Source organism: Kaistella yonginensis (genome assembly GCF_030409525.1).
GTDB classification, from domain to species: Bacteria; Bacteroidota; Bacteroidia; order Flavobacteriales; family Weeksellaceae; genus Kaistella; species Kaistella yonginensis.
The window spans coordinates 113859-171529 of record NZ_JAUFQB010000002.1 but is presented as its reverse complement, the minus strand read 5'-3'; the positions used below and the strand labels follow the sequence as shown (position 1 = coordinate 171529).

Here is a 57671-nt window from a genome sequence, read left to right as displayed (position 1 = left end):
TCGAAAACTTCACCAGAGTCGGTATTCATTAAACCATATTTGTATTGGATCATTTGGTTGATTGGAAGTTCTACTGCAGCTTCCCAAATTCCGAAATCGGTTTGCGACATTGGAACGGTGTTTAAATATTCCCAATTTCCGAGCGCCACACCATTCCCTAAAATAACAACTTGCCAGTCTGGATGGTAAATAGGTGCTTCTAAGCGGAAAAGATGCGTATGTTTTTTTAAAACCGAGACTTTCTTAGGTTTGAAATGACGAAGTTTATTTTTTAAGATTTTATTATTGAGATAATTTTCGGGAAAATTTTTGGCATTCCAAAAGTCAAAAACATTGAATTCATCGTAGTTGTGGGGGAAAGTTAATTGATGCAAAGAAAATTCTTCATCCAGAATAAATCCTTCTTCATTCACCAATTGATATTTGTAGGAAATGGATTTCGAAAAATAATCCACTTCCGCCGACCAGTTTCCGTTATCGGTATATTTCAAGGCGTGCAATTTTTCTTCGCTTCCTTCTTCAATAACGATAACTTGCAGGTTTTCACCAACTTTCGTTCTGAAATTAATGTTAAGATATAGTTTCATAAAAGGTTGTCTTTAATGACTGCAATTTAGGAAATTTCTGAACAATTAAGAAAGAAAATCAGAACGTTTCAAAATTAACAAAACCAGTTTAGCAGTTCATAATCAGATCATTAAAACAGATAATTACAAATATGCGATAAATCATTAAAAATGAGAGTAATGCACTTTGACGAAATGAAAAACCTTCCGAATTTTCGAAAGGTTAATTAGTTCAATAGGGCTTTAAATCAATTACTTAAGAAATCGAATAACTCGTTCCTTCTCTTCCATCTTTCAACTCAATGCCTTCGGCGAGCAAGCGATCGCGGATCTGGTCGGAGAGGTCAAAGTTTTTGGATTTTCGGGCTTGGTTTCGCAAGTCGATGAGAACCTGTAAAGTCTGATCCAATTTCTCATTATTGTTTTCTTCGATATTCTGTAAGCCTAAAACATCAAATACGAAATCATTCATTAATGTTTTCAACGCCTTCAAATCAGTTTCGGTAATGGTTTCTTTTGCCTCCTTTAATTTAAATATGAAGTTAACCGCCTCGAAAAGATGGGCGATTAAAATTGGCGAATTGAAATCATCGGTTAACGCTGTATAACATTTTTCCTTCCAAGCGTTTACATCAAAAGTCGAAACCTCAGCACTTGGAAAATCAGAATTGAAAAGCACTTTCATGGCTTCCATCAAACGCTGGAAACCCTTTTCACTGGCCACCATGGCTTCATTAGAAATATCCAAAACACTTCGATAATGCGCCTGCATAAAGTTGAAACGCACAATGGTTGGGTGAAAAGCTTTCTCGAAGAACTCATTGCTGCCGGAAACAAGTTCCATCGGCAGAATATAATTACCTGTAGATTTACTCATTCGTTGCCCGTTCATGGTCAACATATTGGCGTGCATCCAATAATTTACGGGAGCTACATCGTTGCAAGCTTTTCCTTGCGCAACTTCACATTCGTGGTGCGGGAATTTCAAATCCATGCCACCGCCGTGAATATCGAATTTTTCGCCCAGGTATTTGGTAGACATGGCGGTACATTCTAAATGCCAACCGGGAAAACCTTCGCCCCAAGGCGAGTTCCAACGCATGATGTGCGCCGGAGATGCGGATTTCCAAAGGGCAAAATCTGGTGCGTTTTTCTTTTCATTTTGCCCATCTAAATCACGGGTATTGGCAAAAAGTTCATCGATGTTTCTGCGGGAAAGTTCACCATAATTTAAGCCCCGTTTGTTGTATTCCAAAACATCAAAATAAACAGAGCCGTTGCTTTCGTAGGCAAAACCTTTATCGATTAATTTCTGAGTCAGTTCAATCTGTTCCAAAATATGTCCGGTCGCCGTGGGTTCTATGGTTGGTGGAAGTAAATTAAACACTTCTAAAACCTTGTGAAAATCGACCGTATATTTCTGTACGATTTCCATCGGTTCCAGTTTTTCCAAGCGCGATTGTTTCACGAAACGGTCATTATCCACATCGCCATCATCGGTTAAATGTCCCGCATCGGTGATGTTTCTAACGTAACGAACTTTGTAACCCAAATGACTTAAAGAACGATAAATAAAATCGAAAGACATGAAAGTCCGCACATTTCCCAAATGCACATTGCTGTAAACAGTTGGTCCACAAACGTACATTCCGACGCTATTGTCGTGAATAGGTTTAAAGATTTCTTTTTCGCTGGTGAGTGAGTTGTATATTTTTAGTTGCATTTTTTTTAGTTGATGGTTGAGATTTGATAAAGAACTAATATATTATCTAAAAAACATTTTCATCGAAAGGAATGCTTTTTTCTTTACAACATTTTAGAATAACATCATCATTTTCGAAAAAAACATCACAAAATGATTCAAAGTCTTTTTCTAAAGGTTTATAAAATCGGTCTTGAACACCCATTAATTTCTCGATATGTTCAATAAATTTTTCAAACTCAATATTCATCTTACATAATTTATCTATTGTTTTAAAAGCTTCTTTTTGATTTAGCTTCTTGAAAAACTCCTGACTTACTTTGTTTTTAAGTTGTAAAAAACTAACACCAATCATATCAGGATTTGTCCAAACTTGTCCACTTTCTTTGTTGAATGATTTTTCGTGAAAAATTGTTTTTGAAAAAACGTTTTCTATGTTTCTCAAGTAAGTACTCAAAAGAATGTGTAAATCTCTTTCTTTATAACTCTCCTTTTTAGTAACTGCTACTGGTTTTATTTTAATGATATTTTCATTGATTTCCTCTTCAAATTTAGATAGATAATACAAATAATTCCCACCAGTTTTTTTTATTCTTTTTACCCGTTTATCATTCTTATAAATAAAATCTGTTAAATGTGCAGAAACTGTATTATGAGGTGTTTTCCCTTTAAATTCTGCATAAGACTTGGCCATAATATACTCACATAGTTCGTAAGAACCAATTGGGTTTTTTATCTCTTCCAAAGATTTTAAAACAGCTTCTTTTATAGTCATGCTTATCAGATTTTAGATTATTCCAAAGTAGATCGACTTCCTACATAATGCAGAAATTCCTGGCGGGTAATCGGGTTGGTTCTGAAGAGACCGCTGAGTTCGGCCGTAGTGGTAGAGCTTGCCGTATCTTTGATCCCGCGACAATTTACGCATAAGTGTTTTGCTTCGATGATGCAGGCAACATCATTGGTACCAAGTGCTTTCTTCAAAGCATCTACAATCTGCATGGTGAGGCGCTCCTGAACTTGCGGACGTTTGGCATAATAATCAACTACGCGATTAATCTTTGAAAGCCCAATCACCTCACCATTAGAAATATAGGCAACATGGGCTCTGCCAATAATCGGTAAGAAGTGATGTTCGCAGAAGGAATAGACGGTGATGTCTTTTTCTACCAACATTTGGCGGTATTTGTATTTGTTGGAAAAGGTCGAAATGCGTGGGTTATTTTCAGGAAGCAGTCCGCCGAAAATTTCATTTACATACATTTTGGCCACTCGTTTCGGTGAATCTTTCAGCGAGTCGTCGGTCATATCCATTCCTAATGTTTCCATAATCTGATGAAAATGGTGCTGGATCAGTTCGATTTTTTCAGCGGGAGATTTTTCAAAAGCGTCTGCGCGTAAAGGGGTGTGTTCCTTTCCTGTGAAGACATCATCGTCATTATCTAAATTCTCATTCATAAGTTTAATAATATAAAAACAAAATTAAGGATTTAATTTCTATCCAAAGGTACTTCACAGCAAATCCGATTGAAAGCAGGCCAAATTCCGTAAGCTACTCAACTAGTCCTCAATCAAAATCCCTCTTAACGGAGAGGGACTTTTAAAAACACTATTGTATAATTCAGTTAGAAACCGCCGCTTCCGCCGAAAGTAAATGTGGCTGTTAAACCGGCCCTCACGGTTGAAAGCGGGAACGCGGTAGAAATTTTATATTTCGTCATCAACTGGTCGTAGAAAAATCTAATATTAAAATTCTGAGACATATTATAATCTGCAGAAAGTTTAAAGCTCATCATTCTTTGACCTCCAGTTACCTGCGAATCATCCTGCAAAATATTGGTAATTCTGGTCTGGCTGTCTCGTAAAGAAAAATCTCCACGGATATTTAAATCACTTTTAATGGTTCTTTCTTTTCCTTTGAAACTCATCTTCATTTTCAAATCTTTCAAGATATAACCAAAACCAATAATGTATTCCTTGCCGGTATCTTCGGTTAACGTATGATTCACTAAACCGAGCATCAACAAACGATCGATGTTATATTGTGCACGGAACTGCATATTGTTACGCATGGTAACATCGGCGCCGATCAGCGGGGCAAATGCTTCTACATATCCTACTTGTGAGAAGGTGTAGGGATTATAAATATCGCCAAACGCGTCCCGATCTGAAATGGCATTGTTCTGAACATTATAATAATCAATACTCGACTGTATTCCCGTAGCAGTGTAGGTTGAAGTATACCCATGAAGAATATCAAATTTAGAAAACTGACTATTGACCAAAGGTATATTTTTCAAGCCAGAATAGGTAATTCGCCAGTTCGGAAGTGGGAAGCCTGATTTCTTAGCATCCGTCATTCCAGCAGGTGTTTTTCCTTCGACTGCTGCTTGGAACGCAGGCACCAAAACGTAAGCATTGGCTAAGGAATGACCATCTGTAAATCCATTGGCATCAAGTGGACCACCCATTTGTTGCGAGATAATTTTCGCGTTCGCCAAGATGTTATCATAAATATTTCTGCCATCGGTAAACGAGGTGCCGAAAGTCCACGCTGTTCGGGAATACGTAATCAAATCTGTTCCGAACGAGAATTGGAATCCATTGTTTGGATCAGAATCTGCATCCACATTATAACCTCCCTGAATAAAATTACTGTTGTAATTTTTCATGAAGTTAATATCAATTCTAAAATCATTCACCGGCATAATTTGAACATTGGCGAGGAAGTTCTGGTTTTTCATTTGCGAATAAGGATCATTCATATAATTCGAATTTGAAATCCATCCGTTTTCAATAACGGTTCGCCGAATATCTGCCTGTGAACCCATTAAAAATCCGTAGGTTGGACCACCTAAAGTTTGTCCGTATCCATACCAGTTTGGTGCAGAAAGTAAACCTGGCAAAACCGTTCCGTTGTTTTCATTATAGGTAATATCCAATTGTTTAATTGAAGTCAAAGCGTAGGCAATACTTTGCATCGGATTCAATTTATTTTTGAATTTATAACTCTTGAAGGTCTTCTTCTTATTTTTCTTCTGCCATGCCAAATTATACGCATTATTTAGGGAGTCAACTTCCTGTTTACGCTTTTGCATTTTGGCATTAATATTTTGGAAATACTTAAATTTCCCAAAGAATTTCGGCATATCAACCGTAGAGGTTGCGATGATATTATTGGTGTTTTGCCCAATACTTCCCAAACTTTCTGCAACATTGGTATCAGGATTTACAAAGCTGGTCAGCACGGTACTTCGGGCATTCCAATTGTAGGTAAAGCCGTAGCCCAATTCCGCGTTAATGAAATCCAAATACGGTAAATATTCAAACGGGAATCGATAGTTCAACTGAACACGATGGTTGTATAAAACCGGTCGTCCCGCTCGGAAAGGATCGGCAAAAATAGATTTGCTGTTCATTTCATAGACACTCACATTGTCATTTAAGGTTCGCATCGCAGAATTAATTTCGAGCTTCAATGATTTGGTAAAATTAAATCCGAGACCATATTGCCAGCCGAAATAGAAATTTCTGTTTCTAATGACATCAAATTCTTGGCCTGCGTTTCCACCTAGGATTGCATCAATATTTCTAAATTCCAATTCATTGTAGTTACGGTCAATTTCCGTTCGGAAAGATAATCTCGTAGGAATTGGGTTAATGTTCACTTCCTTTAGCCATCTTAAATATTTATAAGACTTCGCGGTATCGCTCACCATTTTATTAAAAGGCCGAATAACATACGGCTTGAATGAATAGTTGTAATCTACATAACCTCGTAAATACTGTCTGTAGTTCTTTTTAGTATAGACATCTCGGTAATAATCATCGTTGTAAACCGTAGTTAATGAAAGGTTTTCAACATCGTAAAATTTCGCCTTTTTATTTGGATTCATACGGTCTTTACGCATATTAACCACGCCAAAACTTCTTTGCTGCGTAAATGTTCTGGCCACAGTTTTCAACTCTTCTTTATTAGGAGCCTCCTCAAAAGTGACATCATTATCGAGTGGATTATATTTCGGATCTTCGATGGTTTGCGTGTAAGAATAATTCACAGGAATTTTCAATCCTACTTTTTCTGGTAAGAATTTATCTACATTTACCGTGGTATTAATACTGTAAGCAGAAAGAGAAGACTGCGATCTTTCCGAAGGTTTTTCAGCAATCCCACCAAAACCAATCGAGGAATAAGAAGCATTTGCATTTACTAAAGCGAAATCTCCTAGGTTAAAGTTTACACTTGCATTTCCGGCGTACCCTCCTTTATTTTCAATTTCAGAAAGTCGGATTTCATTAACCCATAAAACGACTTCTTTGTTAATCAGGGAATTTTTATTTCGAACTCCCAACATAATTGTAGTTACACTTCCTAAACTAGGACGACCTTTGATATAGATTTTTTTATGAGGATCCTGCGCGCCGTATTCTATATCTTCTCTGCGGATATCGATTCCCGTGGGGAAGTTTACATCTCTTCTTAATTTCGCATCCACAAAATTCTGAATGGCCAAATTCACTGTATTTTCTGATGGCCAAATTTCTAGCGGTGACCTTGCGTTTTTCGCGGTATATTTTAGAGACGCTTCGTATTCATAATAATTATCAGTAGCATCGCTTCCGAAACGGATAAAGAATTTCGCATCTTCATCATAGTTCGAGGAATTAACATCTTTTAAATCTTCAGCGTGAACAAATAGTTCTAAATTTTTATAACGGCGCATATCCAAAGCTACATTTTTGAAAACGCCACGAGAAGAACTTTTTTCTAAAGGCTGCGCTTTCATATACAATGACGCTTCATTTTGTCGTTGAGCTCCGGCATTTCCGCTCAAAACCTGACGATCGATTCCCGGAGGCAGAACATAAGGAGGTTGATTCAAGCCATTCTCTTCTAGGTTTACACTTCCAACATCTAAATTCTGATCGGTGACGAAATTCGTGCCTTCATCTGTATCCGTAGTATTTGTTGCGATGTTTTTGGTGTATTTTCTCCAATCACTTCTAACCAAATCTAACGTTCCGAAACGAATGGTGGATGCTTGATCAAAGCCAGTCATTAACAATCTGGCAAAGCGAACATTATTTAAAATAGAGGGATCCGCTTCACCAGCCGCCGTATCAAACTGAGCAACCGGCACGCGGAATAAGTACCATTTGTTATTTCCGGTTTGTCCGTTTTGAAATTTAGCTTCCACTTCTTTAACATCAACAATGAAATTTTGCCCTAAAACCATTTTACTCTGATCCAGTTCAATGGTATATTGGTTATAATTTTCATTTTGATCCAAATTATAATCACGGTTGATGTCTTCCGCATCTGGAGTTTGCGTTGCAACTTCCAAGGTATTGCTTTGTGAATTACCTTCGGGACCACGGAAGTATTTATAGCGCTCTGTTAAAGAAGACGCTTGATTTCCCTGGAATTTATCTGATAAATAAAAGACAAAATCATCTGACGCTGGATCAGAAACATTGGTCACTGGATTCACAAAATTGGTTCCGAATTTTGCAGCTTCACCTTGAGCATCTAAGCCATCATACCCTAAATCTTGCGCCGTACGATCTTCATTTTCAGATGAGAACGCGTAGAGAACTGGGAATTGATTCGGTTGCACTCCCCAATTCGTTGTGGTGGTATTGGCTGGTGTGCTTGGTGTTGGCAATCCGTTTTCATATTGGAGTTTACCATCTTTTAGAACATCTTCAGAAACATTTCCTAATTGCAGCAGTAATTTTGGGTTTGAGCCCAAAGGATTTCCATCAGCGTAAGGATCCATCATCCAAAACTCCACATATTCAATATTAGAATTGGTAAAGTTGGATACTGAAATTGGCCGCATAATTCCTGCCCATCTTTCTTGGGTAGTTTCGGCATTTGGATTTACGTTATACGGTCCTCTTTCGGTTGGGAAATAGGTAATATCAAAAGTATTGGTATACAACTGCTCGCCCGCTACAAAATCTCTACTGTTGTATAATTCAGAGGTTTGAACCCTTCTGGAAGCATGATTGGAAACTGCTGCGGCATTAATTCCATTCGGTGCTTTACCACCAATACCGTAGAATCGCGGATCGATATTGTACCAAGTTAATAAACCTCTTCCGTTACCAGACGTAATATCATTATTTAAACCTCCATTTAAAAAGAAAGGTTCTGGATTTTTTTCCGGTTTAGAAGCCAAACTCCACATCGCTGGTTCTTTTAGCGAAATCTTGGAGGTGCTTTGTTCGAAATCATCAATATAAGATTGGTCACCAATTCCTTTATTTTGGCCGGGAATTAAGTAAGCACCTTCCGCCTGGAAGTTTAAACTCGAGGGTGCTTCGGTATTGACAAACGGAATTTTATCGGTTAATCTTGTTAAGAATGGCAATTCATTATTGTATAAAATATTGAATCCTGCCATGGTATTGTTCACCGCCTCTTGACCAAAATTCACTTTCTGTGTTAATGGAGTTTCGGCATAATTCACTACGGTTGCACCGATCGTAAGATGCTCATTAAACTTTCTTTCTAAGTTTAAACCCAAAAATCTTTTTCTTTGGGTGTTAAAGGTCAACTGATTTTCAAGGGAAATGTTTATGGCTTGGCCAGATTGTTTCACGGTTTCATTAATAATATTTACCGAGCCTAACATATAATCTACGGTGTAATCAACTCCTTCCTGCAGTTGTACGCCATTAGCAGAAACCTTAACAGAACCTTGTGGAACATTGATCGCACCAAGAGAAATTCCGGCACCTTGCGTGCCTTTAAATCTCCCCTCCATGGTGTATCGTAAAGCAAGGTTGCTTTGTGAGGCGACCTGTTTTTGTTGGTCATATAATTCATTGAAAACAAATTTAGGATCACTTGTTCCCAAGACATTTTGCAAATAAGCACCGAACGGTTTTGCTTTGGTGAAAATTACTTTTCCGTTTTCTGGATCTACGGTAATTCCCGGTACAAAATCAAAAATACCGTCACCGGCTTCGCCGCCACTTTCTTGTAAATCGTTGTTCATATTCAAACGATCCCAGTTCAATAATTTTAAAAGGTTTGGATTTACCTGCGGAGTTGGAGTATTAACCGTTGTGGGTAAATAATTTACTTTTCCACCATTTTGCGGATCGCGGTAATATACATTGAGTAAAAACCCATCTGGATTAATTTGATTGGTATTTAATGGATAAATATTTTTCATCATCAAATCCCACATCGGTGAAGTGGTTTTTACGGTACTGTTGGGTTTTAATACTTTGGTAATCAAAACCGGACTTTCTTCTGAAAACTCACCGACTTTGTACACTTTATTATCACCATTCAACGTATAACTGTAGGAAACCGCCAAAAGTTGATTGTCATTTAATCTTTGATTAAGAGACATGTATCCCAATTGCGGATTAAAGGTGAATTCATTTTGGTTTAATCGTCGGGCTTTTCTATTGAAAATATATTGTTCGCCATCTGCATAGGCCTCTGGTGATCCGTTGGCATTAGGAAATAATTGTCCTTTGATTATATTGCCATAATCCGTATCAGAATTCCTAGGGGTTCCAATGGCGGTCATTATGCTTTGATAGAGATTATTCTGGGCATTATCCGGATAACCAGAAATGCCTTCTCCTAAATCACGAATCCCCAAAATTCCTTTTTGATCCTGAAGATTACCGGAGCCCTGATCTAAAACCCAAGCTTCAATTCTGGTAATGTTTATTCTTGAATTGATCTGTGGGTAATTCAAAAGTGCTTTATCGTAATTGTTGAGGAAATAGTGGTCTAAATAATAATGCTGATTATCTTCATAATCAATCGCGTTTAACTTAAAGGTGTTCATCACACCACCACCTTGTGCTACAATAGTCCGGGCCTCTCCTTGCTGCTGTGAAAACACCAAAGTTCCATAAGTTTTACCCAATTGAAACTCGGTTTTTAAACCAAATAATGATTCTGAACCTCGAATTAAATTGGTGGAAAGCGGCATATTAACATTGCCAAATTCTACTCTTTTAATAATTTTATCTTCGCCGCCGGTAGCTTTATCGGTCAAACCTTTGGACTGTAAATCTTTCCATGACCCTTTTGCCTGCCATACCAAATTCATTCGGTTTTCAAAAGCGAAACCGCTTTGCGTATCATAATTGGCTTTCAATTGTAGATTTTCTCCTACTTTTCCCAGCAATCCCATTTGAATTCTCTGTTGAATATCGATGGCAAAGTTGGTTCTGTTCTGTGGTAGGATTAAAGGATTATCAATCTTTTGATACAGCCCGCCAATATCGAAAGAGGCAAAACCTTGTGGAATAATCTCAATTTTATTTCCCCCGAATATGGATTCGAAAATCTTATTTTTAATACTAACGCTAGGCAGCAAGCCCTTTTTGATGGCTTCGGTTTGATCTTTTCTATATCCCAGCGCATTTGCTGCAGATTTCTCTTTGTAATAAGCACTCAACTGATTGGTGAGCATGTACTCATTATATTCAGCAGAAGTCATGGAAACCGGATTTCCGACCACCATATTTCCGATCTTAGGATACAAAATATACATCCCGCTGGAGACATCGTAAAAAGCATCATAACGAAGTGGATTCGGCAAAGAAAAATCTTTCCGAACCGAAGTACTGTCTGATGGTGTTTGTTGTGCAAAACTAATTGCAAACGAGAAACACGTCAGTACAAAAACCAAAAATTTATGCTGAAAAAAACTATTCTTCTCCAAATGTTAAATATTTTTTAAAATTTGCTTCACCAAATCTTCGACACGAAGATCAGGATTTTGCTTTAGGATTCGGTCTGCAATCTTCTCACTCATTTTCTTAGAAATTCCCAAAACCTCTAATGCAGATAACGATTCTTCTTTCACTTTATTATTTACAAATGTAGAAATATTTTCCTCAGAAACACTGAATCTTTGGACTTTATCCCGTAAATCAACTACAATCCGTTCGGCTGTTTTCACACCAATCCCTTTTACTTTTTGCAGTAAGGCGCTGTTGTTTGAAAGAATACCAGCAGCGATTTCGTGAAGGGTTAGTGAGGACAACATAATGAGGGCAGAGACTGGCCCTACTCCGTTAACGCTTATTAACAGATTAAACATTTCTTTTTCTAAAATTGTGTTAAAGCCAAAAAGTAAATTGGCATCTTCACGAAGAATTTGTTGAATGTTTAAAAAGGTTTCTTTTCCTAAAACCAATTTCTCTGAGGTTTGCAGACTGACGCCAACTAAATAGCCAACTCCCTGTACATCGATGACGACAGAGGTTGGATTAAGTTGTTGTACCATTCCTTTTAAAGAATAAATCATTTGGTGTGTTTTTTAACAGACGTTTTTATTACTTCTACTTTTAGCCTTGCTCTCTTCGCTGCGCATCAAGAACAGCAATGGTCGCTAAATTCACGATTTCATCTACACTTGCGCGCATCTGTAAAACGTGAACAGGTTTTTTCAAGCCCATTAAAATGGGTCCGACTACCTGCGCTACCTTCAATCCTCTGATAATTTTATAGGAGATATTCGCACTTTCAAGATTTGGAAAAACGAATACATTGGCCGGCGTGGTGCCTAGCTTCGAGAACGGATAATCTGAAAGATGATCGCTATTTAAAGCAAAATCAGGTTGAATTTCCCCATCAACAATCATTTTAGGATAATCTTTATGAAGAATGGAAACTGCCTTCGCTACTTTTTTGGAAGTCTCTGAAATTCCGGCGAAATTCTCAAAAGATAACATGGCAATTCGTGGTTCAATCGCAAAGGTTTTCACAGTCATTTCGGCCATCCGGGCAATATTAACCAAATCCTCCGAGGTCGGATTTTGATTAATCGACGTATCGGTAAAAAACAAAGGTTTCTTTTCGGTCATAATCATCATCATGGATGAGATTTTATCTACCCCTTTTTCTTTTTCAATTACTTTTAAAATCGGTTTCAAAGTTGAAGAATAGTTTTTGGAGAACCCCACGATTAAAGCATCTGTATCGCCATGGTGCAACATCAAGGGACCGAAATAATCTCTTTGGCGAACATATCTTTTCGCCTTGTATTCGTTCATTCCTTTTCGCTGGCGCAGTTTCCAAAGTGTTTCACGATATTTTACACGATTTTCTTCCTGGTCTTCTCCCATCGGATCTACAATTGGAACATCGATTTCGATACCGTATTTTTTCATTTGCTCTTGCACATATTTTTTCTCACCAAGTAAAATAGGTTGAGCAATTCCTTCTTCATAAAGAATCTGTGCGGCTTTCAGCACGTTATATTCTTCAGCATTTCCAAGGGTGACTCTTTTCGGATTAGAACGCGCTCGATTCTGCATCATTCGGAGCAGTTTTTCATCGCGACCCATTCGGTCGAGCAGTGCGTTTTCGTAATCATCGAAATTTTCGATTGGTTTTCCAGCAATGCCACTGTCCATTGCTGCTTTTGCGACTGCTTTGGAAACTTTAGTAATCAAGCGATTATCGAAAGGTTTTGGAATGAAATATTCACGTCCAAAATTCAAACCTTTTAAATTATAGGCTAAAATTACGGCTTCAGGAACAGGTTCTTTTGCTAAATCTGCAATTGCTCGAACGGCCGCAAGTTTCATAGCTTCGTTGATTCCGGTTGCTTGTACATCAAGTGCGCCACGGAAAATATAGGGAAATCCGAGAACGTTATTCACTTGATTAGGATAATCACTTCTACCCGTCGCCATGATGGTATCTTTTCGGGTTTTCATGGCAAGCTCATATTCTATTTCAGGATTTGGATTTGCCAACCCAAAAACGACTGGATTTTCGGCCATCGTTAAAAGCATTTCTGCGGTCATCACATCCGCTTTGGAAAGTCCAATAAAAACATCTGCTCCAACCAATGCTTCAGCAAGGGTAGAAAGCTCGGTATCTGCAATGAAATCAATCTTTTCCGGAGTAAGGTTCTCTCTTTTAGTATTGATAACGCCTTTAGAATCACACATCAAAACATTTTCTTTTTTCAGTCCGAGTTCTAAGTAGAGTTTTGTACAAGCGATTGCCGCTGCTCCGGCTCCATTAACAACCACCTTTACCTCGCCAATATCTTTGCCTGCAATTTCCAGAGCATTGAGCAAGGCTGCGGCAGAAATAATCGCCGTTCCGTGTTGATCATCGTGCATTAAAGGAATATTTAATTCTTCTTTCAATCTTTTTTCGATGTAAAATGCTTCGGGAGCTTTGATGTCCTCCAGGTTAATTCCACCAAATGTAGGCGCTATTCCTTTAACAATTTCTATAAATTTATCGGGGTCTTTTTCATCGATTTCTATATCAAAAACATTAATATCTGCGAAGATTTTAAACAAGAGTCCCTTTCCTTCCATCACAGGCTTTGAAGCCTCTGCACCAATATCGCCCAAGCCCAAAACTGCTGTTCCGTTTGAAATTACTGCAACTAAATTCCCTTTTCCCGTATATTCGTAGGCTAATTTTGGATCTCTTTCGATTTCTAAACAAGGAATGGCTACCCCCGGCGAATAAGCCAGCGATAAATCCCTCTGCGATGAGTGCGGTTTTGATGGGATAACTTCAATTTTTCCTTTTGGTTCAACACTATGATAATCAAGGGCTGCTTGGTTAAAATTTCTTTGATCTCTATTGTTTTTTTTGGACATATTGTATAGGTTTTTATCAACTCGTAAAGGTACGGAACCTCTACCGATGTATGCAATGAATAGTTTTAGTCTAAAATAGGTCTATTTAGTCAAGGTTCAGGATGTACTTTTTGTGGTACTCTACTAGACTTTCGATGGGTTTTTGCACCACTTTCCCGATGGTTAAATTAAGTTCTGCGGCGGCAGACCGCAAAATATCTTCATAGATATAAGCGATATATCCGATAAAATTAATTTCAATTTCACCTGCTTCCGGATAAGGCAAGACTTGGTAATCGAGAAAATTCTTCATCTCATCGAACACCATATTTTGAAAGTAAGAATGACTTTTATGTTCCGCAATAAATTTATTAAATTCCCCCAAATACGCATTGGCTCTAGGATTATGATACATATTCTTAATTGCGTCTTCTATGGTCAAATTATATTTTTTGATGAAAGCCCGTTCCAAATCTGCAGGTAGTTTTTTCATAAAAAACCTACGCAGCAAATGTTTACCTAAGGCGCTCCCACTTCCTTCGTCACCAATTAAAAAACCGAGGGAAGGCAAATCGATGCGAATGTTTTCTCCATCGAAAAAACAGGAATTAGAACCCGTTCCCAAAATACAAACAATGGCTGGCTTACCGTTGTACGCAGCATAAGCAGCGGCAGTCATATCTTCTTTGATGCGAACTTCTGCTTGTGGAAAAGTTTTTGTAAACTCTGTTTCTACTTTTTTCGCATTGGCTGGTGTACCGCACCCCGAGCCGTAAAAGAATACTTTTTCGATATGATTTTTAAGGAAAAACAGCTCTTCATTTTTATCAATTTCTTGACCGATGAAATCAACATTGATAATATTAGGATTAAAACCCAAGGTCGTTGTTTTCAAATGGGGCTTCCCGGAGTTGTCGAGGATCACCCAATCACATTTGGTAGAACCGCCGTCTATTATGGCAATCATATATTAATCGTTTAATCTGCTAAAATATTAATTTAATTTCAATCCCTTTTAGATTTAAAGAAATAATTGAATCATGGATGAGCAAGTTTTTCAAATAAAAAACGGACAAATGCCCGTCTTTTATAAAAAATAAATCATCTTTTAAGTAGAATTACTCCACTGCTATGACTTCCAGAATTTCTGGAGCAAATTGTTTTACGGTGGTTTCAACGCCTAATTTCATGGTTGAAAAACTCATTGGGCAGCCGTTGCAGTTCCCATGAAGTTTTACCAAAACGGTTTGTCCTTGTACATCGATAAGTTCGATATCGCCACCATCTTTGTTCAGAAACGGACGAATACTTTCGAGCGCACTCATCACTTTTGTTACGGTTTCTTCGTGTTTAATTTCTTTGTTCATCGTGTTAATTGAGTCATTAATTGTAAAAATCAACCTTATACAGCAAGCTCATGCTCCCTTCTATTTTTTCGGAGAGCACCCTGCCATGGTTGTAATTTTTACCGCTTCCGTTGCGGGAAGATTTTTATTTCTTTCGACCAAACTTTCAATTATATTTTGAGTCGTTGTGTTATAAATTTCTGCAATTTTAGAACCTTCTTGTAAGGCTGCCGGTCGGCCAACATCGCCAGATTCACGAATACTTTGGATCAAAGGGATCTCACCTAAAACTGGAATACCCAAATCTTCTGCTAAAAATTGCGCTCCCTGATTTCCGAAAATATAATATTTATTATCCGGTAATTCTTCTGGAGTAAAATACGACATGTTTTCGATTAAACCTAAAACAGGAATATTAATACTCTCCATCTGGAACATTGCGATTCCTTTTCTTACGTCAGCCAGAGCTACGTGTTGTGGCGTACTTACAATCACGGCGCCGGTTACGGGAACCTCTTGAATAATGGACAAATGAATATCACCCGTTCCTGGAGGTAAATCGATTAATAGAAAATCCAATTCTCCCCAAGCAGCATCGCGAATCATTTGATTGAGTGCTTTAGAAGCCATTGGTCCTCGCCAAACGACCGCTTGGTTAGCACCAGAAAAATAACCAATAGAAAGCATTTTCACTCCATAATTCTCTACGGGTTTCATCATGCTTTTACCATCAACTTGCACGGTAATTGGTTTTGCGCCTTCGGTATCAAACATGGTTGGAATTGATGGCCCGTAAATATCTGCATCTAAAACCCCCACCTTAAAACCCATTTTCGCTAAAGTAATCGCAATGTTTGCAGCGACTGTAGATTTCCCTACACCACCTTTACCAGAAGCGATAGCGATAATATTTTGAATGCCTTTGATCTCTTTTCCTTTAATCTGACTTTGTTGAATTTCAGAGGGTTCGGGCGAAGCAATTTTTAATTTTAAAACGATTTGCTCGCCAAATTCTGATTCGAAAGCCTGCTTCATGGCAGCTTCTAGCTTTTTCTTTTCATGCATTGCAGGTGAATGCGCAGTCATATCGATATAAACATCATTTCCCATCACCTGGAAATTCTGAACCAAATCTGCCACTTCTATTTCTTTCAGAAATGCCTGAACTTTATCTTTTGTCAACATAATTTTTTCTAATAAATTGATTGACAAATTTAGGCAAATTTTTCTTATTTAGAATGAGTAAAATCTATGACAAATGTTTGATTTAGAAAAATCAAACGCGTGAGCCAGAAAACCAACAACCCTAAGGTCTCATTTTTTATTCAAATTTCAGCAATAATTCACTCGGACTGCTGGAACAAGGTTAATCTTCATATTCTGAAATGAAGATGGGAGTTTCATCAATTTTGATGATGCTATTTTTTTTGCTAAAATTCTCGACTTTATGGTATTCAAAAATGATGTTTACTTTATGATAATCATTGTCTTCTGCCAATTCTTCATCATTTTTATCATTGAGAATATTTAGCCAGGCATTTTTTTGTGCATTAAATTTAAAATTCAAAACCAAATCTTCGTCGCTTACCTCAAAACTATTGTACAAGGGTGTGGAAAAAATTTTCTTTGGAGAAAACGTAGGATTAGAGTTTTCTATTAAATATCGAAAATCAGTTTCGATGGCTTGAGTTTCGCTTTCCAAATTCCGTTTCTCACTATAGTTTTCTTTGTCATAAAAAAGCTTTCCATTTTGATATTTATAGTAAAATGGCTTAAAATCTTCTTTCACTTCATGATAATATCCAATAAAATCATTGAACTTTTGATTATTAATAAAGGTATAAATTTCTGGCGTTTTAGTTCTTTCTTCTTCGTAGCTATAAGGGAAATAGGTAAAAGAAACTTCAGCAGAATTCCCGTTCTTTGTATAAACATACGGAAAGGAAATATGGCGGTGACCGGGTTTAAAGATTCTTTTGAATTCGGGAACAGGATTTTTCAATGGGCCAAAATGCAGTAATGTTTCATCTTCATAAAAGCCGTACGAAAGCAATATTTTTGTACTGTCAGCGATGTTTTTATTATGTCGGCCATAGAGGGTGAATCTGTTTTTTTCGTAATTTGGCACAAAATACACCAACCCTTTATCTTGTAATTCCCATGTTCCCGTCATGAGCGTAGCATACGCTATAATCACAAAAGTATGATCTGGCTTTACAAAATGAAGGCCACCACGCAGATTATAAGCGCCCACAATATCTTTTGGCGATTGTGATTTCACAGCGTTTACAAAACCAAAGGTGAGCAAATAAAGAAGAAATATTTTTTTCATAGCTGTTTTTTTTTGATGCTGATCATCAAGAATTGTAAAGCTAAACTTAATCTTTTACGTAAAAATTAACTGACCTCAAAAAGACATGTTGAAATAAAAAACCCAACTTAAGAAAAAATTGGATTTACAATACTGTTCAAAGAATATTAATAATTCTCGTAAATTTCTTTTAAAATTCTCTGATCCACTTCAGTAAAGGGAACTTTTCTTCTAGCCATGGCTAATTCCGCAACTTCATAGGCTTTTTCTAATTTGAATTTTTCATCGCCTTTCATTCCGCCCCAAGAAAAACTATCGATTAAGTTTGGGGGAAATCCACTTTTGAAAATATTGGCTGCAACACCCACCACTGTTCCGGTATTAAATTGAGTGTTGATCGCTGCTTTCGAATGATCGCCCATAATTAATCCTGCAAATTGCAATCCTGTAGAGGAGAATTTTTTCGCTTTGTAATTCCATAATTTTACAATCGCATAATTATTTTTAAGATTTGATGAATTGGTATCTGCACCCAGATTACACCATTCACCAATCACTGAATTGCCAATAAATCCATCATGTCCTTTATTGGTATAACCAAAAATGACGATATTATTCACTTCACCACCAACTTTGCAATGTGGCCCAATCGTTGTTGCCCCATAAATTTTTGCCCCTAAATTAAATTTAGAATCCTCGCAAAGAGCGATTGGACCGCGAAGATTACAACCTTCCATCACTTCTGCATTTTTGCCAATATAAATTTTTCCTGTTTTGGTATTTAATGTTGAAAACTCTATCTCTGCGCCTTCTTCGATAAATAGATTTTTTTTATCGCCCATAAAACCATTCGTTTCTGATAGTTTGGCGGAGCTTCTTCCGTTTGTCAACAGTTCAAAATCAAAATCTATCGCCTTTTCATTAAAGGAAAATAAATCGGTTGGCTGCTTAAAAAACAAAACTTCTTCTTCGATATCGGTCATTTTTTCGATATGGCTTAACGAAAAATTCTGCATATTAATTCTTACCGCCAGCAGTTCATCTTTATAAACGAGGGCTTCTCCTAAGTTCAATTCTTTGATTAGGGTTAAAAGCGAATCACTCGGCAAAAAATTAGGAACGATGAAAAGGCTTTCTTTCAGTTCATATTTTTTAAATTTCTCTTGCAAATAATCTTCAGTGAGGTAAGAAACATCGGTAGAGCCCAGCAATTTTTGCCATCTTTCTGAAAAAGTTAGAATACCGCAACGCAATTCTGCTACGGGTCTGGTAAACGTAAGGGGTAAAAAATCTTCCCAAAATTGGGCATCTGAAAAAACGAGTTGCATAATTTAAAGACTTAAAGACTAGAGACGAATAGATTAGAGATATTAGATTTTGAAAAATTTATGATCTACTTTTTAATAAGTTCAAAAATACGAAGAATTATTCTTTCGCTGGTCTCTTTTTCTCTGGTTCTAAATGAAAAAAGTCTTTCAGAAAACCTGAAAGACTTTAATTATCATTACAATTCGAAAATTACTTTGCGAATTTTTTGTACTTGTTCATGAATTTATCAACTCTACCTGCGGTATCAACTAATTTCACTTTTCCGGTATAGAAAGGGTGAGAAGTTGAAGAGATTTCCATTTTAATTAATGGGTAAGTTGAACCTTCATAATCAATTGTATCTTTTGTATCTGCAGTAGATTTGCAAAGAAACATCTCGTCGTTACTCATATCTTTGAAAACAACAAGTCTATAATTTTCTGGGTGGATTCCGTTTTTCATAACTTATTTTATTATTAATAATTAAAGCTTTGCTTTCGAAATAGTAATGGTATTTCTCTGCTAAATTTTAGACCGCAAAAGTACAAATAATTTTCTAATCTCCAAATACTATATCAACTAAATTAATAATTTTTCCGTTCAACAATTTTAATTAAATTTGAAACCTATATCTATGCCCACTTCAATGAACAAATTTAAACTCATACTCGCTTTATCTTTTTGGACTCTTTTAACCGCAATGAGCTGTAATAGAGACGACATCAACTTTGAAAGCCCCACGCAACTGCTGCGTTTTTCAGCAGACACGCTTTTCTTGGATACCGTTTATAATCAAGTTCGGTCGGAAACGTATGCGGTAAAAATTTATAATAACGAAGATAAAGATGTTTTAATCCCAAAAATCACCCTGGAAAAAGGCGCTGCTTCACTGTATAGAATTAATGTTGATGGAAAATCAGGCACCGATTTTAGCAATATTCCTTTAAGAAAAAAAGACAGTTTGTACATTTTTGTAGAAATCGCACCCATTGCCAATGCGCCAGAAGCGATTGCCGAAGACCGTATCAATTTTGAAAGTCCGGCCGGAAAACAACACGTGACCTTATTTTCTGTTGTTCAGGATGCTGAATTTTACATTGAAAGCAAAACCAACCCCAATATTTTAAGTTCGAATACCAGCTGGTCCAACGATAAAGCCAAAATTATTTTTGGAGATTTAACCCTTGCAGAGGGCACCACCTTAAATATTGCAAAAGGCACCAACGTATATTTCCATAAAAGTAGTGGTCTAAAGATTTCTAAAAATGCTAAACTCAATATTGATGGGGATTTAGGAAGTGAAGTAATTTTCCGTGGTGACCGCAATGACCCGAGATACGACACCATTCCGAAAAACTGGCAAGGAATTTCGATGGAGGTAAATTCTACCTTGCACATGAATTATGCGAAAGTTATTGGAGGAACGGTAGGTTTACAAATGAATCAAACGACTGCAATCATCGATAATTCGATCTTCCATACGCATCAAGAATTTGGAATTTTGGCGATTAACTCAAATGTTACTGCTAAAAACTTAGTGATGAATAATTGTGGAAATGCCGACTTTGGGATTTTTAAAGGTGGCACCTATAACATCACTCATTCCACGCTAGCGAATTACTGGAATCTGAATTCTGCACTTCCAGGGTTAGGATTGTATGCAACTAATGAATACGAAAACGGAAATTCGATCGAGCAAGGTGCTTTGAATTTGACTGTTAAAAATTCAATTATTTACACCGATAATAGCAACGCGGTTCTGTTCAAACCGACTGCGGGACAGGTATTCAATTACAGCTTTCAGACTTCTTTACTGAAATATGGTGGTTCGGCAAATTACACTTTAGATGCAGGTTCCCTTAAAAATCAAGATCCAAAATTTCTGAATTATTTTACTCAAAAAATGAATCTTAGGTTGAAAGTTGATTCACCGGCGAAAGGAAAAGGAAATGTGGCGGTAGGAGCAACGGTACCGCTTGATATTGTAAAAGTTTCCAGAACGGTAAATCCAAGCATGGGTGCCTACCAATAGAATTGCGTCTTTAAGATTTAGAAACATGTAGTACAATATGCAAGGATTGCAGCCCGACTTGAATGGAGCTCTTTTTATTTTTAAGAATGGCTAAAAGGTGGGAAAAATAAAAAAGCGGGAATGGAAGGCGGAATTGTCTGCCATAAAAAACAATAAAAAATTAGAAATGATTCGGCCTCGCCTATGGTCTGCCCAACTAAAAAAAGAGATAAATTTTCTCTGACTTAATTTTAACATATGGAAATCACAAAACTTCAGCAGGAGGTTGACGAATGGATTAAAAATATCGGTGTTCGCTATTTTAACGAACTCACGAATATGGCGATGCTTACAGAGGAAGTTGGTGAAGTTGCCCGAATTATTGCCAGAAGATTTGGGGAACAAAGTGAAAAAGAATCCGATAAAAACAAAGATTTGGGCGAAGAATTAGCCGATGTTTTATTTGTTACTTTGTGTTTGGCGAATCAAACGGGAACTGACTTGCAGATGGCATTTGACCGCAAAATGAAGACAAAAACGGTACGCGATAAAGACCGGCATCAAAACAATGAAAAACTGAAATAAGAGTTGGCCTTTCTTATTTTGAAGGACAAAAACAGAAAAATGAAGCTTGAAAAATCAGAATTAAAAGACAATGAAACCATTGAAATCAGCGGTTCGAAAAGTATTTCGAATCGGCTTTTGATTTTGAGTTATCTCTTTGAAAATCTAATTATTGAAAATCTCTCAAACGCTCAGGACACCCAACTTTTACAAAATGCTTTGGAAAGCAATACAGAAATAATAGACATTCATCATGCCGGAACTGCAATGCGTTTCCTGACTTCTTACTTTGCGATTCAGCCAGGAAAAACAACGATTTTAACGGGTTCTGATCGCATGAAACAAAGACCGATTCTATTTTTGGTCGATGCGTTACGTAAGCTGGGTGCGAATATTTCTTATGTTGAAAAAGAAGGTTTTCCTCCTTTAAAAATTATTGGCAAAAAGTTAGAAAAAAGTTCGGTTACCATTCCGGCGCATATTTCGAGTCAGTTTATTTCTTCTTTAATGTTGATTGGTTCAAAATTAGAAAATGGGTTGCAAATTACTTTGGAGGGTAAAATCACCTCGCGACCTTATTTAGAAATGACTTTAAAAATTCTACGAAATATTGGGATTTTAACCCAATGGGAAGGTCAGATTATTCAGATTTTTCCCAATATTCAAAGTGATAAAAGTTCACAAATCACCAAGTGTATTACGGAAAGTGACTGGAGCTCTGCGTCCTACTTTTATTCGTTGGCCGCCATCGGCAGGAGGTCGATTAATTTGAAAAGCTTCCGACCTCATTCACTTCAAGGCGATTCTGTGCTTAAAGAGATTTATTGGAATTATTTTGGAGTCAACACAATTTCGCAAGGTTCTGAGAGTAAAATTTCCTTAATGCCAGAAAGCTCCTTTGTTTTTCCCGAGCAGATCTCTTTGGACATGAATGACTGTCCGGATATTGCGCAAACACTCTGTGTAACAGCTACGGCTTTGCAGATCCCGTTTGACCTTTCGGGGTTATCCACTTTAAAAGTGAAAGAAACAGATCGTTTAGTCGCTCTAAAAAACGAACTTTTTAAAATCGGCTGTATTTCTGAAATTACAGAAGACCGTATTTATTCAGTAAAATTTTTTGAACCCAATGAAAACATTTCGATTGAAACCTACGACGATCACCGAATGGCGATGAGTTTTGCACCGTTTTGCCTGATAACGCCCTTAACCATCGAAAATGAAAAGGTGGTCGATAAATCTTATCCACAGTTCTGGGCAGATTTAGCCCAAGTTCTCGATTCTAATTAAATGATAAAAATGACAATACTCATCACCGGCACCTCTGCCGGAATTGGTTTTACCCTGGCCGAATATTTGGGTAAAAAAGGACATACCGTATTCGGATTGAGCAGAAAAAACATAGACTCTCCCTATTTCACAACGATACCGACCGATATTACAAACAATACGCAAGTTCAAAATGCGATTGCCAAGGTTTTATCGACCGAAAAAAGAATTGATGTCCTGATCAATAACGCTGGTATGGGTATGGTTGGCGCGGTAGAAGATTCTTTGCAGGAAGAAATTCTGCAATTATTTAACCTAAATCTGGTAGGATCGGTGCAAATGATGTCGGCGGTTTTACCAAAGATGCGCGAACAGAAAATGGGAAAAATCATCAACATTTCAAGTATTGGAAGTGAAATGGGTTTGCCGTTTCGCGGATTTTATTCGGCCTCAAAATCTGCTTTAGATAAAGTTACAGAAGCCATTCGCTACGAAGTATCGCCTTGGAATATTCAAGTTTGTGCATTGCATTTGGGCGACATTAAAACAAATATTGCAGATAACAGAGTGAAAACCAAAGTTTCTGAGCCGTATCAATCTACATTTAATCAAGTATATTCTCTAATGAATACTCACGTGCAGGATGGCACAGAGCCACTTGAAGTTGCGGAATACCTAGAAAAACTGCTTGCAAAAAAATCATGGAAAGCGCATTTTTATTTCGGAAAATTCGGACAGCGAATCGGCGTACCCTTAAAATGGATTCTGCCGCAAAATTTTTATGAAAGTTTAATGAAGAAATATAATAAGCTGGATTAATTTGCATTGAAAATAAAAGTATATTTACCTGACCATTATATTAAAAAAAATGAAAGCACTCATCACTTTTATACTCGCTATTTCAACTGCGGCATCCTTCAGTGCGCAAGCCAATATTTTCAATGAAGCCTATCGCTTCACGAAATTCATGGATAAAATCACCACACCGAAAGGTCAATTTACGTATGGTGACATTGACGGCAACGCCTATTACAACACTAGTTTTCTAGCGGCAAATATTGAAAATGCGAACGCTGTTATCAATATTCGTTATAATAAATATACCGACACGGTAGAGATTTTGAAAGACGGAAACATTTATGTTTTGCCGAAAACAGAAAAATATGCAAGAATCGCTTTTGTAAATTCCCCGGAAATTTTGGTATATTTAAATTCCGGTGAAATGGAAGGGTATTATTTTGAGTTCATCCCCGGGAAATACCGTCTGCTGAAAAAACTAAAAACGGAATTCCGACCAGAAGTTCCTGCGGTGAACTCTTTTACTTCAACGGTACCGCCACGATTTGAAAATATAAATCCGGTTTATTATTTCGAAATCAATAATCAGTATGTTAAAGTGCCCAAAAACAGCAAAGATTTGGCGAATTTGTTCGGTGAGCAGCAAGCAGAGATTACCACATTCATCAAATCTAATAAACTGAAAATCAACCAGGAAATGGATCTGATCAGACTGGCTCAATTTATTAATAAATATTTTTTTTAACTTCGATAAAACCTTCCCATGAAAATTCTTCTCACGCTACTTCCACTATTTTTTGCTGGCGTTTTTTCACAGGCGCAGCAAATCAGTTTAGGCGAAATTGCTCGTAATGCCCGGTTCGACAAACAAATTGATGAATTTAATAATGGACAAACCAAGATTAAATATTCAGATATCAATGGAATACCCTACTACTATCCACAATTTACGACCGTCAAAGTAGGAGAAGGTACAGGCACTATTTCACTTCGATATAATATTTTTTTAGACACTATTGAAGTGGTTGAAAAAGAAGATGTGTATGAACTTTCGAAAGAAGAGCCGACGCCAGATTTTACATTTCTGAGCACGAAGGAAAAATTAGTTTATGTAAAAACCAATGACCAATATTCCGGTTATTTTTTCGAACTAGCTCCAGGTAAATTAAGAATATTAAAAAAGGTGAGCACTAAATATCAACCAGCCACACCAGCGCCAAATAGTTTAATTTCTGGAACCCCTGCCATGTTTATTTTGCAAAAACCCATCTACTTTATTCAGGCGGAAAATCGTTTAATTAAAATTCCGAAAAACACCAAAGAATTAGCAGCGGAGTTTCCGGCGCAAGCCAAAGAAATAAAAGATTTTATTGATCAGCAAAAGATCAAACTTAGCCGTGAAGAGGATTTAATAAAGCTGGGACAATTTTTGAACAAGTAGGCTTTTCAAGAAACCTATTCTCTATTTCTAATCCAACGGATACTTTAATCTGAAATAATAAATCAGTAAAAACAACCAAAAATAGCCGAGACAAAATCCTGCCAAAACATCACTTGGATAATGTACCATCAAGTAAATTCTACTCACTCCGATACTCACAGAAAGTCCCAGTAAAAATAACATCAACAGTAGTTTTATAGATTTTGGAAGGTGACTTAACCAGACGAAATACGCTAAAGTTCCGTAAAATATAAAACTGAAAGTCGCATGACCACTGGGAAAGCTATAACCTGTTTCGATCACCTCTAAAGGATATTGAGGCCGTGGTCTCTTAAACAAAACTTTGGTCAACCCAATCAAAATTAACCCTCCAGCGCCTGCCAAAAAAGTAAAAGCTGCCTTTCGGTAATACTTAAAAAGAATGAGCAAGACTATCAGTGCAGGATAGGCAATTTTAATAAAAGCAGGTGAACAAAGGTTGGTAATATCGATCATTAAATCAGTCAGCCCCTTTTGAATAATATGAGATTTGAAAAATTCAAAAATCAGCAAATCATCGTCTTGTTCTTTTTCTAAAAACACTTCATGAAGAATGGAAGCAAACAAAACCATTGCTCCAAGCATTAAAAAAAGAGACAGCAAAAGCTTCCAAGACCAAATCTTTTTAAAAAAAGAAAAATTCATCCTGCAAATTAATTAAAAAAGTTCACGCGCAATCTTTTTAATATTATCGCTTTTTCCCATCGAATAGAAATGCAGCACTGGAACTCCAAAATCCAGTAATTCGCGACATTGATTAATTGCCCATTCTACTCCAATCTGCTTGATGGCAGCATTATCCCTTGCTTTTTCAACCGCAGAAATTAAATCTTCTGGCAAATCGATTTTAAAAACTTGAGGTAATAATTGCAAATGTCTTTTGGTAGCGATTGGTTTTATTCCGGGAATAATTGGAACGTTTATTCCCATTTCTCGCGCCTGTTTTACAAATTCTATGAACTTTTTATTGTCGAAAAACATTTGCGTAACCACGTAATCTGCACCTGCATCTACTTTTTCTTTCAGCCATTTCAGATCGTAATTCATCGAGGGAGCTTCAATATGTTTTTCTGGATAACCCGCCACACCAACACAAAATTTGTTATTCCCATCAGCAATTTGTGCATCGTGTAGATATTTCCCACGGCCCAAATCATTCATTTGCTTAACCAAATCGACTGCGTTTTTATGACCACCAATTGTTGGTTCAAAATATTGTTGTCCTTTCATCGCATCACCTCGCAAAGCCATAATATTTTCGATTCCCAAATACATACAATCCACCAAAAGATATTCGGTTTCTTCTTTCGTAAAACCGCCACACAGAACGTGCGGCACGGTGTCAACATTATATTTGTGCTGAATTGCGGAACAAATTCCTAAAGTTCCGGGACGCATTCTTGTGATTTTTCTTTCCATTAAACCATTCCCTTTATCCAAATAAATATATTCTTCCCGAGAAGTGGTAACATCGATGAACGGTGGTTTAAATTCCATCAATGGATCAATATTTTTATATAAATCTTCAATCCCAATTCCTTTTTGTGGTGGTACAACTTCGAGCGAAAAAAGGGTTTTTCCGTTGGCGTTTTTTATATGATCTGTTATTTTCATGTTTTAAAAATTCATCGGGTAAATCCCGATTTTGATGATTTTAGATCATCGGACGTTGTCCGATGCTATTGATTTCGGTCTTTCAGACCTTTGATTTTAGTCTTTCTAATTAATCGCACTTCGTGCGATTTTGATGATTTTGGTCTTTCAGACCTTTATATTTTTTTCAAATCCACCTTGAATTCTAAAAAATTCATTTGTGTTCTTTGTGTAATTCTTTGTGACTTTATGGTTAAATCAAGCCAAATTAGGGCTCAACCATTTTCTAGCAAACTCCAATTCCACACCTTTTCTCTCTGCATAATCTTGCAATTGATCTTCAGAAATTTTTCCAACCCCGAAATATTTGGATTTTGGGTTTGCAAAATAATAGCCAGAAACTGCAGCAGTTGGAAACATCGCCATACTTTCTGTGAGTTCTAAACCGATGTTTTCTTTTACTTTTAGTAATTCCCAAATCGTTGGTTTTTCCAAATGATCAGGACAAGCAGGATAACCTGGAGCAGGACGAATTCCTAAATATTTTTCTGCAATTAAATCTTCGTTTTCTAAATTTTCATTTTCTACGTAACCCCAAAATTCTGTACGAACTTTGTGATGCAAATATTCTGCAAATGCTTCTGCAAGACGATCTGCTAATGCTTTTACGATAATCGCGTTATAATCATCGCCTTCATCGTAATATTTTTGCGCCAATTCTTCGGTTCCAAATCCAGTAGTTACGGCAAAAGCACCGACATAATCTTGAATTCCAGAAGTTTTTGGAGCAATAAAATCGCTTAAAGCGTGATATTCTTTTCCGGCAGATTTTTTTAATTGTTGTCTTAAAGTTCGGAATTTGGAGATTTCATTTCCTTGTTCATCTGAAATTAAAATATCATCATTTTCATTAGAATTCGCGGGAAAAATTCCGAAAATTCCTTTTGCAGTAAAGAGTTTTTCGTCAAGAATTTTATTTAATAAAACTTTGGCTTCTTTATATAAAATGGTGGCTTGTTCTCCAACAACTTCATCGGTTAAAATCTGTGGATATTTTCCGTGTAATTCCCAACTTCGGAAGAATGGCGTCCAATCCATAAAATCCAACAATTCTCGCAAATCTTGATTTTCGATGATGTGAATTCCTAAATTTTTTGGTTTCGTGATTTGCTCATTTTTCCAATCAATTTTGAAATTTTGTTTTCTTGCTACATCAATCGTCACGTACACTTTCTCAATTTGACGATCTAAAAATTTCACGCGAAAATCTTCGTAATCCACTTTTAAATCTGCTTTATATTTTTCATTATTGTGATCTAAAAGTTGCGAAACAACACCAACTGCTCTGGAAGCATCATTCACGTGAACAACCGTGTGTCCATATTTTGGAAATATCTTTACCGCAGTATGCGCTTTTGAAGTTGTTGCACCACCGATTAATAAAGGGAAATTCAAGTTTTTTCTTTGCAATTCATCGGCAACGTGAACCATTTCATCTAAACTTGGGGTAATTAATCCGCTCAAACCGATGACATCAACATTGTTATCAATTGCTGCTTGAATAATTTTTTCGGCCGGAACCATTACTCCTAAATCTACAATTTCATAATTGTTACAACCCAAAACTACACTCACAATATTTTTACCAATATCGTGTACATCGCCTTTTACGGTTGCCATCAAAATTTTTCCGTTGGGTTTTTGCTTCTCATCTTTTTCTGCTTCGATGAAAGGTTGAAGATAAGCAACGGCTTTTTTCATCACCCTCGCAGATTTTACAACTTGTGGCAAAAACATTTTTCCGCTCCCAAATAAATCTCCAACAACTCCCATTCCGGTCATCAAATTTATTTCAATTACATCTAAAGGTCGTGTCGAAATACTTCTCGCTTCTTCTACATCTTCGATGATAAATCGGTCAATTCCTTTTACCAAAGCGTGTGTAATTCTATCTTGCAAAGGATCTTTACGCCATTCCAATTCTTCTACGAATTCTTTTTTGGTAGATTTTACACGTTCAGAATAATCTAAAAGTCTTTCTGTTGCATCTTCTCTTCGATCCAACATCACATCTTCCACCAATTCTAAAAGTTCTTTAGGGATTTCGTCATAGACTTCCAACATCGATGGATTCACGATTCCCATATTCATGCCCGCTTTTATGGCGTGATATAAAAAGACAGAATGCATCGCTTCTCGCACATTATCATTTCCACGGAAAGAAAAGGAAACATTGGAAACGCCGCCACTTACGGAAACATTTGGTAAATTTTCTCGGACCCATTTTGTGGCTTCAATAAAATCTAAAGCATTTCTACGATGTTCGTCCATTCCGGTTGCAACTGGGAAAATATTCAAATCGAAAATAATATCTTCGGAAGGAAATTTTACAATCTCGGTTAAAATTCGATAACTTCTGGTACAGATTTCGATTCTACGATCGTAATTATCGGCTTGTCCGTTTTCATCAAAAGCCATCACTATTACTGCTGCTCCATATCTTTTGATGGTTTTTGCGTGATGAATAAATTCTTCTTCACCTTCTTTCAAACTGATGGAATTTACTACAGATTTTCCTTGAACAACTTGTAATCCGGCTTCCAAAATTTCCCATTTTGAGGAATCAATCATAATCGGAATTCGGGAAATATCTGGTTCGGAAGCGATTAGATTTAAAAATTTTACCATCGCATATTTTCCATCGAGCAATCCATCATCGAAATTGACATCCAGAATTTGCGCGCCACCATCAACTTGATGCCGAGCAATATCAAGTGCTTCAGAATAATTGCCTTCTTTAATCAATCGCAAGAATTTTTTGGACCCTGCGACGTTGGTTCGTTCTCCAACATTGATAAAGTTGGATTCTGGAGTTATAATTAATGGTTCTAAACCTGATAATTTTAAGTATTTCATAATTTTTTTTTAATTTTAAAAGTCCTGAAAGGACTTAATCACTAACATCGGACGAAGTCCGATGAATATTAGAGGGCAAATTAACTAGCCCTGAAAGGGCGACATCACTAACATCGGGCAAAGCCCGATGAATAATACACAGCGAATCAGAAAGCCCTGAAAGGGCGACATCAAAATTCACCACTCAATCCCAAACATATTCTTCATTATATTCTATTTTATATTTTTTCAAAAATGCTCGGAATTCATCTTGAAAAGTCTTCGTTTTGTGATGCTCATCTTGGTTTTCTATATATTTTTCCACTACATCAATCTGAATCGGATTTACCGAAAATGCTCCATAACCATCTTGCCAATAGAAATTCTTAAATTCATTTCCTTTTGTTTTAATCCATTTCGAGGAACTCTGTTTTGCCTCTTGAATCAACTTCATTAATGCTATTTTCTTGGATAAAACACATAAAATATGAATGTGATCTTGATGCCCACCAACAATTATAGGATTGCATTCCAATTCTTTACAAATTCCACCGATGTATGAAAATAATTCCTCTTTGATAGAAACTGTAATTAATTTTTCTCTGTGTTTTGTACTAAATATAATATGGACATATACTTTTGCTAAAGATTGTGACATAATTTTAAGTTTTAAAAATAGTAGATTTTCATGTTTTGGTTTTCATAGGAATTCGTCCTACTTTGTTTCATAGGACTTCATCCTACGTTGTTGATTTTGTCCTTTCAGGACTTTTTCGATTATTCGTTTTTCTTTTTCATTTCGATTATTCGTTTTTCTTTTTCATAGGACTTCGTCCTACGTTGTTGATTTCGTCCTTTCAGGACTTTTTCGATGATTCGTTTTTCTTTTTCATAGGATTTCTTCCTATGCTGTTGATTTTGTCCTTTTAGGACATTTTATAAATCTCTTTCCAATCCATTAATTTGAAAAATTGATAAAAAGCGAATTCTTTTTGTAGTCAATTTTCAAATTAGCACATTATCAAATTAGCACATTGATTTTCCTCGGTTCATAATTTTTCACCAGATCTGCAATTGCTTTGATGTGTGGTGGCGTTGTTCCGCAACAACCTCCGATAATGTTGATGAGCCCTTTTTCTGCATATTCTTTTATTTGTTCTGCCATGAATTCTGGCGTTTCATCGTATTGTCCGAAAGCGTTTGGTAATCCTGCATTTGGATAAGCGGAAATATAAAATTCAGAATTTTTGGATAAAGTTTCTAAATAGGGCGTTAATTGTTCTGCTCCTAATGCACAATTTAACCCAACACTCAAAAGATTCAAATGCGAGATGGAAATCAAAAATGCTTCTGCAGTTTGTCCGCTCAAAGTTCTTCCGGAAGCATCGGTAATCGTTCCCGAAACCATAATTGGAATTTGGATATTTCTTTCTTCCTGTATTTCATCAATAGCAAAAAGTGCGGCTTTTGCATTCAAAGTATCGAAAATAGTCTCTACCAAAAGTAAATCTGATCCGCCATCTAATAGTGCTTTTGCTTGTTGTTTGTACGCAATTCTCAATTCATCAAAAGTGATGGCACGAAAACCGGGATCATTCACATCTGGACTCAAGCTCGCTGTTCTGTTGGTTGGTCCCATTGAACCTGCTACAAATCTTGGTTTTGCAGGATTTTCTACAGTAAATTCATCACAAATTTTTCTGGCAATTTTCGCAGATTCATAATTTAATTCATAAACTAATTCTTCCATGTGGTAATCCGCCATTGCGATGGTGGTTCCAGAAAAGGTATTGGTTTCGATAATATCTGCGTCGGCTTCCAAATATTTTCGGTGAACTTCTTCGATAGCATTTGGTTGCGTCAATGATAGCAAATCATTATTTCCTTTCAAAGAATGCTCCCAATCCTTGAATCTTTCGCCACGATAATCTTCTTCGGTGAAATTGTATCGTTGCAGCATTGTTCCCATCGCTCCATCGAGAACGAGGATTCTTTCGTTTAATGCTTTATAAAGTATTGCGGTATTTTTCATTTTATTAATAATTAATAAGAGGTTTACTTATTTTCTGACAATCTTAAAATATCTCCAAACACGCCACGAGCTGTTACTTTTGCTCCGGCTCCGGCACCCATAATAACAATTGGATTCTCGCCATAACTTTCAGTATAAATTTCGAAAATGGAATCTGAACCCTTTAATTGTCCAAGTGAAGAATTAGCGGAAACAGAGATTAACTGAACATTTAGTTCCCCTTTTTCCTGTTGTAAATCTCCGTGTAAGTCGCCAACTAAACGTAAAACATGATTTTCTTTTAGGTTCTTTTTAACTTTTTCGAAATGTGCATCTAAAAGATCTAAGTTTTGCACAAATTTTTCTGTGGAAAGATTAATCAATTCTTTTGGAATTAGGTTTTCAACTTTAATATCGGAAAACTCATTGCTTAAATCGAGTTCTCTTGCTAAAATCAATAATTTTCGGGCAACATCATTTCCAGAAAGATCTTCGCGAGGATCAGGTTCTGTAAATCCTTGCTCCATCGCTTCCTTTAAAATAGTGGAGAATTTTTCAGCTCTAATTGAAAAATGATTAAAAATATAAGAGAGAGAACCCGAAAACACCCCTTTGATTCTGGTAATGTTTTCTCCTGAAAGATGCAGTAGTTTTATCGTATCAATTAACGGTAATCCTGCACCAACATTAGTTTCATATAAATATTTTTTATTTTTTTTATTTAAAACATGACGAAAATTTCGGTATTCAGAAATCGGTAGGGTGTTGAAAATTTTGTTGGACGATACCAAGTCGAATCCGTTTTCTGCCAAACGCGTGTAATTTTTTACAAATTCTGCACTCGCTGTATTATCAACAACGATTAAATTTTCTAATTGATTGACTTGTGAAAACTGAATGAGGGAATCCATATTCGATTCGTCTTCTGCCACCAAAATATCATCGGCCCAAGTCTCATTAAATCCATTTTTATTAAAAGCAATTTTTCTTGAATTGGCCACTGCAACAATTTTTAAATCGAGCTTTTTCCGATTTCGGATTAGTTCAGAATTTTGTAAAACCTGATCAATCAAAGTTGAACCTACTTTCCCATGACCAATCAGGGCCAAATGAACCGTTTTTGGTTTTGAATTGATTTCGGCTTCGATGATGTTTTTGGCTTTCTCATCTTGCGAAGAAGTGACCACAATATTAACCCTATTTTCGGCTGCAACATGATTTAGAATTAAAGGGAAAATATTATTCCTCGCCAATTCAGAGTTAATTTTATTAAAATCTTTAGTCGTAAATCCCAAGACAGAAACATTATTTATACTGAAAATCTGACTTACTTTCCCAGATTTTCTTTCATTTTCAAATTCATCGATCAAGCAATTGACCGCTTTTTCAGAATCGTTTTCATTCACCAAAACAGAAATTCCGTTTTCAACGGCTTGCTGAGAAATTACACCCACGCTAATTCTGGCGTAAGTGAGTGCTTTAAAAATTCTACCGTCGATTCCGACTTCACCCAAAAAATCTTGACCTTCAAATTTAATGATTGATTTATTTTTTAAAATTTTTATTTCGTTTTTATTTTTCATGAAAGATTGTATTTAAAATTTGATTGAGTTGACCATATTCCATTAAAAAAGCATCGTGCCCGTGAACGGATTTAATTTCGTGATAAAATGTCTTGGAATTAATTCCCCGTAAAAAAGCGTAAGATTTTCGCATTTCAACCGCAGGAAAAAACAAATCAGAATCTACGGCGATTAAGTGAATATGGGCGCTAATGTCTTTTAGCTTTTTTTCTTCTGTATTAATGGACATCAACAAATGATTCATTAAGTGATAAGCTTTTAGACTAAACCGTTCTTTTAATTTTTCGCCATGAAAATTGAGCCAATCGTGGGATTTTAAGATTTGTTTTTCGGGATGAATTTCATTTTTAAATCTTTCATTTAAAGAGAGTGGTGTTCTGTAGCACAACATGGCGTGGATTCGGGCTTTTTGCAAAGGTTGATCTTGATGATTCAGTAGAAATTGTTGAACCAAACACTGCGCATGCAACCAATCTGTGGTTCTGTAATCACACGCAATCGGAATGAAATTTTCAGCCAGGTCTGGATTTTCTGCCAATAATTCCCAGCCAATCGCACCGCCCAATGACCCACCGATTAAGGTGTGAAGTTTTGAAATATTTAAAAGACTTAAACCGTTGAGGAAAATAGCTGCAATATCTTTGGTCGTAAAATCTTCCACATTTTCAACCAACGTTCCATCAAAACCATTTCCGGGAATGTTAAAACAAATAACCGTAAAAATTGTAGTATCAATCACTTTGTTTTCACCGATTACAGATTTCCACCAACCATTTTCTCCTGCAACATTCGAGTTTCCGGTCAAGGCGTGATTCACCATAACAACTGGCGCAGAATGTAGTGCCGGTCCGAAAATCTGATAGGAAAGCTTAATATCAAGAATTTTTCCTGATACTAATTTCTGAGTTTTGAGTAGGAGGTGTTGCAGCGAAGTTTCCAATTTTATTAAAAATTAAAATTGAAAATGCTACCTGAGAAAGGTAAAAATGGTTCTGTTATCTTCACCCAGCGAGGGTAAGAATGTAGCACCTTCTTCGTTTCCGAAGGGTTGCCAAGGTTTCATAGAGTCTTATCTCTCCACCTTTCTTAATAACATTTTCAATATGTAAATGAACTTATTTCGATGCAAAGAAAAGCATTAAATTCAAATATAACAAATATTAGGAAAATTTTTTATTCCTTAATTTCGCAGCAGAAAATTATTTAAAATGATGACGGAGAAAGAAAGAATGCTCAATGACCAATGGAAAAAATGGGGGCCATATGTAAGCAATAGACAATGGGGAACGGTTCGCGAAGATTATAGCTCAAACGGAAACGCTTGGGGATACACCACCTACAACAGTGCCATCAGCAGAGCTTACCGCTGGAGTGAAGACGGAATTGCAGGAATCTGTGATTCTAAACAAAGGTTATGTTTTGCTTTTTCCTTTTGGAACCGAAAAGATAAAATGATCAAAGAACGATTTTTCGGATTGAGCAATTATGAAGGAAATCATGGTGAAGATATTAAAGAAATTTTCTATTATCTTGATAATACACCCACCCATTCTTACATGAAAATGGTGTATAAATATCCCATCAGCGAATTTCCCTATGATGAATTAATTGCTGAAAACGGCAGAAGATCAAAAGAGGAGCCGGAGTTTGAATTGATCGACACCGGAATATTTAGTGATAATAATTACTTTGACATCTTCATTGAATATGCTAAAATCAATCATGACGACTACCTTATTAGGGTCACCGCCATCAATCGAAGTATTGAAAAAGCACCTTTGGTTATTCTCCCAACTTTGTGGTTTCGGAACAATTGGAGCTGGGGTTATGGAACTTATGAACCCCAACTAAAATCTTCGTCTAACGGCGATATTGAGATTCATCATGAATCTTTACCCGTCATAAAACTCTATTCTAGAGCTCAAAACACAAAGGTTCTTTTCTGCAATAACGAAAGTAATCCCGCGGTAATTTCCAACGCAAGCAACGCCCCAAAATATTACAAAGATGGCATCAATAATTATTTTGTTCATGGTGATTTTAATGCAGTAAACCCCGATCAAAACGGCACAAAAGCATGTATCGTAATAGATACTGAGCTGGAAGCTGGTGAAAGTAAAACTTTTGATTTCCGTTTGAGTCCACACGATATGGAAAATGCTTTCTTCGACTTCGACGATATTTTTAGTTTAAGAAAAAAAGAAGCGGACGATTTTTACGGCGGAATCCAAAAAGAGATTGAAAATGAAGAAGAAAAAAACATTCAGCGACAGGCATTTGCAGGACTACTTTGGAACAAACAATTCTATCATTACAATGTTGCTAAATGGTTAAAAGGAGACCCGAAGTTTGATGCCCCACGAAATTTTGACCATCACGTTCGAAATAAAGAATGGGAACATATGCTAAACAAAGACATTATCTCAATGCCGGATAAATGGGAATATCCTTGGTTTGCAACGTGGGATTTGGCATTTCATTGTGTCCCATTTGCAATTTTAGATTCGGGTTTTGCCAAACATCAGTTAAAATTATTGACCAAGGAATGGTTTATTCATCCCAATGGGCAATTGCCGGCATATGAATGGGATTTCAGCGATGTAAATCCGCCTGTTCATGCATGGTCTACCTTTCGGGTTTTTAAAATTGATGAAATGATCAATGGGAAACCCGATGTTCCTTTTCTGGAAAGTGTTTTTCAAAAATTATTATTGAATTTCACTTGGTGGGTCAACCGAAAAGATAAACAAGGGAATAACATTTTCGGTGGTGGTTTTTTGGGTTTGGATAATATTGGCGCCTTCGACCGAAATATGCAATTCAAAAATGGTGACCACTTAGAGCAAGCCGATGGCACAAGCTGGATGGCCATGTTTGCTTTAAATATGATGCGAATCTCCATGGAACTTTCGCAATATAACCCGATTTATGAAGATATGGCAATTAAGTTTTTTGAACATTATTTATATATCGCTGAAGCTATGGAAAATATCGGCGAAACAAAAAACGGTTTATGGAATGAAGAAGATGGTTTTTTCTATGACCTGTTACAGTTGAATAATGGCGATTCTGTTCCTTTAAAATTAAGAAGTATAGTGGGTTTAATCCCGTTATTTGCTGTAGAAATTGTAGAACATAGCATGCTAGAAAGACTTCCGAATTTCCGAAAAAGAATGCACTGGATTTTGAAAAACAAACCCCATTTGGCTGACTTAGTTTCCCATTGGGAAGTGGAGGGTAAAGGCGGAAAACACCTGATGAGTATTCTGCGTAAAACCCGACTGAAAAGAGTTTTGTGCAGAATGGTCGATGAAAATGAATTCTTGTCTGATTACGGAATTCGATCCATGTCTAAAGTATACGAAAAAAATCCTTTCAATTTTTCGGTCGATGGCAAAAATTTCAATGTGAAATACACCCCAGCAGAGAGTGACAGCAGCATGTTCGGCGGAAATAGCAATTGGCGCGGTCCAATTTGGTTTCCGATTAACTTTCTTATTGTAGAAAGTTTGCAACGTTTTCATTACTATTACGGCGACAGTTTACAGATTGAATATCCTACCAACAGCACCCAAATGCGCAATCTGGATTTTGTAGCGAGTGATTTAAGCAAACGCCTCTACTCGATTTTTAGTAAAGATGAGCAGGGAAATCGGGCTTTCAATGGTGAAAGTGATTTGATGAATGACAACGAATTCTTTAAAGATTACATCATGTTCCACGAATATTTCAACGGAGATACCGGTAAAGGAATTGGCGCCTCTCACCAAAGCGGTTGGACAGCGACGATTGCAAAATTGATACAACCAAGAATGGGTTCGAGACCACAATAAATTTTAGACACGATCAAAAAAGGTTCAGATATAATCCTGAACCTTCTTTATACGAAAATTTTAATAAAGTAAAAGAGCATGTAGCCCATTGCACTTAAAAATATATTTTAGATTCTAATTTGAGGCACCACTATTTTCAATCGCAAAAGTCCTAACGCCTGGCGCGCTAATTTTCGGATTACGAAGGGTAATGAGAATATTTTTTACAATATTTTTAGAAGCGAAATACTTCTCTTCACACATATTGCTGCTCAATTTGTAATTTCCTTTTTTAATAACCAAAAAATTCTCCCCATGAGCAGGGATGGCAAGATTATAATGGTCGATTCCCATAATTCTAACAATCATATTGCAATTCGATTTATTTTGTATCATGATAATTGCATCTTTTCCCTTTTCGTCATTATCGAAAAGTTGGTTGAGTAATTTTACAGTTTTATCTTGATGTTTGGCTGGATTTTCTAAAATAAGTTTCTTAAATTCTTCTGCTTCATCAGCACTCCATCGGTTAATATAAGTACTAGAAACTTCTGCAGTTTTTCCCTCAGCATCTTGATAAGGCTTAAGACCTGGTTTCATCCAAGAAGATTTATTATGGGAAGCCAACTTGGGTTGAACAACTTCTTTCTTCGGTTTTTCCAAATTCATCTTTTTTAAGGGTGTCAATGTACTCTGATTGTCGCTAAGATTGGTAAGCAAAACCACTTTTTCTTCACTTTTAAATGAATTATTAGCAATTGGTTGCACCACTTCTTCCGTGGTTTTTGCAACTGGTTTTTCCGCAATTTGAGAAACTTCCGCAGTTTTTCCCTCAGCATCTTGATAAGGCTTAAGACCTGGTTTCATCCAAGAAGATTTATTATTGGAAGCCAACTTGGGTTGAACAACTTCAGAAGCTTTCTGTTCCGTGATTTGATAAGGCGTTAGACCCGGTTTCATCCAAGCGGAAGTTTTGAGTGTATGCAACTTTGATTTCAGGGTAAAGACTCTAGAATCACCCGGGTTTGCTGTTTTTAGATAGGCTTCAATTTCCTGAATATTTGTACTATTTAAAATGTCGCCCGTGTTTTTTTGAGCAATAAGAAATAAACTACAAAAAATCGTGACCAAAAAAATAACTTTTTTCATGAAAAACTATAGGATTATTTTATTCTAAATTTAATATAAGTAATGGTTTTTCCTTTTGCTTCAAATAAACCTTCGTAGTAGGTTTTTATTTCTCGCAATAATGGAGTTCCGGGATCAAATTCTGGCGCTCCATAAATATCATGATTTGCAAAAAGAATCTCGTGATTTAAACCTTGAAGCAAACCCAACGTATAACCATGTAGAAATTCAGAATCTGTTTTTAAATGGACGATTCCTTCTTTTTTAAGAATTTTCTTATAACGTTCTAGAAATTCCGGATGCGTCATTCTGTGTTTGGTGCGTCGGTATTTAATTTGAGGGTCGGGAAAGGTAATCCAGATCTCATCTACCTCATCAACTGCAAAAAAATGATCGATTAATTCAATCTGCGTGCGAAGAAAGGCTACGTTGCTTAAGTTGTTTTCTAAGGCATCTTTTGCCCCAAACCAAAATCTTGCACCTTTAATATCAACACCAATGAAGTTTTTCTCTGGGAAAGCGCGTCCTAAACCAACAGAATACTCTCCTTTTCCACAGCCTAATTCCAAAACAATAGGATTATCATTTTTAAAAAAATCCCGTCTCCAATTTCCCTTTAAATGAAAATCAGCTAAGGCTTCTTCTCTTGTTGGTTGAAAAACATTTGAAAGTGTTTTATTTTCGGCAAATCTTGCCAATTTATTTTTACCCATATTTTTTTTTAGCAAAACGCTAGACTTATCAACCGAATTAAATGTTGATTTTAAACTAAAAACGCAGTCAATTAATAATTATTATTTAGTAGGCATGGATAAAGACACCATAATAGCTTGTTTTACAGATTTTTGGGCAGCATATTGCGCTCCACAAAGTTTACTAGTAAATAAATAGTCTCCTTTTAGAACCACTATCGAGTTGTCTGAATGAGCAGCAACAGGTACACTATAGTTTGCGTCTCCTGCTCCCACAATTCTCACAATCATATCGCAATCTGATTTGTTTTCGATCATCACAATACTTTCCTTACTATTGGGATCATTGTCAAAAAGCGAATTTAGAATTTTAACTGTTTTATCTTTGTGTTCTTTAGGCGATGACGCCATCAACGTAGTAAATTCTTCTTGTTCTTTGGCATCTAAGGTTGCTAATGATTCACTACCTGTAAAAGATGCAGCACCAGAATTTTGTTTTGCTGCCCCACCTTGAACGGATCCGAAATTACCCATCCTTAAATCTTCTTTGTATTTAGCAATTTGCTTCTGCTTAATAATTTCAGTCATTTCAGCATAGCTGATTCTGGTAGATGGTTTCTTGCGTAAAAGCGCAATTTTTTCTTGAAACTCAGGGATCTTGGGGTCTGCTGGATGCGCATATTTTATATATTCATAAAGCATTTCTACTAACCGCGGTTTTAGAATTGCTCTTTTGGGATCATCCGGATGTGCAATTCGCAAATAGCCATCAATTTCATAGATGCTGGTACTGTGCATGATTTTCCTGAAGTCTTTCTTTTTTTGCTGCCCGTAAAATTGGGCACTGAATAAAAAAAGGCTGAGCAGTAAAAAAATGTTTTTTAACTGTAACATAAGGTGATTCAAAATTTTGTGTTTATAAATAATATACTTTTTTTACCCAATTCATCTCATATGATAAAAAGTATAAAGAAATATATTTGCAAATATAAAAAATTAATCACAAATGTTATTTTATCTAATGAATCTTTATTCTGAGATATTCATCAATTGCGAATTTCTTACCCTTCGCTGATAAATCGGTAAATATTTATCAATATACACCGCAACTGCCTCATAATTATCAGTTTGTACAAAATGATTAAGATCATCGGAAGTATACACAAATTGCAAAAAGTTCTCGATGAGATGTGCTGGTATTTTAAGATTAGTGAAATAGCTTTCGCCGTAATAATTTTTAATATTACGTACCGCGAAATTCATCCGTTCGTATTGTTGAGCCCGTTCTTGTTTCTTTCTCTCACCTGATAGAATATCGAAAATACTTTCAAGATTAAAGGTCAGTCCGCCACCACTAAGTCCAGCAACGGGTAAATGGGGTGAAGTTCCGTCGCCTTTAGGTGCGGGCAGTCCGATCATTCTTTGTAACGCGAGTGCTTTTTCACCGGTTTTCAAAGAGTTAACATCTTTTCGAAGGTTTCCGGTTGGTTTAAATTTACTAATCACCACTTCTTGTATATCGTAGTAAGCGATTTTTAATTCTACGACATTTTTGTTTGTTTGCAGTTGATCTGCAGTAACTTTTACATCTGTTCTATCGGTAACGATTGAAGTAAAGCGAATAATATCGCCTGCTTTAGCGGGTATTTTAAAGGTACCAAAATAATCAGTATACACCGTTTTTTGAGCGGTAATATTGGTTACATATACTTGATTCAGATAGTAAACCGATTTGTCTCTAATCAAGATTTCTCCGGCAAAGAACTGAGACTGAACTTTAATCAAAATAAAAAAAGTGAGCAGTAAAAATAGTTTCCTCATACAGTGGACAAAATAAATGAATTTTTAGCTAATAATTCTTTTTTAGATCAGAAATCAAGGTTAAAGTTTGGTTAAAGCCTCAAAAAAAATGTTAATTGATTTGAAATAAAAAATAAAAATGGCTTAAACAAAAAATCCCCGGGAAAATTCCCAGGGATTATCAACGTAAAGTAGGTTGATTATTTTTTGATAAATTTCACTTTCGTTAACTCACCATCGTTATCTAAGGCAATAATATATACTCCTTTCTGCAATTGAGAAACTTGTACTTTACTATTGACTACTTTACCTTTGTTCACCGCTTGTCCTGTCATATTATAAATAATATACGTGGTTTTGTCGGTAACTTTAGAAATATTTAGAATATCTGTAGCTGGGTTAGGATAAACCTGAACATTTACTTTGTTCCCGCTTTCACCAACAGCAAGGCCGCCAATATCTAAGGTATAATCTTCAACTTGACCGTAAGTAGAAGTGCCGCACGGGGTAATGTTTCCACCGATAGAACTGTCATGTAATCTTACTCTCATTCTGGTCAATCCTGATTTTGCAGTTAGTGGAATATCAATTGTTCCAGACCAAGGAGACTTGCTCTTATCTGTTAACACTACAAGCTCTGAGTCATCAAAGTTTTTATCTTGATTGAAATCAACCCAAACTCTTACTTCATCACTAGCATAAGATGAGGGACCTGTCGCAGTGAAAGGATAACTCATTCCTTTCGTCACATTTCCAACGACGGTGGTGAAATCTTCATAACCTGCAGTACTGGTTGAATTGTTATTAATGTTGGCAACAGTTACGTTCCCTATTTTCTCAAAACTGGTTGAAGTTGCACCCGCAGTACAATAAGTCGGAACCGTAGTTGTAAAGTTCACGGAAGCACTATAAGAACCAGTAGTTCCTGAACAAACGGCAGCCACTTGAACCTCATAAGCAGTACCTTCATCTAATCCAGTAATGGTATAACTATTTGCTGGCGCAGTCATTTCTATCCAAACCGCATCAGCGACCTTTTTATATCTTACTTTATAAGAAGCACTTGCAATTGGATCCCAATTTACATTTGCCGAGGCATTCGTAATTGCAGAAACTGCAAGACCTGCAGGCGCAGTTCCATCACATGCAATAATTGCAGAAACGGTAACTGGAGCTACGGTATAGAACACATTGCCAATCGCAGAAATTCTCACCTTTAGGGTAGCGTTCGTTGCAAACGAGGCAAAGCTAAAATCTTCCGTTCCGTCGTTCGGGGTAGAGGCTGCTAAAACCGTCCACGTTGCCCCATTATCTGTTGTATAATCAATTTTCACATCCGACACATTGAAAGGAGCGGCGTTGGTACCGACTACATCCCAAGTTAGCGGGCCAGGTGCATTGTTGTACACTTTATTGCTGGTGATTTTAAATGGACCATTGGCACTTACGGTAACTTTCTGCAAAGCAGATTGTGTTTGTTGTTGTTGCGAATCTGGATGATTATCTCTCACCGTAATTCTAAAGTTAGAAACTCTTGCTACCGATGACACGGCTTCCCAACCATTAAGATCGGTGACAGAACCCGCCATTACCGTTGCGAATTTCGGGAAATATCTTGTTGGATTGGAAGTTCCCATAATTGATCTAAAACTGGCACCACTGGTTGTTTGTCCTAAATTGGTTTTAGAAATAGTAACCGTGGCATTATCAGCTTGTTCCCAAGTGTAAATTAGCGGGTCGTTTTCCAGATCAGTTGCTTGCGCCGTCAAAACAAACGCCGTTCCTTTAGGAATGGTAACATCTGGCATTGGTGTAATCACCGGTGCGTTATTGCTTACGTTTTTTTCGACATCACATGTTTTAGAAACCAAGTTATTTTGAACTTGAATAATTGAACTGATGTGAAAATAACCATCAGAGTGAGGTTGTACATCAGTAGCGCCCGTAATACCAGCATAGCTCATCACGGTAGATCCAGATCCTGGTTCCACATTTGTTCCTGTACCGGATTCAAGATTCATTGAGAAAGTATGGTTAGCCCCTAATTGGTGACCGATTTCATGGGCAACATAATCAATGTCAAAATTATCTCCGAATGGCATACCATCAGCAGGAGAAGTAATACCAGAACCTTTTCTTGTATTCGTAGGAACTCCACTACCATTTAGTGAAGGGCTTATACAAACACAACCAATACAACCTGCATTACCGCCACCACCAAATGCTCCAAACATATGGCCGATGTCATAATTATCTTCGCCAGCAACTGCAGTAATTATTTTCTGAGTTTCTAAATTCCAGCTTCCAGGAACACCACCAGCAGTAGCAGTTGCAAATGGATCTGTTGCTGCATCAGTATAGATTAAACTTGGAAAATCCTGAAGAATCAAGTGAAGACCGAAATCTTTTTCGAAAACCCCATTACAACGAGTCAAAGTAGCATTAATAGCAGCCATCGCTCCAGAAACACCTCCAAAGTACGTGGTGTATTCACCATTCGTTGTCATTACCAATCGCATGGTTCTGTACTTCTGATCCGAAGCTCTTTTGAAATCGAGTGGATTATTGATAAAACTGCTGCCATCTCTATAGAGCTGATCTATTTGCTTTTTTGTTAATGGCTCTTCGCTTGTTGAGCAAACAAAAGCTTTATCTGCTTCCGATTTATTGGTTTTTGGGTGAACACCGTAAATTGATTTTGCAGCATTTTGTGGTTCAATGAATTCGTACGCTCCATTTCTAATAATCATTGACTGAAAGTCATTGGGTGCCACACTAAATCTTACATAAGCCGTAGGATCATCAATTCCAACTCCTACATAAGAGCCTAATTGATAGCGTTCTTGTAAAGATTTTACAACTACTGGCGCGCTATATACCGCAAATCGCTCAATTTTTCCATCAAGCGTAGGCAGTTTTATTTCTACTGGTTTTGCATTTTTACCGGTCTCTTGCGCATTGGCAAGTGTAGATCTCATCATGGTAAGATCTAAGGAGTAGTAACTCTTAACATTAGATGTTGTTCGGATTCTCTCACCTTGCATTGATGTTGGGCTCCATTGCGCAAAAGCAGCCGTGGACATCAATCCACAAAGCAAAGAAGTAAAGATTTTCTTCATAAGGCTAATTTATTGATTAAAATTATTAGCCAAAAGTAATTTTTTTTTGTTAGTCTTCAAAATAAAATTGATACAACTTTATCAAATTTACAAAACAATTGATATTTTTTCGAAGTAAGAATTAGAATATTGACAAAATAAGAGGGCAAAATATAAGAATAAAGAATTAGGATGAAAACATTTAAGAATTTATTATGAAAATAACTTGCAATAAAAGATTCAAAAACCATTTACCACATCATACTTTATTGTTAGAAAGAATAGGCAATGTTCCAAGAAAATCCAATATTAAATTTTGCAGAACTTTTCCCAAATCCTGGTACAATCATCGGTTTAATTTCATCCTGTTTTGAAGTAAACATTAAATATTTTGGTTGTGCGGTCGCTTCAATATATAAAGGAGTTTCAAAAAGTTGTACTCTCCCTCCTAGGTTCAATTCCATCCAGTAGGAACTTTGCGTTGATTCGGGGAAGGCCTGTGAAACCTCACTGCCTCCAAAGCCACGAATTGGCACGGCTCGGTATTCTTGATTATAAAAGGAACCCGCCACTTTACCGCCCACAAAAAAACCATTCATGGGGTTTTCTTGGTCATTTGCCAACATGTAAAGCGAACCGAGTTTTAGAAATAGGCCGCTTACCACCGCATCATAAGCGTTTTTCTGATAAGTATTTTTTTCAAAACCAATATCTGCAATGGCATACCAATTCCCTTTCACTTTAGTAGACACAAAACCTTGGAACAATTTTCGATCTGAAAAAGCGCCAATTCCCGCATTCAAAACATCAAAACCCACTAAAAAATTAGGTTCATATTTCCATTGTACACGCAGGGAATCTTGCTTTTTTTGAGCAAAACTCATCAGTAGAAGGAAACTAAAAAAGAAGGTAAAGATGCGTTTTGCTTTCATCGATAATTTGGGTTTGATTTTGCTCCACTGCTAAAACAGCGTTCGGGACGTTTAGAACAGAATTTACATTTTGATACAACTTCTTGATGCCGCACGCTGGCGAAACGTACTCTGAACTTGTTGTATAATTAACTTGAATTTCAGAATTCACGGATGTTCGGGACACACCGACCAACATTTTGGTAAAAGGCTGCTCGTCAACCCGCAATGGAATTAAAACGGAATCTGTTTTGGCCACCGTCCCATAAACGGCAATCGGGCCTTTTCCATAATCTACGGCAATGAACAATGAATCCATCGTTTTCATTTTTCCGGTCGCTTTGGTTTTGAATTTAATTTTCATTCGTGGCGTTGCTTCCCCACCAATGCAGATATCATCATCACTTCCGCAAGAAAAAAGCGAAAGCAGGAATATGGATATCATAATTATTTTGAAGAACTTCATTAATCAAATTTAATTAAATCTTTACTAAAAGTGCAATATTTTCAACGTGATGTGTTTGCGGGAACATATCAACTGGTAATATTTTCACCAATTTATAATGATCTTTCATCAAGGCCAAATCTCTGGCTTGCGTTGCCGAATTGCAACTCACATATACAATTTTCTCCGGTGCGATTTTTAGAATTTGTTCGACCACTTTTTGATGCATTCCATCTCTTGGCGGATCGGTAATCAATACATCGGCTTTGGGATGTTGGCCAATAAATTCATCGTTGAAAATTTCTTTCATATCACCACAATAGAAGGTGCAGTTGGTTAACCCATTGAGTTCTGCATGTTCTTTGGCTGCGTCAATCGATTCTTGCACAGACTCAATCCCGATGACCTGTTTTGCTTTTTGTGCAACATATTGGGCGATTGTTCCCGTTCCGGTGTATAAATCATAAACAACCTCATCACCTTTCAGATCAGCAAATTCTAAAGTTTTTGCATAAAGATTTAACGCTTGCTTGTAATTCGTTTGAAAGAAAGATTTTGGACCTATTTTAAATTTCAAACCTTCCATTTCTTCCATTAAAAAACCATCTCCATGGTAAATTTGCACATTTTGATCGTAGAGCGAATCGTTTTGTTTAGAATTAATGGCAAAAAGCAAAGTTTTAATCTGTGGGAATTGGCTCAACAAAAAGTCGAATAATTTCTGTTGATTTTCTTTTTGTTCACGGAATAATTGAAATAAAACCATCCATTCTCCTTTAGAATTTTGCCGAAACATCACGGTTCTCAAAAAGCCTTCTTGATTTCTCACATCGAAAAATTGCAGCCCGTTCTCTACGGCATGTTTTTTAATAGCCAAGCGCATTGCATTAGACGGATTTTCTTGCAGGAAACATTCGTTTAAATCTAAAATCTTGCTCCACATTCCAGGGATATGAAATCCTAAAGCATCTCTATTTCCAAAGTTTTCTTCAGAACTGATTTCATATTGGGTGAGCCATCGCGCGTTAGAAAAAGAAAACTCCATTTTATTGCGATAGAAATATTGTTCCTCGCTTCCTAAAATGGGCAAGGTTTCAAAATCTTCAATGCCTGCTATTCTTTTGATATGATTAAAAACTTCGTCTTGTTTAAATTCGAGTTGTTTTTCATATGAAAGATTCTGCCATTTGCAACCGCCACAAACCCCGAAGTGCATACATTTTGGCTCCACACGGAAAGGAGATTTTTCAACAATTTCAATCATTTCTGCTTCGAAATAATTTGATTTTGATTTCTTTACACGGGCATTTACCACATCACCAGGAACTGCTCCAGAAACCAAAACGGTTTTACCTTCATCGGTTCTTCCTACGGCAAAACCTTTTGACCCAGCAGAAACCAATTTGATATTTTCTAAAATAATATTTTTATTTCTCTTTCTCATGACAATTAATCTGACCGCAAAAGTAAGGTTTTAAAATAAAAAAACGGGAATTAACCCGCTTCGTGTTTCGTTAAATTATTGAATTTCTTTCAAATACAGTTTAATTTACATTTGCCAGGTATTGATCGCGATTCCTTAAATAAAATAGTCCAGACAAGGCTCCTAGAAAAAGAAAAGACAAGGTCCAAATATATTTTGAAGAGAGGTTATTTTTAAACACGTCAACGATAAGAATGACGGAGGCTAAAAAATTTGCAAACAAACCGGAATATATTAGAATCAATCCCATATCAAAAGGAATCCCGAGCGACTCTAAATTAAGCGTCACCGAAAATGCTGTGAATACTAATCCGAAAATAGCAATGGGGTACAATATTTTTTTAGAAATAAGTAAATCTGATTTCATTTTAAAAAGTTTTGTCAAATATAAAAAAATCCCACCCGAAAATTCGGGCAGGATCTAATTTTTAAATTCTAATTTCCGTTATTTGTTTGCTGCAGGTGCTTCAGCAGGTGCTGGCGGTGCAAGCAAGTCATTCTGTAAAGTTGCTTCTGGTGCGACAGGCGCTTTCAAACCAGTTACTTTATCAAGAACGGTTACCAATTCTGGTTCTCCTAAGTTGTAGAAAAATTTACTGGCCACTTTTCCATCTTTATCGATTATTATAAACGAAGGAAGTTTGAAACCATAAATCCCTAAATCTTTTGCTATTTGAGAATTCATTCCATTTTCAGCATAAGCACTTGTCCCAGGAAGTCCCATTAACATTGCTTTGCTGGTTTTAGAGAACTGATCTTTGGTATCGTCTAAATTCACATAAATAAAATCCAATTTAGATTGGTAGAATTTGGTTACCTCTCCTAAAACCGGAAGCGTTGCTTCTGAAATATAGGGATTCCAAGAGGCGTAGAACATTACCAAAGCAGGTTTTGCTTTATTATCTACCAATTTATAAGCGCTCCCATCTTCTTTTACCAATTTCGCCGAGGTAATTGCTTCGCCCATTTTTGGACCAGAAAGCACGAATTGAATACGCTCTAAATCTTTTTTAATTTCTGCATCTTTAATTTTCTCCTGAATAACTTTGCTAATTTTCTCTGCATTTTCTGGAGTTGTTGAAGGATTAATGTCGCTGTTAGACATTACAAAAGCCAATAAATAGTCCTTTTCTAACTGCGGCATTTCTTTTTTCGTATCTAAGAACTGCGAAAACAATACTGAAGAAGTTTCTTGTCCTGATTTATTATTCGCATCAGCATACGTTTGGAATTCCTGGCTCAGTTTACCGAGCAAATAATTTCTATAGATGGGTTGATTTCTCAACATTCTTTCGCTGTCTTTTTTTAATTTTGCTTCGGCATCGGTAAAGTTTTTAGAAACTTTGAAACCTGCTTTTCCACTTGCCTGGCTATGATTCATTTCATATTGGTTCATCAATCCAAGGATACTTGCATTCATTTCATCTTTTTTCCACTGAACAGCATCACTGTCGGGAGAGAATTTCTTGGCAGCAGCATCGATACGTTTTTCTAACTCACCTCTAATTTTTTCAACTTCTTTAAGGAAGGCAGCTTCCTCTTTGGTTACCAATTCCCCAACATTAATCTGACCTGCATAGGTTTGAATTTGGGTTAAGGCTTCTTGAATAAATTCATTGTTTTTCTTTCCGTCGCCCGCTACGGTGAATTTCGCTGGGAACGTGTCCGCTTGCGCAGAAATATTAACTTTTTGGCCGCCCTTTAAGTAAACCATTGCTTGCTTACCTGCGTAAGTCATGATGTACATTCCGTTTTTTGGGGCCTCAAAACTACCGGCAAAGTTTCCTTTGCTATCGACACCCATGTTCACTAAAGGAAGTGTTGCTACTCCAGAAGCTTCTATAAACTCTATTCTTTCTAAAGGTGAACCTCCGGCAAAATTACCTGTTACTTCCACTTTTTTTGAACATGACATTGCAACAAAAGCAATCATTAGCATGAAAAAATACTTACTCATTTTTATTGTTTTTTCTTTTTAAATTAAAAATTGATGAAATTTAGAACCCTTGGTTTCCAAATCGGTGCAAAAATAAGGTTTTCACCGAGTTATTAAAAATTTTATTTTAAGTTTTGTGAAAGTTTAACAAAGAAAAACTGCCTTCATTTCTGAAAGCAGTTTTTATGATTATCAAATTTCTATTAACCTTGGTCAATATTTGCTGAGATATACTCTCTGTTCATTCTGGCGATAACGGATAAGGTAATTCCTTTCGGGCATTCTACTTCACAAGCTCCTGTATTTGAACAGTTACCAAAACCTTCTTCATCCATTGCAGTGACCATATTGAGTACTCTTCTTTTTGCTTCTACTCTCCCTTGCGGAAGTAAAGCAAACTGTGAAACTTTAGCACCTACAAATAACATGGCAGAACCATTGACACAGGTTGCCACACAAGCCCCACATCCAATACAGGCTGCGGCATCCATGGCCTCATCAGCATCATCTTTGGGAACAGGGATTGCGTTGGCATCCAAAGTATTCCCAGAGGTGTTTACTGAAATGAATCCACCGGCAGCCATCACGCGGTCAAATGCGCTTCTGTCTACCACGAGGTCTTTAATAATTGGGAACGCTGCACTTCTCCAAGGTTCAATATGAATGGTTTCGCCATCTTTAAACATTCTCATGTGCAACTGACAGGTGGTGATTCCGGTATCTGGTCCGTGCGGGCGACCATTGATATACAGGGAACACATTCCACAAATACCTTCTCTACAGTCGTGATCAAAAGCAATCGGCTCTTGACCTTCATTAATTAAGTTTTCGTTGAGCATATCCAACATTTCTAGGAAAGAAGAATCCGTAGAAACATCAGAGATTTTGTAGGTCTCAAACTGTCCTTTTGTTTTATTGTTTTTCTGTCTCCAAATTTTCAGAGTCAGGTTTAATCCTTTATGTGTACTCATTTTTATTACTTTTTTGGAGATTATTTATAACTTCTTGTCTTAACTTCGATATTTTCATAAATCAGATCTTCTTTATGCATCTTCTCCTGATTAATATCATCTCCCTGATATTCCCATACCGCCACATACTTGAAGTTTTCATCATCTCGCTCAGCTTCACCTTCTGGCGTTGCATGATCCCAACGGAAGTGCCCACCACAAGATTCTTCTCTTGCCAAAGCATCTTTCGCCATCAATTGTCCTAACTCCAAGAAGTCTGCAACACGAAAGGCTTTCTCTAATTCCATGTTCATTCCGTTTGCGTCACCCGGAACTTTTACCTCTGCCCAGAATTCTTTTTTAACTTCTTCGATTTCATGAATTGCTTCTTGTAAACCTTCAGGAGTTCTTCCCATTCCTACTTTGTTCCACATGATGTGACCCAGTTTTTTATGGAAATAATCAACACTGTGTTTCCCATTATTCGTCATAAAGAAGTTTACTTTATCTTGAATTTCTTTTTCTGCTGCATCAAATTCTGAGCTGTTCGTAGGAATCGCTCCGGTTCTAATATCCGCTGCAAGATAATCTGCAATTGTATATGGAAGGACGAAATAACCATCAGCTAAGCCTTGCATTAAAGCAGAAGCTCCTAATCTGTTGGCACCGTGGTCAGAGAAATTGGCTTCACCGATAACGAAACATCCTGGGATGGTAGACTGTAAATTATAATCCACCCAAACTCCACCCATGGTATAGTGAACCGCTGGATAAATTTTCATTGGTGTTACATAAGGATTGTCGGCAGTAATTTTTTCGTACATCACGAAAAGGTTACCATATTTTTCTTCAATCCAAGCTTTTCCTAAGTCATAAATCTGTTGCTCGGTAGGATTATGAATATTTTTTTCAATCGCTGCTTCCTTCCCTTTCTTCTGAATTTCAGTAGAGAAATCTAAGTAAACTCCTTCTTGAGTGTCATTATTTTCTATTCCGAAACCCGCATCACATCTTTCTTTCGCTGCTCTGGAAGCAACGTCTCTTGGAACTAAATTCCCAAAGGCCGGGTATCTTCTTTCTAAGTAATAGTCTCTATTTTCTGGTGCGATACTTTCCGCTTTTAATTTTCCTTCGCGGATTGCAACGGCATCTTCGATGTTTTTAGGAACCCAGATTCTGCCTGAGTTTCTTAAAGATTCTGACATTAAAGTCAGTTTTGATTGTGCAGTTCCATGTACCGGAATACAGGTAGGGTGAATTTGCACATAACAAGGATTTGCGAAATAGGCTCCTTTTTTATGAATTTTCCAGGCTGCAGAAACATTAGAACCCATTGCATTGGTGGAAAGGAAATAAACATTTCCGTAACCTCCAGACGCAATAACTACAGCGTGAGCAGAATGTCTTTCGATTTCGCCAGTCACAAGGTTTCTAGCGATAATTCCTCTTGCTTTTCCGTCAACTAGAACCAAATCTAGCATTTCATGGCGGTTATGCATTTTGATTCTGCCTTTACCGATTTGTCGGCTCATGGCAGAATAAGCTCCTAATAGAAGTTGTTGTCCTGTTTGGCCTTTTGCATAAAACGTTCTTTTAACCTGAACTCCACCGAAGGAACGGTTATCTAACTGACCACCATATTCACGTCCGAAAGGAACGCCTTGCGCAACGCATTGATCAATAATAGCTGCAGAAACCTCTGCAAGTCGATATACATTTGCTTCTCTCGACCGGTAATCTCCACCTTTGATGGTATCGTAAAATAATCGGTAGGTTGAGTCACCATCACCTTGATAGTTTTTAGCAGCATTAATACCACCTTGAGCAGCGATTGAATGCGCTCTTCTTGGTGAATCCTGGTAACAAAATGCTTTTACATTGTACCCTTGTTCTGCTAAAGTTGCAGCGGCTGAACCTCCTGCTAAACCAGTTCCTACAACAATGACATCGATTTTATCACGGTTGTTTGGTGAAACCAAGTTCATATGATCTTTATGATTTTTCCATTTGTCTGCTAAAGGACCAGCCGGAATTTTTGAATCTAATTTGCTCATTTTTAGAAATTTTAAATTTTAGATTTTAAATTTTACTTTTGCTATAAAACTTAAAATTTATTGAGTGACGTAATGAAAAACGGCTACAAGAATAAAACCTGCAGGAATAAGGATGGAATACCAAGTTCCGATTGCTTTAATTACCGGCGTATATTTGGGATGCCGCGCTCCTACCGATTGGAAAGAAGACTGGAAGCCATGAGCCAAGTGTAATCCCAACAGAATGAAGGAAACCACATAAATAATTACCCGCCAAAGTTCAGCGAATTTCCCGTGCAACTCTCCCCAGAATCTTGTAAGATCGTTGGCATCTCCTTCACCCGGAATATACTTGTATGTCATTTCGTGTAACCAAAAATCATACATGTGTAATCCTAAAAATGCTAAAATCACTGCTCCCGAAACAATCATATTCCGAGACATCCAGGTTGAATTAGCTGCAGCTCCGTTGACTGCGTATTTCACTGGACGTGCATTTCTGTTTCTTATTTCCAGAATAAAACCCATTACAAAATGAAAAATTACCCCTATCACTAAAATAGGTTGCATCACAAATTGAATTAAGGGATTATAACCCATGAAGTAAGAAGCTGCGTTGAAGGGGCCATTTTCTCCACCAAGCGAAAGTAAATTTACCGAAAGGTGCATAATTAGGAAAATGAGCAAAAACATTGCAGATAATGCCATTGCGTACTTTCTACCGATAGTAGAACTAGTTAATCCTGCCATAATAATGTTTAAATTTGAATTCTCACAAAGTTAGAAAAATGCGCAGTGATAACCACGTGAGAAATGTCAGAATATTTTAGTTTGTAATCTTTCTAAATAACATCGTTTTCAATACAAAAATTAGTCTTTGTTAAATAATTATTTCTGCTTATGAGCTTCTAGAGATTTGGTGTTTTTTGGCAAAATTTTCAGCGAAAATTCTTTTGTTCGCCTGGAAGTTAAATAGGGCTCTATAATATATTGTTGTATTTTTTGCTGATTCGCTTTTTCTGAACAATAAAAACTGACCTTCTGTCCTTCTTTGACCGAAACTATGTGCTCTTTGAAAAATTCATGAACCAGAACTTCATTGCTAATTGAGGCCTCATAATTTAACAATAATCGAAGTGAAATAAAAATTAGAAAAAAGTAAATTACCCTGAAAACGTTTTTTATCGAAAATTTCTGAATCGCAAAACGTAGGAAATAAAACAAGAGATACAAAAGCAAAACCTCTATTAAAGTTAGAGGAATCATCTTTTGCATTAAAAAATCCGCCTCGGCAAATTGATGAATAACTTTTAATGTGAAATGTATAAGTTGATCATATAAATAATTAAGTTCTTTTAAATTAATGGAAAGTGAAACTAAAATCACCATTAACAATGAAAAAACAATTACGATTTCAGCAAAAGGGATAATCACCAAATTCGCAATAATCGAGATCGCAGAATATTGATGAAAATAATAAATCACCAACGGAATCGTCCCAAGTTGCGCAGATAAGCTGATCGACAAAATATTGACCAGAAAGTTTTGAAATTTATTTTTCGGTTTCGGTAAGTATTTTAAAATAGGTTGATTGAACCAGTAAATTCCAAAAACTGCAGCGAAACTTAATTGAAATCCCACTTCAAAAAGTTGATTTGAATTGCCCATCAGAATGATTAATGCCGCCAACGCCATTGAATGCAGTAAATCGGTTTTCCGTTGCAATAAAACAAATGTGTAATACGCAGAAATCATCACACAACTTCGCACCACAGAATTCCCGAAATCTATAAAAACGGCGAATGACCAAATTAAAATTAAAGCGACTACGATTTTATGTCTTCTAAATTTAGGCGGAAAAATAAAATTTAAAACCAGTAAAATCACCCCGAAAATAATTGCCATATGGGTTCCGGAAATTGCCAGAATATGCATCATCCCCGAATCACGAAAATCACGAACTGTTCCTTGATCCATTTCTGTGCGGTCGGCAAGAATAATCCCTTTTGCAAATTCGCGGGTGCGTTTCTGTAAGTTCGTTTGGTCAATTTTAGCCAAAGTTTCTAAGCGCCGTTGTTTCACTTTTTCAGCAAAAGAAAGATCTTCGCGTGGTGCAAATTTTAAAGAATTTGGCAAGTAACTCTGAAAGTAAATTCCTTTGCGGGATAAGTATTTTCCATAATCAAATTGAAAATCATGGTAAGGCTTCTGCATTTTGTTGACATACACTTCACCTTCATAATAATGACGATAATCCAGCTCGTCAAACGATTTCGGAAAAGATAAAACGCTCTTAAAATGTTGATTTTCCTTCCACGCATCAATTTCATATCGCCGATTTTTCTCGTTGGAATTGAGCTTTTTAGTCATTTTAAAAATGAGGGTTTCTTTTCCTTTTAATAAAGGAAGATCGGGCTGTTGTGAATGTATATTATGAATAAAAACACCACCAGTAAAAGCTAAAACACTAAATAAAGCCGGACGAAATTTATAGAAATAAAAGTTTTTAGCCGCGATTAAAAACAGCGATAACAAGCTTAAAATCAAGGAGACATAAACAATCCGATCAGACAGTGAAAAATAATCTTGAAAAAAAATCCCAAGGGCGAAACAGGTAACAAGGATAAGTAAAGGCTCTTTGTGCAATTTGATTTTTATGTAAAATTATCAACTTTTGCCGATAAAATCACGGGTAAAATCACCCTTTAACAATTAAATCAGCGGCTAAATCACTGGCGCCTTTACCCCCTAATTTTTCACGAAGAAGTTCAAAATCTTGAAGCATTTGTTCGCGCCGGTCGCCTTTTAAAATCGAGCGGAGTTCTTTTACCAAATTCTGCGTATTTAGACCACTTTGAATAAGTTCCGTTACGATTTCCCGATCCATAATTATGTTAACCAAAGAAATATATTTAATGTTTTTAACGACCCTTTTCCCAATTTCATAAGAAATTGTACTGCTTCGATAGCAAACCACTTCTGGAATATTAAGAAGCGCAGTTTCTAAGGTTGCCGTTCCTGAAGTTACCAAAGCTGCTTTGGAACAACGTAACAAATCATAGGTTTTATTGGACACAAAATGCACATTTTCATCAACGTATTGTTGGTAAAATTCTTTTGGTAAGCTTGGTGCGCCTGCAATCACGAACTGATAATCTTTAAAAGCTGGGCGTACAGAAAGCATTAATTCCAGCATTTTGGTCACTTCCTGTTCTCTGGAACCAGGTAAAAGTGCGATAATATCTTTGTCGGTCAGGTGGTGATCTTTCTTAAATTGCGTACTATCAATTTCGCGTAAATCAGAAATCGCATCTAGCAAAGGATGACCTACGAAATGAGCCTCAACATTATGTTTTTGATAAAAATCTTTTTCAAAAGGAAGAATCACTAACATTTCATCCACGAACTTTCTTATTTTCTCTACTCGACCTTCTTTCCAGGCCCAAAGTTGCGGTGAGATATAATAGACCACTTTAATATTTAAGCTTTTGGCAAACTCAGCAATTCTTAAATTAAAACCAGGATAATCGACTAAAATCAAAACATCCGGTTGATTATGTTTAAGATCTTCTTTGCAAAATTTAATATTTTTCAGAATTGTCCGCAGATTTTTTGCCACTTCTAAAAACCCCATGAAAGCGAGTTCTTTATAATGTTTCACGGGTTCAAAACCTGCAACAGCCGTCATTAAGTCTCCACCCCAAAAACGAAATTCGGCGTGAGCATCTTTTTTGAGAAGTGATTTCATTAAATTTGAAGCATGCAGATCTCCGGAAGCTTCACCAGCGATGATATAATATTTCAATTGATGTTTTGGATTTTGGATTTTGGATTTTGGATTTTGGATTTTTCAACCTTCCCTTAAAAATCGATTATTTACCTTAATTTTGTGTAAAGATAAAAATAAAAATGTCGCAAGATTTAGAAATAAAAAATAAAATAGCCGAAAGCGGATTGGTAAATTTTGACCTTTCACAATTGGTGCCCAAAGGAAAACGGGTCGGTATCGATCTGAAAGATTTTCTGTTTCAGGAATTAATTTTAAAAGAAAAAGATTTTCGCGAGAAAATAGCCGCGCTTAATCCAGATGAATATAAAGATTCTTATCTCTACATTTATAATTCTGCAGACGCTATTGTTCCGCTTTGGGCTTACTTTCTACTCACCGCAAAATTAACCGAAACCGCAAAGAAAATCGTTTTCGGGAATCGAGAGGATTTAGAGGTTCTGCTAATGCACAAAGCCATTCAAACGTATGATTTTTCAGAACTGACGGATAAGAGGGTTTTGGTAAAGGGCTGTAGTGAAGAATCAATTCCCGAGAATGCGTACATCGAATTGGTAGAGCAATTGAAACCACTGGTAAAATCGCTAATGTTTGGTGAAGCCTGCTCCAATGTTCCCATATTTAAAAAATAAATTATTCGTATTCTAATATTTATATTTAACTTTGGTTGAAAATTTATTAACATTTTATAAAAACACTATGAGTTTAATTGACCTATTAACAGGAAGCGCAGGCAACCAAGTCGCATCCGAAGCCGGAAACAAATTCGGAATTAGCAAAAATCAAGTAATCGCTTTATTGGCTGTGGCAGCACCTTTGGTTATTTCTTATTTAAGAAAAAAATCACAAGAAAACCCCAACGAAGCTGAAGCATTAAATAAGGCTTTAGATAGAGATCATGATGGAAGCATTTTAAATGACCCCTCACAAGCGATGGCTAGACAGCAAGAAGGAGGTTCTATTTTGGACCACGTTTTCGGCGGGCAAAAAGCAACCGTAGAGAACCAATTGTCACAAAACACTGGAATTTCAATGGATAAAATAGGACCAATCTTGGCCATGTTAGCACCACTAATTATGGGCTATATTGGTAAAGAAAAACAATCAGGCGGCGTTACGTCTGGCGGTGGTTTAGGAGATTTATTAGGAGGAATCCTGGGAAGTGCTCAAAATCAAGCGCAAGCACAAAATTCAAACCCGTTAAATGACATTTTAGGATCCGTACTTGGTGGAGGTTCACAGCAATCTTCTGGCAATCCTTTAAATGATATTTTAGGAAGTGTACTTGGTGGCGGTAACCAGCAGCAACAATCCCAAGGCGGCTTGGGCGGATTACTAGGCAGCATTTTAGGCGGCAAATAATTCACTTACAAATACCATTAAAAAAAACCGAAGATTAATCTTCGGTTTTTTTGGCTTGAGCCGTTTTGGGTTTTTCCTCTTTCTTATCGTCGGTTTTTTCGGCTTTGGGTTTTGGGGCAGTTTTGGGTTTTTTATCTACTTCTGCATTTTCAAGTTTTGTGGTAGATTTCTGTACCTCTTTTTTTACTTTTTCTTTCGGCGCTTTTTTATCATCCTCCGCCAAAGCTTTTACGGGAATATGATTCGGTGAGCTTGCTTTTCTTGGTCTTTTTTTACCGTAACTTCCAGCGATAATTTTTCCTCTTTTCGATTTTTTATCTCCTTTTCCCATAATTAAACTATTTTTTTAAAGTTGATTCCCTCAAAGTTAGAAAATATTTTGTCAAACACTTCTTAAATAATCATAAATTTTTGGGGCGTGTCCCTTTCCCGCGCTTCTCAAAGAGTTTCCAGCACCTCGGGTCGGGCTTTCCGTTGCAATTCCTCATTCCGCTGCGCTTCATTCCGGGATTTCCTCTACAATCCCTCACGCGAGATACACTGCATACGGTTGGTCCGAAAAATCTCACAGAATTAGAATAAATTAGGATTAACATTCTTTTTGACGCTCGCTTCGCTCGCGCCACCCCTTTCCANGACGCTCGCTTCGCTCGCGCCACCCCTTTCCACAACTTTCACAACAAGCAACCTTTCAAACTTCCATCAATCATCCAAAAAACTTATCTTTGCCATCTGTAATTTAGACCATCAAAAGTCTAAAATCTAACGTCTAATATCTAAAATCAGAAAATATGTTTCGTACGCACACCAACGGAGAATTAAATATCCAAAATCTTAATGAAAATGTCACCCTTTCTGGTTGGGTTCAAACCATTCGCGACAAAGGATTTATGATTTGGATCGATTTGCGAGATCGATACGGAATTACCCAATTGGTTTTTGATGCGGATCGTTCTTCCGCAGAATTATTGGAAAGTGCAAATAAATTAGGACGAGAATTTGTCATTCAAATCGAAGGAAAAGTCATCGAAAGAGTGAGCAAAAATCCAAAAATTCCAACGGGTGAAATTGAAATTCTCGTTGAAAAACTCACTATTTTAAATGAATCTGAAGTTCCACCTTTTACCATCGAAGATCAAACTGATGGCGGCGAAGAACTTCGCATGAAATATAGATATTTGGATATTCGAAGAAATCCA

46 protein-coding genes and 1 riboswitch (2 of these 47 cut by a window edge) are annotated in these 57671 nt (G+C 36.7%); of the genes, 10 read left to right on the top strand and 36 right to left on the bottom strand.

All coding sequences use genetic code 11. The features are described from left to right. The 13 genes from QWY78_RS00815 to QWY78_RS00755 form a co-directional block, all read right to left on the bottom strand. A protein-coding gene (locus QWY78_RS00815; protein ID WP_290215768.1) for a 4-alpha-glucanotransferase crosses the window boundary here: on the bottom strand, nucleotides 1-587 show its beginning. Its footprint begins 2071 nt before the window's first position; only the first 587 of its 2658 coding nucleotides appear in the window; it begins with the start codon at nucleotides 585-587; the stop codon falls past the left edge of the window. Nucleotides 588-822: 235 nt separating this feature from the next. Continuing rightward, a complete protein-coding gene (gene cysS, locus QWY78_RS00810) occupies nucleotides 823-2289 on the bottom strand; it encodes a cysteine--tRNA ligase (protein WP_290215767.1) in 1467 nt (488 codons plus the stop codon). Nucleotides 2290-2335: 46 nt separating this feature from the next. Beyond that, nucleotides 2336-3043, bottom strand: a complete 708-nt coding sequence (locus QWY78_RS00805) for a hypothetical protein (RefSeq protein WP_290215766.1) — start codon at nucleotides 3041-3043, stop codon at nucleotides 2336-2338. A gap of 17 nt (nucleotides 3044-3060) precedes the next feature. Further along, nucleotides 3061-3726 carry a GTP cyclohydrolase I FolE gene (gene folE, locus QWY78_RS00800; protein WP_290215765.1) on the bottom strand — a complete coding sequence of 222 codons (666 nt, stop codon included), beginning with the start codon at nucleotides 3724-3726 and terminating at the stop codon, nucleotides 3061-3063. A 167-nt stretch (nucleotides 3727-3893) separates the two neighbouring features. Beyond that, complete coding sequence (gene sov / locus QWY78_RS00795; protein ID WP_435389028.1) at nucleotides 3894-10973, bottom strand: T9SS outer membrane translocon Sov/SprA; 7080 nt, start codon at nucleotides 10971-10973, stop codon at nucleotides 3894-3896. Between the two features lie 3 nt (nucleotides 10974-10976). Beyond that, nucleotides 10977-11561: a Holliday junction branch migration protein RuvA gene (gene ruvA / locus QWY78_RS00790; protein ID WP_290215764.1), complete on the bottom strand. Its 585-nt coding sequence runs from the start codon at nucleotides 11559-11561 to the stop codon at nucleotides 10977-10979. Between the two features lie 40 nt (nucleotides 11562-11601). Further along, nucleotides 11602-13887 (bottom strand): NADP-dependent malic enzyme, encoded by a 2286-nt coding sequence (locus QWY78_RS00785; protein WP_290215763.1) that lies wholly within the window; start codon nucleotides 13885-13887, stop codon nucleotides 11602-11604. Nucleotides 13888-13972: 85 nt separating this feature from the next. Then, nucleotides 13973-14833: a BadF/BadG/BcrA/BcrD ATPase family protein gene (locus QWY78_RS00780; RefSeq protein WP_290215762.1), complete on the bottom strand. Its 861-nt coding sequence runs from the start codon at nucleotides 14831-14833 to the stop codon at nucleotides 13973-13975. Between the two features lie 151 nt (nucleotides 14834-14984). Beyond that, nucleotides 14985-15233, bottom strand: a complete 249-nt coding sequence (locus QWY78_RS00775) for a NifU family protein (RefSeq protein WP_290215761.1) — start codon at nucleotides 15231-15233, stop codon at nucleotides 14985-14987. 60 nt (nucleotides 15234-15293) lie between these two features. Continuing rightward, on the bottom strand, nucleotides 15294-16397 hold the full coding sequence (locus tag QWY78_RS00770; RefSeq protein ID WP_290215760.1) for an Mrp/NBP35 family ATP-binding protein: 1104 nt from the start codon (nucleotides 16395-16397) through the stop codon (nucleotides 15294-15296). 181 nt (nucleotides 16398-16578) lie between these two features. After that, nucleotides 16579-17544 carry a hypothetical protein gene (locus QWY78_RS00765; protein ID WP_290215759.1) on the bottom strand — a complete coding sequence of 322 codons (966 nt, stop codon included), beginning with the start codon at nucleotides 17542-17544 and terminating at the stop codon, nucleotides 16579-16581. A gap of 146 nt (nucleotides 17545-17690) precedes the next feature. After that, on the bottom strand, nucleotides 17691-18851 hold the full coding sequence (locus tag QWY78_RS00760) for a GlmU family protein (protein ID WP_290215758.1): 1161 nt from the start codon (nucleotides 18849-18851) through the stop codon (nucleotides 17691-17693). Between the two features lie 190 nt (nucleotides 18852-19041). Next, nucleotides 19042-19293 (bottom strand): type B 50S ribosomal protein L31, encoded by a 252-nt coding sequence (locus tag QWY78_RS00755; RefSeq protein ID WP_290215757.1) that lies wholly within the window; start codon nucleotides 19291-19293, stop codon nucleotides 19042-19044. A 184-nt stretch (nucleotides 19294-19477) separates the two neighbouring features. Here QWY78_RS00755 and QWY78_RS00750 point away from each other — a divergent pair, with 184 nt between their 5' ends. From QWY78_RS00750 to QWY78_RS00725, 6 genes are all read left to right on the top strand, one after another. Next, the gene (locus tag QWY78_RS00750) at nucleotides 19478-20863 is read left to right on the top strand and encodes a hypothetical protein (protein WP_290215756.1); all 1386 of its coding nucleotides are present in this window, start codon (nucleotides 19478-19480) and stop codon (nucleotides 20861-20863) included. A 237-nt stretch (nucleotides 20864-21100) separates the two neighbouring features. Beyond that, nucleotides 21101-21427, top strand: a complete 327-nt coding sequence (locus QWY78_RS00745; RefSeq protein ID WP_290215755.1) for a nucleotide pyrophosphohydrolase — start codon at nucleotides 21101-21103, stop codon at nucleotides 21425-21427. Nucleotides 21428-21466: 39 nt separating this feature from the next. Then, the gene (locus tag QWY78_RS00740; RefSeq protein ID WP_290215754.1) at nucleotides 21467-22696 is read left to right on the top strand and encodes a 3-phosphoshikimate 1-carboxyvinyltransferase; all 1230 of its coding nucleotides are present in this window, start codon (nucleotides 21467-21469) and stop codon (nucleotides 22694-22696) included. A gap of 9 nt (nucleotides 22697-22705) precedes the next feature. Beyond that, nucleotides 22706-23494 carry an SDR family oxidoreductase gene (locus QWY78_RS00735; RefSeq protein WP_435389026.1) on the top strand — a complete coding sequence of 263 codons (789 nt, stop codon included), beginning with the start codon at nucleotides 22706-22708 and terminating at the stop codon, nucleotides 23492-23494. A 49-nt stretch (nucleotides 23495-23543) separates the two neighbouring features. Beyond that, nucleotides 23544-24218, top strand: coding sequence for a hypothetical protein (locus tag QWY78_RS00730; protein WP_290215752.1), 675 nt, complete (start codon nucleotides 23544-23546; stop codon nucleotides 24216-24218). A gap of 18 nt (nucleotides 24219-24236) precedes the next feature. Continuing rightward, nucleotides 24237-24914, top strand: coding sequence for a hypothetical protein (locus QWY78_RS00725; RefSeq protein ID WP_290215751.1), 678 nt, complete (start codon nucleotides 24237-24239; stop codon nucleotides 24912-24914). Between the two features lie 27 nt (nucleotides 24915-24941). On the opposite strand, the gene QWY78_RS00720 is transcribed toward QWY78_RS00725, so the two are convergent. The 7 genes from QWY78_RS00720 to QWY78_RS00690 all read right to left on the bottom strand — a co-directional run bounded on the left by QWY78_RS00720 (nucleotide 24942) and on the right by QWY78_RS00690 (nucleotide 33975). Next, nucleotides 24942-25598: a phosphatase PAP2 family protein gene (locus QWY78_RS00720; RefSeq protein ID WP_290215750.1), complete on the bottom strand. Its 657-nt coding sequence runs from the start codon at nucleotides 25596-25598 to the stop codon at nucleotides 24942-24944. A gap of 12 nt (nucleotides 25599-25610) precedes the next feature. Further along, nucleotides 25611-26567, bottom strand: a complete 957-nt coding sequence (gene metF, locus QWY78_RS00715; RefSeq protein WP_290215749.1) for a methylenetetrahydrofolate reductase [NAD(P)H] — start codon at nucleotides 26565-26567, stop codon at nucleotides 25611-25613. A 237-nt stretch (nucleotides 26568-26804) separates the two neighbouring features. Continuing rightward, nucleotides 26805-29462, bottom strand: a complete 2658-nt coding sequence (metH, locus tag QWY78_RS00710) for a methionine synthase (RefSeq protein WP_290215748.1) — start codon at nucleotides 29460-29462, stop codon at nucleotides 26805-26807. A 184-nt stretch (nucleotides 29463-29646) separates the two neighbouring features. Continuing rightward, on the bottom strand, nucleotides 29647-30099 hold the full coding sequence (tnpA, locus tag QWY78_RS00705; RefSeq protein ID WP_290215747.1) for an IS200/IS605 family transposase: 453 nt from the start codon (nucleotides 30097-30099) through the stop codon (nucleotides 29647-29649). Nucleotides 30100-30462: 363 nt separating this feature from the next. Continuing rightward, nucleotides 30463-31473 (bottom strand): homocysteine S-methyltransferase family protein, encoded by a 1011-nt coding sequence (locus QWY78_RS00700; protein ID WP_290215746.1) that lies wholly within the window; start codon nucleotides 31471-31473, stop codon nucleotides 30463-30465. A 23-nt stretch (nucleotides 31474-31496) separates the two neighbouring features. Continuing rightward, complete coding sequence (locus tag QWY78_RS00695; RefSeq protein WP_290215745.1) at nucleotides 31497-33035, bottom strand: ACT domain-containing protein; 1539 nt, start codon at nucleotides 33033-33035, stop codon at nucleotides 31497-31499. Then, complete coding sequence (locus tag QWY78_RS00690) at nucleotides 33025-33975, bottom strand: alpha/beta fold hydrolase (protein WP_435389025.1); 951 nt, start codon at nucleotides 33973-33975, stop codon at nucleotides 33025-33027. The genes QWY78_RS00695 and QWY78_RS00690 overlap by 11 nt, the downstream gene beginning before the upstream one ends. Nucleotides 33976-34027: 52 nt before the next feature. Continuing rightward, nucleotides 34028-34131, bottom strand: a riboswitch (SAM riboswitch). A gap of 112 nt (nucleotides 34132-34243) precedes the next feature. Here QWY78_RS00690 and QWY78_RS00685 point away from each other — a divergent pair. Then, nucleotides 34244-36868, top strand: a complete 2625-nt coding sequence (locus QWY78_RS00685) for an MGH1-like glycoside hydrolase domain-containing protein (protein ID WP_290215744.1) — start codon at nucleotides 34244-34246, stop codon at nucleotides 36866-36868. A gap of 114 nt (nucleotides 36869-36982) precedes the next feature. Here the strand turns inward: QWY78_RS00685 and QWY78_RS00680 are convergent, their stop codons facing one another. The 15 genes from QWY78_RS00680 to lpxB form a co-directional block, all read right to left on the bottom strand. Beyond that, nucleotides 36983-37996 carry a DUF6759 domain-containing protein gene (locus tag QWY78_RS00680; protein ID WP_290215743.1) on the bottom strand — a complete coding sequence of 338 codons (1014 nt, stop codon included), beginning with the start codon at nucleotides 37994-37996 and terminating at the stop codon, nucleotides 36983-36985. A gap of 14 nt (nucleotides 37997-38010) precedes the next feature. Next, the gene (trmB, locus tag QWY78_RS00675; RefSeq protein WP_290215742.1) at nucleotides 38011-38688 is read right to left on the bottom strand and encodes a tRNA (guanosine(46)-N7)-methyltransferase TrmB; all 678 of its coding nucleotides are present in this window, start codon (nucleotides 38686-38688) and stop codon (nucleotides 38011-38013) included. 81 nt (nucleotides 38689-38769) lie between these two features. Continuing rightward, nucleotides 38770-39465 carry a DUF6759 domain-containing protein gene (locus tag QWY78_RS00670; protein ID WP_290215741.1) on the bottom strand — a complete coding sequence of 232 codons (696 nt, stop codon included), beginning with the start codon at nucleotides 39463-39465 and terminating at the stop codon, nucleotides 38770-38772. 231 nt (nucleotides 39466-39696) lie between these two features. Next, the gene (locus tag QWY78_RS00665; RefSeq protein WP_290215740.1) at nucleotides 39697-40488 is read right to left on the bottom strand and encodes a hypothetical protein; all 792 of its coding nucleotides are present in this window, start codon (nucleotides 40486-40488) and stop codon (nucleotides 39697-39699) included. Nucleotides 40489-40667: 179 nt separating this feature from the next. Further along, the gene (locus QWY78_RS00660; protein WP_290215739.1) at nucleotides 40668-43586 is read right to left on the bottom strand and encodes a reprolysin-like metallopeptidase; all 2919 of its coding nucleotides are present in this window, start codon (nucleotides 43584-43586) and stop codon (nucleotides 40668-40670) included. Nucleotides 43587-43837: 251 nt separating this feature from the next. Then, nucleotides 43838-44497 (bottom strand): DUF6048 family protein, encoded by a 660-nt coding sequence (locus QWY78_RS00655; protein ID WP_290215738.1) that lies wholly within the window; start codon nucleotides 44495-44497, stop codon nucleotides 43838-43840. Then, nucleotides 44463-44921 carry a DUF6452 family protein gene (locus tag QWY78_RS00650; protein ID WP_290215737.1) on the bottom strand — a complete coding sequence of 153 codons (459 nt, stop codon included), beginning with the start codon at nucleotides 44919-44921 and terminating at the stop codon, nucleotides 44463-44465. Before QWY78_RS00650 ends, QWY78_RS00655 begins: the two co-directional genes overlap by 35 nt. Before the next feature lie 34 nt (nucleotides 44922-44955). Then, a complete protein-coding gene (gene rlmD / locus QWY78_RS00645; RefSeq protein WP_290215736.1) occupies nucleotides 44956-46365 on the bottom strand; it encodes a 23S rRNA (uracil(1939)-C(5))-methyltransferase RlmD in 1410 nt (469 codons plus the stop codon). Nucleotides 46366-46465: 100 nt separating this feature from the next. Further along, complete coding sequence (locus tag QWY78_RS00640) at nucleotides 46466-46771, bottom strand: hypothetical protein (RefSeq protein ID WP_290215735.1); 306 nt, start codon at nucleotides 46769-46771, stop codon at nucleotides 46466-46468. A gap of 78 nt (nucleotides 46772-46849) precedes the next feature. Next, the gene (locus QWY78_RS00635; RefSeq protein ID WP_290215734.1) at nucleotides 46850-48361 is read right to left on the bottom strand and encodes a TlpA family protein disulfide reductase; all 1512 of its coding nucleotides are present in this window, start codon (nucleotides 48359-48361) and stop codon (nucleotides 46850-46852) included. Nucleotides 48362-48543: 182 nt separating this feature from the next. Continuing rightward, nucleotides 48544-49311 carry a succinate dehydrogenase/fumarate reductase iron-sulfur subunit gene (locus QWY78_RS00630; RefSeq protein ID WP_290215733.1) on the bottom strand — a complete coding sequence of 256 codons (768 nt, stop codon included), beginning with the start codon at nucleotides 49309-49311 and terminating at the stop codon, nucleotides 48544-48546. Between the two features lie 20 nt (nucleotides 49312-49331). After that, nucleotides 49332-51344 carry a fumarate reductase/succinate dehydrogenase flavoprotein subunit gene (locus QWY78_RS00625; protein ID WP_290215732.1) on the bottom strand — a complete coding sequence of 671 codons (2013 nt, stop codon included), beginning with the start codon at nucleotides 51342-51344 and terminating at the stop codon, nucleotides 49332-49334. Nucleotides 51345-51401: 57 nt separating this feature from the next. Next, nucleotides 51402-52073 carry a succinate dehydrogenase cytochrome b subunit gene (locus tag QWY78_RS00620; protein ID WP_290215731.1) on the bottom strand — a complete coding sequence of 224 codons (672 nt, stop codon included), beginning with the start codon at nucleotides 52071-52073 and terminating at the stop codon, nucleotides 51402-51404. A gap of 138 nt (nucleotides 52074-52211) precedes the next feature. Beyond that, the gene (locus tag QWY78_RS00615) at nucleotides 52212-53870 is read right to left on the bottom strand and encodes a ComEC/Rec2 family competence protein (RefSeq protein ID WP_353960518.1); all 1659 of its coding nucleotides are present in this window, start codon (nucleotides 53868-53870) and stop codon (nucleotides 52212-52214) included. Between the two features lie 151 nt (nucleotides 53871-54021). Next, on the bottom strand, nucleotides 54022-55128 hold the full coding sequence (lpxB, locus tag QWY78_RS00610) for a lipid-A-disaccharide synthase (RefSeq protein WP_290215729.1): 1107 nt from the start codon (nucleotides 55126-55128) through the stop codon (nucleotides 54022-54024). A gap of 104 nt (nucleotides 55129-55232) precedes the next feature. On the opposite strand from lpxB, the gene QWY78_RS00605 reads away from it, so the two are divergent. Together QWY78_RS00605 and QWY78_RS00600 are read left to right on the top strand one after the other, a co-directional pair. Further along, nucleotides 55233-55742 (top strand): DUF2480 family protein, encoded by a 510-nt coding sequence (locus QWY78_RS00605; RefSeq protein ID WP_290215728.1) that lies wholly within the window; start codon nucleotides 55233-55235, stop codon nucleotides 55740-55742. 67 nt (nucleotides 55743-55809) lie between these two features. Further along, on the top strand, nucleotides 55810-56472 hold the full coding sequence (locus tag QWY78_RS00600) for a DUF937 domain-containing protein (protein WP_290215727.1): 663 nt from the start codon (nucleotides 55810-55812) through the stop codon (nucleotides 56470-56472). Between the two features lie 34 nt (nucleotides 56473-56506). On the opposite strand, the gene QWY78_RS14890 is transcribed toward QWY78_RS00600, so the two are convergent. Continuing rightward, a complete protein-coding gene (locus QWY78_RS14890; protein ID WP_435389024.1) occupies nucleotides 56507-56803 on the bottom strand; it encodes a 30S ribosomal protein THX in 297 nt (98 codons plus the stop codon). A 460-nt stretch (nucleotides 56804-57263) separates the two neighbouring features. Here QWY78_RS14890 and aspS point away from each other — a divergent pair, with 460 nt between their 5' ends. Beyond that, a protein-coding gene (gene aspS, locus QWY78_RS00590) for an aspartate--tRNA ligase (protein WP_290215726.1) crosses the window boundary here: on the top strand, nucleotides 57264-57671 show its 5' end (the start). It continues 1347 nt past the right edge of the window; the window shows 408 of its 1755 coding nt (coding positions 1-408); it begins with the start codon at nucleotides 57264-57266; the stop codon falls past the right edge of the window.

Excerpts from the sequence above, each read along its gene's own strand:
- QWY78_RS00680 (WP_290215743.1), bottom strand. The coding sequence starts at position 37,996 with ATGAAAAAAGTTATTTTTTTGGTCACGATTTTTTGTAGTTTATTTCTT.
- QWY78_RS00805 (WP_290215766.1), bottom strand. The coding sequence starts at position 3,043 with ATGACTATAAAAGAAGCTGTTTTAAAATCTTTGGAAGAGATAAAAAAC.
- QWY78_RS00735 (WP_435389026.1), top strand. The coding sequence starts at position 22,706 with ATGACAATACTCATCACCGGCACCTCTGCCGGAATTGGTTTTACCCTG.
- metF (WP_290215749.1), bottom strand. The coding sequence starts at position 26,567 with ATGAAAATAACAGATCATATAAAAAACGCCAACGGAAAAACCCTTTTT.
- QWY78_RS00620 (WP_290215731.1), bottom strand. The coding sequence starts at position 52,073 with ATGGCAGGATTAACTAGTTCTACTATCGGTAGAAAGTACGCAATGGCA.
- QWY78_RS00630 (WP_290215733.1), bottom strand. The coding sequence starts at position 49,311 with ATGAGTACACATAAAGGATTAAACCTGACTCTGAAAATTTGGAGACAG.
- QWY78_RS00625 (WP_290215732.1), bottom strand. The coding sequence starts at position 51,344 with ATGAGCAAATTAGATTCAAAAATTCCGGCTGGTCCTTTAGCAGACAAA.
- QWY78_RS00785 (WP_290215763.1), bottom strand. The coding sequence starts at position 13,887 with ATGTCCAAAAAAAACAATAGAGATCAAAGAAATTTTAACCAAGCAGCC.
- QWY78_RS00745 (WP_290215755.1), top strand. The coding sequence starts at position 21,101 with ATGGAAATCACAAAACTTCAGCAGGAGGTTGACGAATGGATTAAAAAT.
- QWY78_RS00765 (WP_290215759.1), bottom strand. The coding sequence starts at position 17,544 with ATGAAAAAAATATTTCTTCTTTATTTGCTCACCTTTGGTTTTGTAAAC.
- trmB (WP_290215742.1), bottom strand. The coding sequence starts at position 38,688 with ATGGGTAAAAATAAATTGGCAAGATTTGCCGAAAATAAAACACTTTCA.
- ruvA (WP_290215764.1), bottom strand. The coding sequence starts at position 11,561 with ATGATTTATTCTTTAAAAGGAATGGTACAACAACTTAATCCAACCTCT.
- QWY78_RS00605 (WP_290215728.1), top strand. The coding sequence starts at position 55,233 with ATGTCGCAAGATTTAGAAATAAAAAATAAAATAGCCGAAAGCGGATTG.
- cysS (WP_290215767.1), bottom strand. The coding sequence starts at position 2,289 with ATGCAACTAAAAATATACAACTCACTCACCAGCGAAAAAGAAATCTTT.
- QWY78_RS00780 (WP_290215762.1), bottom strand. The coding sequence starts at position 14,833 with ATGATTGCCATAATAGACGGCGGTTCTACCAAATGTGATTGGGTGATC.
- QWY78_RS00655 (WP_290215738.1), bottom strand. The coding sequence starts at position 44,497 with ATGAAAGCAAAACGCATCTTTACCTTCTTTTTTAGTTTCCTTCTACTG.
- QWY78_RS00600 (WP_290215727.1), top strand. The coding sequence starts at position 55,810 with ATGAGTTTAATTGACCTATTAACAGGAAGCGCAGGCAACCAAGTCGCA.
- QWY78_RS00660 (WP_290215739.1), bottom strand. The coding sequence starts at position 43,586 with ATGAAGAAAATCTTTACTTCTTTGCTTTGTGGATTGATGTCCACGGCT.
- QWY78_RS00725 (WP_290215751.1), top strand. The coding sequence starts at position 24,237 with ATGAAAATTCTTCTCACGCTACTTCCACTATTTTTTGCTGGCGTTTTT.
- QWY78_RS14890 (WP_435389024.1), bottom strand. The coding sequence starts at position 56,803 with ATGGGAAAAGGAGATAAAAAATCGAAAAGAGGAAAAATTATCGCTGGA.
- QWY78_RS00740 (WP_290215754.1), top strand. The coding sequence starts at position 21,467 with ATGAAGCTTGAAAAATCAGAATTAAAAGACAATGAAACCATTGAAATC.
- QWY78_RS00760 (WP_290215758.1), bottom strand. The coding sequence starts at position 18,851 with ATGCAACTCGTTTTTTCAGATGCCCAATTTTGGGAAGATTTTTTACCC.
- QWY78_RS00700 (WP_290215746.1), bottom strand. The coding sequence starts at position 31,473 with ATGAAAAATACCGCAATACTTTATAAAGCATTAAACGAAAGAATCCTC.
- QWY78_RS00640 (WP_290215735.1), bottom strand. The coding sequence starts at position 46,771 with ATGAAATCAGATTTACTTATTTCTAAAAAAATATTGTACCCCATTGCT.
- QWY78_RS00695 (WP_290215745.1), bottom strand. The coding sequence starts at position 33,035 with ATGAAAAATAAAAACGAAATAAAAATTTTAAAAAATAAATCAATCATT.
- QWY78_RS00665 (WP_290215740.1), bottom strand. The coding sequence starts at position 40,488 with ATGAGGAAACTATTTTTACTGCTCACTTTTTTTATTTTGATTAAAGTT.
- QWY78_RS00670 (WP_290215741.1), bottom strand. The coding sequence starts at position 39,465 with ATGCACAGTACCAGCATCTATGAAATTGATGGCTATTTGCGAATTGCA.
- folE (WP_290215765.1), bottom strand. The coding sequence starts at position 3,726 with ATGAATGAGAATTTAGATAATGACGATGATGTCTTCACAGGAAAGGAA.
- QWY78_RS00775 (WP_290215761.1), bottom strand. The coding sequence starts at position 15,233 with ATGAACAAAGAAATTAAACACGAAGAAACCGTAACAAAAGTGATGAGT.
- QWY78_RS00770 (WP_290215760.1), bottom strand. The coding sequence starts at position 16,397 with ATGTTGACAAAAGATAAAGTTCAGGCATTTCTGAAAGAAATAGAAGTG.
- rlmD (WP_290215736.1), bottom strand. The coding sequence starts at position 46,365 with ATGAGAAAGAGAAATAAAAATATTATTTTAGAAAATATCAAATTGGTT.
- QWY78_RS00650 (WP_290215737.1), bottom strand. The coding sequence starts at position 44,921 with ATGATATCCATATTCCTGCTTTCGCTTTTTTCTTGCGGAAGTGATGAT.
- QWY78_RS00720 (WP_290215750.1), bottom strand. The coding sequence starts at position 25,598 with ATGAATTTTTCTTTTTTTAAAAAGATTTGGTCTTGGAAGCTTTTGCTG.
- QWY78_RS00755 (WP_290215757.1), bottom strand. The coding sequence starts at position 19,293 with ATGAAAAACGGAATCCACCCAGAAAATTATAGACTTGTTGTTTTCAAA.
- QWY78_RS00635 (WP_290215734.1), bottom strand. The coding sequence starts at position 48,361 with ATGAGTAAGTATTTTTTCATGCTAATGATTGCTTTTGTTGCAATGTCA.
- QWY78_RS00750 (WP_290215756.1), top strand. The coding sequence starts at position 19,478 with ATGAACAAATTTAAACTCATACTCGCTTTATCTTTTTGGACTCTTTTA.
- tnpA (WP_290215747.1), bottom strand. The coding sequence starts at position 30,099 with ATGTCACAATCTTTAGCAAAAGTATATGTCCATATTATATTTAGTACA.
- metH (WP_290215748.1), bottom strand. The coding sequence starts at position 29,462 with ATGAAATACTTAAAATTATCAGGTTTAGAACCATTAATTATAACTCCA.
- QWY78_RS00730 (WP_290215752.1), top strand. The coding sequence starts at position 23,544 with ATGAAAGCACTCATCACTTTTATACTCGCTATTTCAACTGCGGCATCC.
- QWY78_RS00685 (WP_290215744.1), top strand. The coding sequence starts at position 34,244 with ATGATGACGGAGAAAGAAAGAATGCTCAATGACCAATGGAAAAAATGG.